49 protein-coding genes and 1 other RNA gene (1 of these 50 only partly in view) are annotated in these 53,305 nt (G+C 48.2%); 18 read left to right on the forward strand and 32 right to left on the reverse strand.

The window, feature by feature from the left end:
• The 20 genes from J0A67_RS06995 to J0A67_RS07090 form a co-directional block, all read right to left on the reverse strand.
• Nucleotides 1-206, reverse strand: the 5' end (the start) of a protein-coding gene (locus tag J0A67_RS06995) for a tetratricopeptide repeat protein (RefSeq protein WP_206568545.1). Its footprint begins 1,513 nt before the window's first position; 206 of the gene's 1,719 nt are visible here — the first part of the coding sequence; its start codon is at nt 204-206; its stop codon lies beyond the left edge, outside the window.
• A gap of 294 nt (nt 207-500) precedes the next feature.
• Nucleotides 501-1,580, reverse strand: coding sequence for a dihydrodipicolinate synthase family protein (locus tag J0A67_RS07000; RefSeq protein ID WP_206568546.1), 1,080 nt, complete (start codon nt 1,578-1,580; stop codon nt 501-503).
• A gap of 68 nt (nt 1,581-1,648) precedes the next feature.
• Nucleotides 1,649-2,725, reverse strand: a complete 1,077-nt coding sequence (locus J0A67_RS07005) for a polysaccharide deacetylase family protein (RefSeq protein ID WP_206568547.1) — start codon at nt 2,723-2,725, stop codon at nt 1,649-1,651.
• A 138-nt stretch (nt 2,726-2,863) separates the two neighbouring features.
• On the reverse strand, nt 2,864-3,481 hold the full coding sequence (locus J0A67_RS07010) for a hypothetical protein (RefSeq protein WP_206568548.1): 618 nt from the start codon (nt 3,479-3,481) through the stop codon (nt 2,864-2,866).
• The gene (locus tag J0A67_RS07015) at nt 3,481-3,729 is read right to left on the reverse strand and encodes a DUF2188 domain-containing protein (RefSeq protein ID WP_206568549.1); all 249 of its coding nucleotides are present in this window, start codon (nt 3,727-3,729) and stop codon (nt 3,481-3,483) included. The genes J0A67_RS07010 and J0A67_RS07015 overlap by 1 nt, the downstream gene beginning before the upstream one ends.
• A 149-nt stretch (nt 3,730-3,878) precedes the next feature.
• Nucleotides 3,879-4,841, reverse strand: a complete 963-nt coding sequence (locus J0A67_RS07020) for a transketolase family protein (protein WP_206568550.1) — start codon at nt 4,839-4,841, stop codon at nt 3,879-3,881.
• A 24-nt stretch (nt 4,842-4,865) separates the two neighbouring features.
• Nucleotides 4,866-5,717 carry a transketolase gene (locus J0A67_RS07025; RefSeq protein WP_206568551.1) on the reverse strand — a complete coding sequence of 284 codons (852 nt, stop codon included), beginning with the start codon at nt 5,715-5,717 and terminating at the stop codon, nt 4,866-4,868.
• Between the two features lie 9 nt (nt 5,718-5,726).
• Nucleotides 5,727-6,176, reverse strand: a complete 450-nt coding sequence (gene bcp, locus J0A67_RS07030; RefSeq protein WP_206568552.1) for a thioredoxin-dependent thiol peroxidase — start codon at nt 6,174-6,176, stop codon at nt 5,727-5,729.
• A 23-nt stretch (nt 6,177-6,199) separates the two neighbouring features.
• Nucleotides 6,200-8,077 carry a M23 family metallopeptidase gene (locus J0A67_RS07035; protein ID WP_241265082.1) on the reverse strand — a complete coding sequence of 626 codons (1,878 nt, stop codon included), beginning with the start codon at nt 8,075-8,077 and terminating at the stop codon, nt 6,200-6,202.
• The gene (locus J0A67_RS07040; RefSeq protein WP_206568553.1) at nt 8,064-8,675 is read right to left on the reverse strand and encodes a fumarylacetoacetate hydrolase family protein; all 612 of its coding nucleotides are present in this window, start codon (nt 8,673-8,675) and stop codon (nt 8,064-8,066) included. Before J0A67_RS07040 ends, J0A67_RS07035 begins: the two co-directional genes overlap by 14 nt.
• Nucleotides 8,676-8,884: 209 nt before the next feature.
• A complete protein-coding gene (locus tag J0A67_RS07045; protein WP_206568554.1) occupies nt 8,885-9,679 on the reverse strand; it encodes an SDR family NAD(P)-dependent oxidoreductase in 795 nt (264 codons plus the stop codon).
• A gap of 144 nt (nt 9,680-9,823) precedes the next feature.
• Nucleotides 9,824-10,513: a DUF4377 domain-containing protein gene (locus J0A67_RS07050; RefSeq protein ID WP_206568555.1), complete on the reverse strand. Its 690-nt coding sequence runs from the start codon at nt 10,511-10,513 to the stop codon at nt 9,824-9,826.
• A gap of 1 nt (nt 10,514) precedes the next feature.
• Nucleotides 10,515-11,207 carry an SGNH/GDSL hydrolase family protein gene (locus tag J0A67_RS07055; RefSeq protein ID WP_206568556.1) on the reverse strand — a complete coding sequence of 231 codons (693 nt, stop codon included), beginning with the start codon at nt 11,205-11,207 and terminating at the stop codon, nt 10,515-10,517.
• A gap of 7 nt (nt 11,208-11,214) precedes the next feature.
• On the reverse strand, nt 11,215-12,258 hold the full coding sequence (locus J0A67_RS07060) for a S66 peptidase family protein (RefSeq protein WP_206568557.1): 1,044 nt from the start codon (nt 12,256-12,258) through the stop codon (nt 11,215-11,217).
• A gap of 127 nt (nt 12,259-12,385) precedes the next feature.
• A complete protein-coding gene (locus J0A67_RS07065; protein WP_206568558.1) occupies nt 12,386-12,967 on the reverse strand; it encodes a hypothetical protein in 582 nt (193 codons plus the stop codon).
• A complete protein-coding gene (locus tag J0A67_RS07070) occupies nt 12,957-13,469 on the reverse strand; it encodes an RNA polymerase sigma factor (RefSeq protein ID WP_206568559.1) in 513 nt (170 codons plus the stop codon). The genes J0A67_RS07065 and J0A67_RS07070 overlap by 11 nt, the downstream gene beginning before the upstream one ends.
• Entirely contained in the window at nt 13,466-14,320 is an 855-nt protein-coding gene (locus tag J0A67_RS07075) for an alpha/beta fold hydrolase (RefSeq protein WP_206568560.1), read from the reverse strand. Before J0A67_RS07075 ends, J0A67_RS07070 begins: the two co-directional genes overlap by 4 nt.
• Before the next feature lie 119 nt (nt 14,321-14,439).
• Nucleotides 14,440-15,765: a D-alanyl-D-alanine carboxypeptidase gene (locus J0A67_RS07080; RefSeq protein WP_206568561.1), complete on the reverse strand. Its 1,326-nt coding sequence runs from the start codon at nt 15,763-15,765 to the stop codon at nt 14,440-14,442.
• Between the two features lie 50 nt (nt 15,766-15,815).
• Nucleotides 15,816-16,202, reverse strand: a complete 387-nt coding sequence (locus tag J0A67_RS07085; RefSeq protein ID WP_206568562.1) for a DUF423 domain-containing protein — start codon at nt 16,200-16,202, stop codon at nt 15,816-15,818.
• Nucleotides 16,203-16,292: 90 nt separating this feature from the next.
• Nucleotides 16,293-16,961 carry a YggS family pyridoxal phosphate-dependent enzyme gene (locus J0A67_RS07090; protein WP_206568563.1) on the reverse strand — a complete coding sequence of 223 codons (669 nt, stop codon included), beginning with the start codon at nt 16,959-16,961 and terminating at the stop codon, nt 16,293-16,295.
• 47 nt (nt 16,962-17,008) lie between these two features.
• Between J0A67_RS07090 and J0A67_RS07095 the strand changes: the two genes are divergently transcribed.
• A complete protein-coding gene (locus tag J0A67_RS07095; protein WP_206568564.1) occupies nt 17,009-18,559 on the forward strand; it encodes a GH3 family acyl-acid amido synthetase in 1,551 nt (516 codons plus the stop codon).
• The gene (locus J0A67_RS07100) at nt 18,556-19,179 is read left to right on the forward strand and encodes a LysE family translocator (RefSeq protein WP_206568565.1); all 624 of its coding nucleotides are present in this window, start codon (nt 18,556-18,558) and stop codon (nt 19,177-19,179) included. The genes J0A67_RS07095 and J0A67_RS07100 overlap by 4 nt, the downstream gene beginning before the upstream one ends.
• Nucleotides 19,180-19,238: 59 nt before the next feature.
• Here J0A67_RS07100 and J0A67_RS07105 read toward each other — a convergent pair whose 3' ends face one another.
• Nucleotides 19,239-19,937, reverse strand: coding sequence for a DUF502 domain-containing protein (locus tag J0A67_RS07105; RefSeq protein WP_206568566.1), 699 nt, complete (start codon nt 19,935-19,937; stop codon nt 19,239-19,241).
• 298 nt (nt 19,938-20,235) lie between these two features.
• Here J0A67_RS07105 and J0A67_RS07110 point away from each other — a divergent pair, with 298 nt between their 5' ends.
• The 3 genes from J0A67_RS07110 (at nt 20,236) to J0A67_RS07120 (ending at nt 21,880) form a co-directional block, all read left to right on the forward strand.
• Nucleotides 20,236-20,835: a DUF6992 family protein gene (locus J0A67_RS07110; protein WP_241265083.1), complete on the forward strand. Its 600-nt coding sequence runs from the start codon at nt 20,236-20,238 to the stop codon at nt 20,833-20,835.
• Between the two features lie 73 nt (nt 20,836-20,908).
• Entirely contained in the window at nt 20,909-21,454 is a 546-nt protein-coding gene (locus J0A67_RS07115; protein WP_206568568.1) for a DUF4136 domain-containing protein, read from the forward strand.
• Nucleotides 21,455-21,544: 90 nt separating this feature from the next.
• Complete coding sequence (locus tag J0A67_RS07120) at nt 21,545-21,880, forward strand: zinc ribbon domain-containing protein YjdM (RefSeq protein WP_206568569.1); 336 nt, start codon at nt 21,545-21,547, stop codon at nt 21,878-21,880.
• Nucleotides 21,881-22,310: 430 nt separating this feature from the next.
• Here the strand turns inward: J0A67_RS07120 and J0A67_RS07125 are convergent, their stop codons facing one another.
• The 3 genes from J0A67_RS07125 to ald form a co-directional block, all read right to left on the reverse strand.
• Nucleotides 22,311-23,675 (reverse strand): ATP-binding protein, encoded by a 1,365-nt coding sequence (locus J0A67_RS07125; protein ID WP_206568570.1) that lies wholly within the window; start codon nt 23,673-23,675, stop codon nt 22,311-22,313.
• Nucleotides 23,676-23,826: 151 nt separating this feature from the next.
• The gene (locus J0A67_RS07130; protein ID WP_206568571.1) at nt 23,827-24,267 is read right to left on the reverse strand and encodes a hypothetical protein; all 441 of its coding nucleotides are present in this window, start codon (nt 24,265-24,267) and stop codon (nt 23,827-23,829) included.
• A gap of 307 nt (nt 24,268-24,574) precedes the next feature.
• Entirely contained in the window at nt 24,575-25,690 is a 1,116-nt protein-coding gene (gene ald / locus J0A67_RS07135) for an alanine dehydrogenase (RefSeq protein ID WP_206568572.1), read from the reverse strand.
• 432 nt (nt 25,691-26,122) lie between these two features.
• On the opposite strand from ald, the gene J0A67_RS07140 reads away from it, so the two are divergent.
• The gene (locus tag J0A67_RS07140; RefSeq protein ID WP_206568573.1) at nt 26,123-28,537 is read left to right on the forward strand and encodes an alpha-ketoacid dehydrogenase subunit alpha/beta; all 2,415 of its coding nucleotides are present in this window, start codon (nt 26,123-26,125) and stop codon (nt 28,535-28,537) included.
• Between the two features lie 38 nt (nt 28,538-28,575).
• On the opposite strand, the gene J0A67_RS07145 is transcribed toward J0A67_RS07140, so the two are convergent.
• Nucleotides 28,576-29,211, reverse strand: a complete 636-nt coding sequence (locus J0A67_RS07145) for a hypothetical protein (protein WP_241265084.1) — start codon at nt 29,209-29,211, stop codon at nt 28,576-28,578.
• Between the two features lie 96 nt (nt 29,212-29,307).
• Here J0A67_RS07145 and J0A67_RS07150 point away from each other — a divergent pair, with 96 nt between their 5' ends.
• Nucleotides 29,308-30,303, forward strand: coding sequence for an acyl-CoA synthetase family protein (locus J0A67_RS07150; RefSeq protein WP_206568575.1), 996 nt, complete (start codon nt 29,308-29,310; stop codon nt 30,301-30,303).
• A 186-nt stretch (nt 30,304-30,489) separates the two neighbouring features.
• Here J0A67_RS07150 and J0A67_RS07155 read toward each other — a convergent pair whose 3' ends face one another.
• Entirely contained in the window at nt 30,490-31,647 is a 1,158-nt protein-coding gene (locus J0A67_RS07155; RefSeq protein WP_206568576.1) for a sigma-54-dependent transcriptional regulator, read from the reverse strand.
• Nucleotides 31,648-31,663: 16 nt separating this feature from the next.
• Nucleotides 31,664-32,100: RNase P RNA component class A (gene rnpB / locus J0A67_RS07160), an RNA gene on the reverse strand.
• 439 nt (nt 32,101-32,539) lie between these two features.
• On the opposite strand from rnpB, the gene J0A67_RS07165 reads away from it, so the two are divergent.
• From J0A67_RS07165 to J0A67_RS07200, 8 genes are all read left to right on the forward strand, one after another.
• Nucleotides 32,540-34,183, forward strand: coding sequence for a TldD/PmbA family protein (locus J0A67_RS07165; RefSeq protein ID WP_206568577.1), 1,644 nt, complete (start codon nt 32,540-32,542; stop codon nt 34,181-34,183).
• A gap of 16 nt (nt 34,184-34,199) precedes the next feature.
• On the forward strand, nt 34,200-35,546 hold the full coding sequence (locus tag J0A67_RS07170; RefSeq protein WP_206568578.1) for a TldD/PmbA family protein: 1,347 nt from the start codon (nt 34,200-34,202) through the stop codon (nt 35,544-35,546).
• A 101-nt stretch (nt 35,547-35,647) separates the two neighbouring features.
• Entirely contained in the window at nt 35,648-36,259 is a 612-nt protein-coding gene (locus J0A67_RS07175) for a DUF4159 domain-containing protein (RefSeq protein WP_206568579.1), read from the forward strand.
• 7 nt (nt 36,260-36,266) lie between these two features.
• On the forward strand, nt 36,267-37,259 hold the full coding sequence (locus tag J0A67_RS07180; protein WP_206568580.1) for an AAA family ATPase: 993 nt from the start codon (nt 36,267-36,269) through the stop codon (nt 37,257-37,259).
• Nucleotides 37,249-38,115: a DUF58 domain-containing protein gene (locus tag J0A67_RS07185; protein ID WP_206568581.1), complete on the forward strand. Its 867-nt coding sequence runs from the start codon at nt 37,249-37,251 to the stop codon at nt 38,113-38,115. Before J0A67_RS07180 ends, J0A67_RS07185 begins: the two co-directional genes overlap by 11 nt.
• A complete protein-coding gene (locus J0A67_RS07190; RefSeq protein ID WP_206568582.1) occupies nt 38,115-39,287 on the forward strand; it encodes a BatA domain-containing protein in 1,173 nt (390 codons plus the stop codon). Before J0A67_RS07185 ends, J0A67_RS07190 begins: the two co-directional genes overlap by 1 nt.
• Nucleotides 39,284-41,488: a hypothetical protein gene (locus J0A67_RS07195; RefSeq protein ID WP_206568583.1), complete on the forward strand. Its 2,205-nt coding sequence runs from the start codon at nt 39,284-39,286 to the stop codon at nt 41,486-41,488. Before J0A67_RS07190 ends, J0A67_RS07195 begins: the two co-directional genes overlap by 4 nt.
• Complete coding sequence (locus tag J0A67_RS07200; protein WP_206568584.1) at nt 41,485-43,101, forward strand: hypothetical protein; 1,617 nt, start codon at nt 41,485-41,487, stop codon at nt 43,099-43,101. Before J0A67_RS07195 ends, J0A67_RS07200 begins: the two co-directional genes overlap by 4 nt.
• 8 nt (nt 43,102-43,109) lie before the next feature.
• Here the strand turns inward: J0A67_RS07200 and J0A67_RS07205 are convergent, their stop codons facing one another.
• The 3 genes from J0A67_RS07205 to J0A67_RS07215 form a co-directional block, all read right to left on the reverse strand.
• Nucleotides 43,110-44,492, reverse strand: coding sequence for a glycoside hydrolase family 30 protein (locus J0A67_RS07205; RefSeq protein WP_206568585.1), 1,383 nt, complete (start codon nt 44,490-44,492; stop codon nt 43,110-43,112).
• 60 nt (nt 44,493-44,552) lie between these two features.
• Nucleotides 44,553-44,951, reverse strand: a complete 399-nt coding sequence (locus tag J0A67_RS07210) for a hypothetical protein (protein ID WP_206568586.1) — start codon at nt 44,949-44,951, stop codon at nt 44,553-44,555.
• Nucleotides 44,952-45,067: 116 nt separating this feature from the next.
• A complete protein-coding gene (locus J0A67_RS07215) occupies nt 45,068-45,568 on the reverse strand; it encodes a hypothetical protein (protein WP_206568587.1) in 501 nt (166 codons plus the stop codon).
• Nucleotides 45,569-45,674: 106 nt separating this feature from the next.
• Between J0A67_RS07215 and J0A67_RS07220 the strand changes: the two genes are divergently transcribed.
• Both J0A67_RS07220 and J0A67_RS07225 read left to right on the forward strand, forming a co-directional pair.
• Complete coding sequence (locus J0A67_RS07220) at nt 45,675-46,085, forward strand: hypothetical protein (protein WP_206568588.1); 411 nt, start codon at nt 45,675-45,677, stop codon at nt 46,083-46,085.
• A gap of 491 nt (nt 46,086-46,576) precedes the next feature.
• Entirely contained in the window at nt 46,577-47,563 is a 987-nt protein-coding gene (locus J0A67_RS07225; protein ID WP_206568589.1) for a TerC family protein, read from the forward strand.
• Nucleotides 47,564-47,712: 149 nt separating this feature from the next.
• On the opposite strand, the gene J0A67_RS07230 is transcribed toward J0A67_RS07225, so the two are convergent.
• Together J0A67_RS07230 and J0A67_RS07235 are read right to left on the reverse strand one after the other, a co-directional pair.
• Complete coding sequence (locus tag J0A67_RS07230) at nt 47,713-48,072, reverse strand: hypothetical protein (protein ID WP_206568590.1); 360 nt, start codon at nt 48,070-48,072, stop codon at nt 47,713-47,715.
• A gap of 149 nt (nt 48,073-48,221) precedes the next feature.
• A complete protein-coding gene (locus J0A67_RS07235; RefSeq protein WP_206568591.1) occupies nt 48,222-51,443 on the reverse strand; it encodes a S41 family peptidase in 3,222 nt (1,073 codons plus the stop codon).
• Between the two features lie 462 nt (nt 51,444-51,905).
• On the opposite strand from J0A67_RS07235, the gene J0A67_RS07240 reads away from it, so the two are divergent.
• On the forward strand, nt 51,906-53,305 hold a 1,400-nt coding region (locus J0A67_RS07240), incomplete at its 3' end, for an MBG domain-containing protein (RefSeq protein WP_317195049.1).

Genomic DNA, 53,305 nt, shown 5'->3' on the forward strand with positions numbered 1-53,305 from the left:
AAAGAACGCTCGGCCTCGGCATGGTTGAAGTTATTCGCCATGATGATTCCCTGATTGAAAAAGGTCTGGGCATAAGGTGATTTCGTGGTGACTTGCACTTGATACTCACCGATGTTTTTGAGGAGAGGAGCCTGGAATGTTGGCAGTTCCTGTTTGCATGCCGAAATAGCAACGCAGAAAATCAAGACGAGAACTTGTACTCTCATGGGCTTGTGGATTAAAGAATGGCAATGAAAAAATGAATGTAACCTTTAGACTAATTCCTTACTATGAGCTATACCGGTGGCAAATGAATGTTGCTTGAAACATAGTACCCAATTTTGCTATGACTTGAGGTCAAAAACTGATTCAAGCAAAGAAATTTTGATGAGAAATAAAAGTGAAGACAGGGCTTAAGTTTTTATATATCAGTGAAATAGAAAAGACTTTCATTGAAAGTGGCGTCTCCCATCCATCATCAATATTTTGTCGCTGCCGCCTTGAAAAGTGACTACTGTTGGCTAGGACTTTAGCTTGATTCCGAGCCGCTCATTCCAGAGGGGCAGCTTTCCTAGGATTTGATCTAAAGCCTGTTTTTGTTCCTCGGTCAGCGGGGTGTTTTTTGACCTGGACAAGGGTTGGATTGGGACACCGCGTTTTTGGAGAAAATACTTGGCACTGATAGGGTAGCCTTGGGAAATAATCGAGTCTGCCTGTGTAAGTTCCGACTGAAGCCATTTGACATCAGCTTGTTTTGATGGGTCCGTCGCGTTGGCGCACATCCAGGAGAATAGCTCGGGATAGAGGTTTCCGGCGATGCAGGACATACCCTTTGCACCCATTTCCAGGGAATACATGGTATTCGGCGTATGGGCGTCGTAAAATTCCATTGGACTGCCCTTGGCTATTTCCAGTTTGGCTTTGATTTTATCCAAATCCAAGCTTGTGTCTTTGTGATAAGTAAAGCGCCTTGAGGAAACCATGAAACGCATTACTTCAGGCGAGATAATCCTTTTGTAAGGCGAGGGGCATTCGTAGGTGCCTAAAGGGATATCGCCCGTCAGACTCAGGAACTTTTCGAGATTGCTGATCAGTACTGCGTCGTCCTCATCCTTGGTGGCAAAGTGGCTGCTGATCAGGATGACAGCGTCGACTCCAGTGTCATACATTTTCTTTGTAAACTCTGCCTTTTCCTCAATTGTCTCCCCAAAAGACCCCGTCGCCACGACTTGCATTTTCCCGTTAACCTGCTTCACCACATGTCGGGCCAGCGCGAGGCGCTCGTCGTTGTCAAGGTGATACATTTCGCTGCTCAGACAGTTGGCAAAGAAGCCTTTTGCTCCACAGGCAATGTAGAAATCAGTCAGCTTGGTCAAGGTCCCAAAATCAATATTCAGATTGGAGTCAAATGGGGTTAGCATCACTGGGACAAATTTCTTGGCATCGCTTTCCAATTTGCCGGAAATGGGCATACTCTCGGTGTCGGCTAAATCAGAGGCGAATAGATTTTGGTTGTGTCCCATCAAAGCGGTGAGCGAGAGCGTTCCAAGGGAGATTTTCTGCAAAAATTTCCTTCTGGGATTGTGCTGGGGTGTTTTCATACGGAGGTTTCCCCGCCGAGCTTGCCATCGTCTACATGGGCTGGAGGGTAAGATTGGAATTTGGTTGTCTACTCGTTTATTTTTTTACGCCTCTCCATTACTTCCCTCCAAGTGGTCAATATGATCCCCTCTTGTTCAATAAAGGCCTGGAGGTCGGATGACAGCATTGCATCCAAGTCGGCCTGACGGGATTTGCCTGAGGCTGAGATGGTATCGAAGTTTTCGGTGTGCATGGTGCTGTGGATGATGATCATGGCCAAGCCTGGCTGCATCTTGTCCAGTATCCGCTTAAATTGGACGACTTTGTATTCTGCATGTTCCTTTGGAGAAAAGTCTGCCACCTCAGGTCTCCATTCCCCACTCATGGTATGCAAATCATCAAGAACGGGAAGGCCCATCGCCCAGACTTGGCGGCCGATTGCTGGCGCTTGTTCGAGTATCTCGATCTTGGGCAGTTCCATGCCCTCTGTATACTTTCCCTCTGCCTTCAATTTTTTGATGATTGGCGCCTGTTGGCATTCTTCCAGTAGGACATTGTTGCCTCCTGGAAACATCACTGGGATCTCGTATTCGGCTCCGAGTTGTATGTATTTTTCCAAAAATTTGGGATGGGCGAACACCGTTCCCATATGAGAATCCAAGTGGGTCGGTCGAATACCCATGCTGAGCGCTCGCTCAATTTGAGCTTTTAATTCAATGTAGACTTCCTCAGGGCTGGCATGCGCAACCACCTGTTCGACGGTCGGCCAAAATGAACCCTCGGGATCATGGAGTCCAGGCACTAGACTTTTACCCGCCAGAGGTTCCCAGCGGTAGCCTTTCCACTCCGAGGTCAATACCAGGTGAAGTCCTGCGTCGATTGGGCCTTTGTCTTTGCTTTCCCGCATGAAAGTTCCCGCCCAAGGACAGGGCATCATGACGCTGCAGGAGGTGGCAATTCCACCTGCCAGAGATCGAAACGTACCCGCGTTGGATTCCCTTGACATCCCCGCGTCATCCACATGGAAGATCACCACCTTTTTATCCTTTGGCCAGCCCAGTTTTTCGGCATAGGTCTGCGCCTGCAGGGCAGAAGCGGTGAAAAGCAGGGTGCTCAGGGCCAGCAGACTCCTGATAGAAAATAGGACTTGAGTAGTCGCTTTCATTGGAAAGGTGAAGTTGGGAGGTCAGATCGGAACTATCTAGACTACTGAAAAACCTAGAAAAAGGGCTATCGAAAGGAAGAGTGGTATGTGAATGAGCTACTTTGGGCAAAACTCAATATTGCACATGCGGATGCGGATTTAGACTTTTTTGAACTTCCCGATCCAATTGGCCATAATTTCGATTACATCTGAAAAAGTCACGGCGGTGATCTCTTTGGGATCGTAGCCTTCGGAAGAGATCATTTGGTTGTAAAACAAAGAAAACTCGTTGTAGGCGGAAAAAATGAGCTTGTGCCTGGGAATTGCCGCCTCCTGTCCCTGAGCCTTAATCCAGTCGCGGATGGACTTGATGACCAATTCGGGATCGTTTCGGTGGGACTTTATGTCGTTTCCGGATATGTCTGAGAGGAAAGTCTTATAGCGGTGGTCTTCCTTTTCCAAAATCAGAAACCGCTTGGCTTCCAACTCGGCTATGCCAGAATATTTGAGTCCAAAATCGATTCCCATTTCAAACGCCATATTGAGGCGGGCAGCCGCATCGGTGACGAGAGGGTCAATTCGGGAAAGGTCATGGATGGAAAGAGGAGAGGAAAGCATCAAGTCCTTGATTTTTAAAATTCTTACCTGACCCGAATCGGAAGTTTCTGCGATTTTTGGTTTGAAGTCAAGGTAGATCAGGACAAAAAATATCCCCTTCAACAATGGATAAAACTCGTTGTCAAAGGGGCAGTTGATGAATACGTTTTTGGTGTCCATCATTCCATGATTTCAACGGAAATGTCTCCGACTTTGGGATGGACATACACTTTGCTGACATTTTTTAGGTCGTGGACAGCCTTCATAGCAGCTTCCTGACTTGATACCGTCTGTATCGTTTTTTTCGATCCTTCCCTTTTGATCACCCAGCCTTCGTTCATTTCGACCACGTGTACGTGGTCTTTATGGAATTCAACAGATTCCATAAATCTCTTCTTCATATCTTCACCAATGACTTTCTTTCCCATCTCGATCAAAGTTTGGAGATGAATATACGGATTTACCGGGTATGGAGATATTGGAAGGTTTTGATGATTTCTTTGAAAAAAAGTATCCCGCCAGGAAACAAAAAACCACAGCGGTAGGGCTGTGGTTTTGGCGTCATTTTTTTTGAAGCTTATTTTCTTGCGATAGCTGCTTTGGCAGCCTTCACGATGTTTTCGGCGTTCAGGCCGTATTTTTCAAGCAGTTGTGTCGGAGTGCCGGACTCGCCAAAGCTGTCGTTTACACCTACGTATTCGAGCGGAGCAGGATTGTGGCGAATCAGAGTTTGGGCGATGCTGTCACCTAGGCCGCCGTTGATCTGATGCTCTTCTGCCGACACGGCGCAGCCCGTCTTTTTCACGGATTCAAGAATCGCCTCTTCATCCAGTGGCTTGATGGTGTGTATGTTGATCACCTCAGCAGAGATGCCCTCTTCGCGAAGCATGGCTTCGGCCACCACGGCTTCCCATACCAAGTGGCCAGTGGCAAAAATGGTCACGTCCTTGCCATCGATCATCTTCCAGGCTTTGCCAATTTCAAACTTCTGGTCAGCCGGAGTGAAGATAGGCCAGCTCGGACGACCGAATCTCAGGTAGACTGGACCTTCATACTCGGCAATCGCCAAGGTAGCAGCCTTGGTTTGGTTGTAGTCGCAAGGGTTGATCACGGTCATGTGGGGAAGCATCTTCATCATGCCGAGGTCCTCGAGGATCTGGTGGGTAGCCCCGTCTTCGCCAAGCGTGAGTCCGGCGTGGGAAGCACAGATTTTGACGTTTTTGTCAGAATAAGCCACGGACTGGCGGATTTGGTCATATACCCTGCCTGTAGCAAAGTTTGCAAAGGTGCCCGCGAAAGGAATCTTGCCACCTATGGACAGACCAGCTGAGATGCCGATCATGTTAGCCTCTGCAATGCCGGTCTGGAAGAATCGCTCGGGAAATTCCTTTTGGAAATCGCCCATTTTTAGGGAGCCGATCAGATCGGCGCAAAGTCCGACTACGTTGGGATTTCTTCTTCCTGCTTCCAGGAAGCCGTCACCGAAGCCGGAACGGGTGTCTTTTTTTTCTGTATAGGTGAATTTTAAGTCTAAGCTCATGATAAGGTCATTTGGAAGGAGGAATTAATAGTCACCAAGGGTCTCTTCGAGTTGTCCCAAGGCCTTGGCCAGCTGCTCGTCGTTGGGAGGGGAGCCGTGCCACTTGTGTGTACCGACCATGAAGTCTACGCCATAGCCCATTTCGGTATAGAGTAGGTTGACCACAGGCTTTCCTTTTCCGGAAAGTTCCTTGGCTTTCTCCAATCCTTCAAGCACCGACTTCATGTCGTTGCCGTTGGTGATTTCGTTGACTACCCAGCCAAACGCTTCCCATTTCGCCTTGAGATTCTTCAAGTCCATGATTTTCTCGGTAGGACCGTCTATCTGCTGACCATTGTAATCCACGGTGGCGATGAGGTTGTCCACTTTTTGGTGGGCTGCATACATCGCGGCTTCCCAGATCTGACCTTCCTGCAGCTCGCCGTCACCCAAGAGGATGTAGACCAGCTTGTCGTCCTTGTCTATTTTCTTGGCTTGGGCTACACCCAGCGCAACGGAAAGGCCTTGTCCCAAAGAACCTGAAGCAACGCGGATGCCGGGCAGATGCTCATGGGTAGCCGGATGTCCCTGAAGCCGCGAGTTTAGCTTTCGGAAGGTCTTAAGCTCCTCGACCGGGAAATAGCCGCTTCTGGCAAGGACGGAATACCATCCAGCGGAAAGGTGTCCGTTGGATAGGAAAAAGAGGTCTTCACCCTTCCCGTCCATCTTGAAATCTGGGTTGTGGTGGAGCTGGTCAAAATAGAGTGCCACAAAGAATTCGGCACAGCCGAGTGGAGCACCGGGGTGCCCGGACTGTACCGCATGCACCATCCGCAACACGTCCCTGCGGAGCTGGGTTGCGATTTTCTGGAGTTGTTCGATTGATTGTTTTGCCATTTGATAGGTTTATTTTAGGATTTGAGCAGTATGGTTTTTCGAGTCGACCTTTTGGATGATCTCCGTGATTTTGCCTTTCTCGTCGATGACGAAAGTGGTTCGGATAGTGCCTATGTAGGTTTTTCCAAAGGTCGTTTTTTCACCCCACACGCCATAGAGCTTTTGTACTTGCTGCTCCGGATCGGAGATGAGTGAAAAGGGAAGCGATTGCTTCTTGATAAAATTGCGGTGGGATCGCTCGCTGTCCGAGCTTACCCCGAGCACCACATAGCCCGCTTTCAAAAGCGCGCGGTGGTTGTCCCGAAGATTGCAGGATTGGGTGGTACAGGTCGGCGTATTGTCTTTTGGATAGAAGTAAAGGACTACTTTTTTACCACGTAAAGAGGAGAGCTTCACCACCTCGCCGTTTTCATTTTTGGCTTCAAAATCGGGGGCCATTTGGCCAACTTCTAATGACATCTTTTTCTTTTTAATTTAAAAACTCAGGAAATAGTCCCTTTCCATTCGGCCACATTTCCTGCCATGTCGGTCACCCGCAGGACAGCGGTACCTCTGAGTGGCTCGCCCTGCGCCGTTTCCGACCAAATGACCGCCTGCTTGTGTTCGTATCGCATCAAGACCCACTTGCCATCCACGTAGGCTTCAAAACTCTTGATTCCGGAGAGGTTGTCTTTGATCGTAAACCTCATCCCTTGGCTGTTGGCCCGAATCAGGTTGATCGTAGGTTTCACGTTATCTTCAGCGAGGACAAAAGTACCAAAATTTCTGGTTTTGAAGCGGATTTGTCCCCCTTCCCATTCGCCTCCGGCAAAGGACCTGGAACCGTTGGGTGAGCGGAGGTAGACATGGGTTTTGGCCTTATCGCCCGTGTATCCGCTCACGTCCCAAAGGACTTCGATGGGATTCCATAGATACTCTGTGGGTTCCTGTAGTCTCAGCACAGGTGCGGAGAGACTGCCGGAGAAGTCCACCCTGAGGTACAGATCCTCCAGCAGGCTGTTTTCCGCTACCTTGACCGTCAGTCGATCTGAGGCGTGAAGGTGCTCTTTGCCAACCGGAAAATGCCCGAAAAGCTGGGGATCCAGAATCTCCGAACAAAGGTCAACCTTCGTAGGAACGCCAAATCTCAAGTCCCAAAGATAGGTGCGCGTTTGGGCATCCTGATAGGCGGGGAGGATTTCATAGACTGTATTGCCGATGAAGAATTTAGCCAATCCGCCTTTGTCGGTTTGTGCTACTCGGATCTTCATGTGGTGATTGAAATAGCTCGTTTGGGCTGAGGCGGGGGCCGCGCCATCTGCCAGCGTGGAGTCCAGATCCGCTCCGGTGAGGGTTAGATTGACTAGGCGGGAATTGTTGTAGGCATCCGAAAGTTTGATCTGGATGTTTTTCTTTTGACCGGTCTCGACCAAGAGCGCTCCCGTGCCAGGCGTGTTTGGATTGAGGAAATCAAACTTGAGGTTCGGTTGGAAATACAGCTTTGTGAAGCGGTTTAGGTGTGTGTGGAGCAGGAAATGTCGCGTATAGTTGAAGTCAACCTTGTCGATCAGCAGGCTGAAAAGCTTGCCGCCATCGTCCGAGACCTCAAATTTAGGATAGCCGTTTTGGTTGTTTGCCCCATCGAGCTTGTCATAGCTCTGGATTTCCAGGCCTACTTTGCCCGTGACTTTGATTGTCTCGGGAATTTTATAGCTCGCACCACTCAGGATAGGCGTGATCTCCAGCCGTTGAAATTTGCCATTGACTCGGCTGTCGATCTCAAGCGGTACAATAGCAATCTTTTGCGGTGTGGGAGGGATATTGTCCAGGATCTCTGGGAATCCCGCCAAAAGCGGATCCATCGCCCGATCCAGACTGTCCCGGATTTCGAAGTGCAAATGAGGCCCGCCAGAACTTCCCGTATTGCCACCATTGGCTATCAATTCGCCCTTTTTCACCGAAAGCTCTCCTGGCTCGGGATAGACTTCCAGCTCATTGGCTTGCGCCTCGTATAGCTTTTGTCTCATCCAAGCTTGGAGTTTCGGATTGAAATTTCTCAAGTGTCCATACAGCGTGATATTGCCCTTGGGATGTTTGAGGTAGATGACATTGCCGTAGCCGAAAGAGGAAATTTTGATTCGTTGTACCCAACCGTCTGCAGCGGCGTAGATTGGTTCTCCCTCAGCGCCGCCAAACTTGTAGTCCAGTCCGGTATGAAAGTGGTTGGGACGGAGCTCAGCAAAATTGCCCGAGAGATAATTCCTACCGCCCGGTTTGACCGGCGAGCGGAAGTAACCCTTTTGGATTTCCTGCGAAAATCCTCCAAAAGAGCTGTTGAATCCCAGAAAAAGTACCAGAGGGAGAAACTTACTTAACTTCAAAATCCAACATTTTTTCGGTTCCTATAAATCCACTCAGCTGATCGCCGATCTTCACGGGACCTACTCCGGCGGGAGTTCCCGTATAGATGAGGTCGCCTTTTTTGAGGGTGAAAAACTGGGAAACGTAGGAGATGATCGTGGCAAAATCAAAGAGCATCAAGCTGGTGTTTCCTTGCTGCTTTAGCTCACCATTAATCTCTAGGTGGAAGTCAATGTCCTTCAAATCCGAAAAGTCGGAAACCGGCTTAAAGTTGCCAATAGGAGCGGATCCGTTGAATGCTTTGGCGATCTCCCAGGGTAATCCTTTTGCCTTGCACTGGTCCTGCAGGTCGCGAGCGGTGAAGTCGATACCCAAACCAATTTCTTCAAAGTATCGGTAGGCAAACTGGGGCTGGATGTATTTGCCTTCTTTGGAGATTTTCAGGACAAGCTCAAGCTCATGATGGATGTTTTCCGAAAAGTCAGGATAGTAGAAGGAAGCGCCTCCTTTGAGCAGAGCAGTGTCGGGTTTGAGAAATACGACCGGTTTGCCGGGTTTTTCGTTTTTTAGTTCTTCAATATGAGCCGCGTAATTCCGGCCAATGCAGATGATTTTCATAGAATAAAGCTGAATTCACAATGGAGGACATTCAAAAGCCCGAGTCCCATTTCGTCCGTGAAATTAAGCGGATTTGCTGCACCAAGGTAATTATCTCCCAAAAAATGAACCCCAAAATTGAAATTCCAAAGATCTTTTTCCGAAGGGGGGGTCGGTGCAATGGAACAAGAGATTGACCTATTTGGCCAACCCCTTTTTCTTTCATTTCACTAAACTATAGACTTGACCAAGCCACCTTCCACTCTGATGGCTGCTCCATTGGTTGCAGAGGCCAAAGGGCTCGAATAGTATACTACGGTGTCCGCAACCTCCTCGACACTGGCGAAGCGCTGAATCAGGGAAGTGGGACGCATATCCTTGAAAAACTCCCGCTCCACCTCGGCCGTACTTTTGTTTCCCGAGATGGCCAGGTCTTCGATAAACTGACCGACTCCCTTGGACTTGGTAGGTCCGGGAAGTATGGAATTGACCGTGACCGCCGTACCCTTGGTTAGTTCGGCCAGTCCGCGACTCACCGCCAGCTGGGCAGTTTTGGTCATGCCATAGTGGATCATTTCGTCGGGGATGAAGACACCCGATTCGCTGGAGATGAAGATGATCCGTCCCCAGTTTTTATCGAGCATTTTGGGGAAGTAGTGTCTGGAAAGTCGAATTCCGCTGAGCACATTGATCTCAAAGAATCGAAACCAATCCTCGTCAGGAATATCCGCAAAGGCTTTGGGCTCGAAAATCCCGGCATTGTTGATCAAAATGTCCACCTCGTCAATTTCGGAAATTAGTCGATTGGCATCTTCGACCTTGGAAAAGTCCGCGGCAACGCCTGAAATTTCTCCATCTGGATAGGCAGATTTGAGTTCGTTAATAGCTTGGCTGACGCTTTCTTCACTCCGTCCATTAATGATAACACTGGCTCCTTCAGCCAAAAATCGTTGTGCAATAGCGAAGCCGATTCCAGCTGTGGAACCGCTGATAAGGGCTTTTTTGCCTTTGAGTTTTAAGTCCATTTGGTAAGTACGATTGGTTTGAAAAGTTTTCCCGACCAGTCGGGAATCTGGAAAACCGACCAGCGTAAATAAAAATTCCCTGCCTGTTCCATTTTTGGAATCGACAGGGAAGATAAAAGGAATAGTAGCTGGTACTAAGTAATTTCAGTCAACCGCCCTCAAGCTCATTAAGGCCAGGCCTTTGTCGTCCCGCAGATAAAGGACATTGTTTTCGATTTCGAAACTACGGATTAGTTCAAGAGTTTTTTTGACCGCAATCTCTACTTCCATATCCGGACAAGCCATCATGGTGGCGGCTCCCTGTCCGAAGCGGATGCGGTTTTCTCCCTCCAAGGTAAATCCTCCCCGGATTGAGTTGCAGCCGGTTTCGCCAAAATAGGTGCTTTGGGAACCGTTGATTTCAAAGATCAGCGCCTCGCCTTTTGCTGACTTGGGATCCTTGATGGCTCCGACATGGAGAATCTTCCAAATATTCGTCAGCGTTAGTTTGGGATCTGGAGTCTTGCTGATCTCCTTTACCAGTTTGTAAGAAAGGGAAGAGGCATCCGCCGGTATGGGTTTTTCTTTTTCCGTCACCTCAACTTCCAGCTGGTAAATGTAGCCTGGCTCATAATCGAAGCCGGATATTTGGTCATAGAAGAGTGACCATTCGACTTTCCCGATAGTTTCGCCCTTGTTGATTTGCAGGCAGGTCATCGGACCTACGCCCACGCAGTCTACTTTTGCGGAATTGATCCACCAGATCTCGGTTCTGCCTCGATTTTCCCGCGCGTTTTCTTCGCCGCAGGATTGCGCCAGGAGTAGTACGGAAAGGAGATATATGAGGGATTTCATATCAGAATTTGATTTTTTGAACTTGGGTTAAAAGTTTTTCGCTCCAGCGTGAGTAGACTAGGCCCGAGGGATGGAGTTCGTCTTCGACGACCATTTCCGTCTGGAAACCTATTTCTCTATAATCATCTGTAATATTGACGAAGATGATGCCCATTTGGCTACAGACTGATCGTTTGGCCAGATTATAGGCATCGATTTCTCGGGCGACCTTTGCTTGGTCTGCACTTTTGCCGAGGGCAAAGGGTGTGACTCCCCAATCGGGAATTGACAAGACGATCACATGGTCCTTTTCGCCTCTTGCAAAACCTATTGCTCGCTTCAAGAGCGCTTCAAATTCCATCTCAAACTCCGCAACTGGCCGGCCTCGGTATTGGTTGTTGACTCCGATGAGCAAGGTGACCAGGTCGTAGCCGTCGGGATTGATAGCTGAGGCTTTGATCCCGGCTTCGAGTTCATCGACTGTCCAGCCGGTTTTTGCTATGATCTGGGGTGACGAAAAGTGGTATTTCCCGCGTTGATTTAGTGAGCTGATCAATTGGACTGGATATCGCTCTTTTTCATCGACTCCTTCTCCGATAGTGTAGCTGTCCCCCAATGCGAGGTAGCTGAGAGTCTGTTGGTCTTGGGAATCGAGAAATTCTGACATAGTAATTAGTGCTGCGGAAAGCTGGATAATCAGGAGAAGGTGAAACATCTTGGATTTAGGATTGGAAAAGCTGTTGATCCACTGAGATGGTCCCCAAGTCAGCATCCAGCTCCACGGATGCGCCAACTGGGATGATGAACTGCCGCGACACGTGACCAATCATAGCGCCTGAATAAGCGGGGATTTTCAACGGTAATACATAGTGGTCCAATAGCTGATCGACAGTAAACGCTCCGTAGCCGCCGCCTGGCGTACATTCCGAACATTGTCCAAAAACAAAGCCTTTAATCTTATCCAATGTTCCATTCAGCTTGAGCGTGCTGAGCATTCGGTCAATCTTATAGGGATCTTCCCCGATGTCTTCGATGAATAAAATAGCATCTTGAAAATCAGGTAAATAAGGCGTTCCTGATAAAGCCGTCAATACGGTGAGATTTCCCCCCAATATCCTTCCTTTAACCTTTCCTCCGGTCAGGGTTTGGATTCGGTTTCCCTTGGCCACGAGGTCATCGCCTTTGCTGATTTCGTTTTTGAAAACAATGGGATCTTTTCCAAAGAAGACCTTTTCGAACTGTTTTACATTGAAGCTATTCCAGCTTCCCGATCCGTTAGGCCCGTGGAAGGTGATAAGGCCAGTCTGGCTTTGGATCGCAGAGTGCAGTGCCGTGATGTCAGAGTATCCCTGCAGGGGTTTCGGATTTTTCTTGATTAGCTCATAGTCCAGTAGAGGCAAAATCCTCGCCGCGCCAGACCCACCCCGAATACAGATGACCATTTTTACCTCAGAGTCGCCAAACATGGCGTTTAGGTCTCCAGCTCGCTCCTCATCCGTTCCCGCCAGATGTCCCATGCGGTTTTTTAGGTTTTGGCCGAGCTTGACCTTGAAGCCGAGTGCTTCCATGGCCTCCTTGGCATAGGTGAATTCCATTCGATCCGCCGAGGCTGCGGAGGGGGAAATGATGCCTACGGTGTCGCCCTTTTTGACAGCTTTGGGAAGAAGTACATTTGGGGCTGGATATTTTTCAGGAGAGCTAAAAGAAAGGAAAGGCGCTGTACCTGCTAAAAGGCCTAGCGATTTGAGAAAGTGTCTTTTGTCCATGCGGAGTCTCGGATTGAGGGATGAAGTTAGGATTTTGATGCCAAACACCGGATAATTCTCCCCGCACTTTCTCAAAACCTATTCCAAGAAGGAGGTGGTCGATCGGCAAAAGGCCAAACCAGACCAACTATTTTTGGGACAATAATTCTTCTAGCTTATTTATCGTCGGCTTGAGTGTTTGATCGTATTTTTTTAGCCTCTTTTTCAAGCTCCAATGCATAAAACCCAAAACTGAGAGAGTCATCGCCAAATGAATTCCTATCCTGAGGCCCAATCCCAATGGCTCCAAAAGAACAAAATAGCTGATGTTCAATGCTAGGGAAAGAAGTACCCCATAGGTGTACATATGTCGCTGGGCAATCCGGTAGCGGTAATTCAATTGCTTGATTTGAGTGGTAAGATAAGTGCGATTGTCAAAGCTCTCCGTGGAGTCAACGGGTTTTAATTTGGATGCATAGCTTAGCCAAGTGGCCCAAATCATGATCAAAGCGATCAGGATCAAACTGATCAGAATCGCAGGACTTTCCCTCCAAGGCATCACCCAAAATAGAAATCCAACTGTCGCCGGTGTGCAAAATAGAATGACCAATCGCTCTCGTTTTTGGGATTTTTCAGTTTGTTTGAGACGGTCGATCATAGTGCTGAGGTCAAAGCTTTTCGCTTTTTTGAACTGCCAGAGGTTTTGTATGTCGTTGAAATTAGTTTTCATGGGTCTGTGGATTGAGTTTTTGGGTCAAAACATTTTTGATCCGATTCACCTTTACGGCGACATAGTTTTCCGAAATCCCGCTGATCTCCGCGATGGACCTGTAGGGAGTGTTTTCCAACAGGAGTGTGGCGATCACACGGTCTAGTTCCGGCAATTCATTGATGGTCTGGTAAAGCAGCTGAAGCCGAATTTCCTGTTCTTGATTGTTATTTTCCGGCTCGATGAGATCCAGATTTTCCGGAAATCCGGTCTGTTTTTCGTCTTTTTTCTTTTCCCCTGCGGAAAAAGTCAGGGCGGTATTGTAGGCAATCCTATAGATCCAGGTACTGATTTCGCTTTCTCCCTTGAAGGAATCCAAGTGTTTCCAAACCTTGATCAAGATTTCCTGAAAGAGATCGTCTGCCCGCTCTTTTTCCCGGACAAATCCGAGACATAACCGGTAGACTTTGTCCCTATTGTCACGATAGATTGATTCAAACTGAATTTCTTTGCCGCTTTTCATTTGAGGAAGGCATTGACTTGCTCCATAAACCACTCCGGATTGTCCCACATGATGAAGTGGTGCGCTGTTGGAGCCATTTCAATTTGGACATTTGAGGCCAACTGATATTGGTTTTCGTATGTTTTTCTGACTATTTCTTCCGTAAGGCCATAGCTTTTTGCAGAATACCAGGCTCCCAAGACCAGCAGTGGAGTTTCAACTTCTCCGAGCTCTTGCCTGAAGTCGGTCGTCATCAGCTCATACATAGCCTCCGCGACTGTGTTTCTGTCGCTCTTAAGTGACCAATCTGTAATCATTGGCGCCTTTTCAGGGGTTGCAGTCATGGTGGCTATGCTGGCTTCCTGTTGAGCTTTGTATTGCTCTTCGCTCAGCCCGAGGAGCATTTTTTTCGTCTGACCTGCCATTTCCTTCATGCCCTCCGCAGTCGCATTTGGATTCATCGCTGCAGAATAGAAAGGAAACGAGTCGACGATGATTACTTTCTTGACAAGTTGTGGATTTGACTTAGCGAGATGAAGTGAGAGGAAACCACCTAAACTATGGCCTATCAGGATGACCGGCTGATTTTGCTTTTGAATATAATCGGCGATCATGGATTCCATGAGCGGAAGAAATCCCTCGCTTAGATCTGCTGCTGGATTTCCGCCGAAGCCCGGAAGTGTTAATACATGGCATTCAAAGTTTTGGGAGAGTTGACTGGCCGTCTCTGTCCACACTTCCCCAGAAGAAGCAAGTCCGGGAATCAGGATGATTTTTTGTCCCGAGCCGGTAACTTGAACATCAAGTTCTTGGGAATTTGCGGTAGTGGCGATGGAGATACTGAAGAAAAAAAGAAGAAATAACTTTTTCATGGTTTTTTCTTCTTTAGACCAGAGTCGATCGGAAACCTTACAGTTATTCTAAAAAATATCAGAAACAAAGCTGGTGGGTGTAAGTCAGGAAAACTGGGATGAAATAATAACGGAAAAACTTACATCATATCCCTTACCATTATCATGACTTTTTCCATTTCCTTTCGAACGATCGAGGCGGAATAGGGGTAATTGGAGTTCATGAAAGCAAAGCAATAGGTCTTACGGCTTTTGGCCTTGATCAGCCCAACGAGGCTATGGTTGTTGCTCATGGTGCCTGTCTTGGCAAAAATGTAGGGCTGAGCGGCTTGATAGCTGTTTTTAAGCGTTCCGGTTTTGCCGCCTGTGGGCAGGATTTCATAGAGCTGATCTTCCGGGATGATTCGGTAGAGTTTGTCAAAAAGCGCTACCATGGATCTTGGCGTGAAGAGATTATGCCGACTCAGCCCGCTGCCGTCCACCCAATTGGTTTGGTCAGGAAGGTCAAATAGATAGGTCTTTTGAATGTATTCTATCGCCCGCTCGGTGTCCAGGGTCTGAAACAGCCGATCCGATACCATCAGCATAAGCTGCTCGGCGATGAAGTTGTCGCTTTCAAGCATCATTTCCTTCAGCAATGGAAATAGCGGGGACGCTCTCCATAAACTATGCGCGATTGGCAGGGAGTCCGGCCGATATAGCCAGGGTTTTCCAGTTTCAACACTTGCGAGTTCTATAAAGAGTTCTGGCGAGGTGAGGAAGGGGATGAATTCTTCTTTTCCTTGGAAGGTGGAAGGGTTGTAGGCGAAGCTGTTTGAGTGGAAATCCCGTTCGAGCTCCTTGATTGGTCGATTTGTCGTTTTGACGTAAGGCTGGAAGATAGCCGGTAGGACAAAGGCTTGGCTTCCTGTCTTTCTCACCTGAACCAAATTGCCATAAATCGGCAGGGAAGTCCGTTCTGCAGCATAGTCGAAATAGTAATCATCCCACTGCCAGCCATAGCCAAAAGCCGGCGAAACTTGGTTGGCATCCGAAAAAACGACCGCCTTAAAAGGTGCCAAAAAACGTCGGAAGTCGGGCTGGGCAAATTTCTTGTATTTCCAACTCGGATCGCCGCTGCCCCATATTCTCAGGGTATCCCCGTCTGCGACATAGCGTAGGGTTTGGGTGCTGTCTTGGAGGACTAGGAGGGAGGAGAAAAGCGTAAACAACTTGGTCGCCGAGGCGGGGATAAAGCGTATCTGGGAATTCTTCTCGAAGAGTACCCGCTGGGAATCCAGATCATAAAGCATGAAACCCGTGAGGTGTCCGCTGAAAAAGCTGGTTTCGCCTAAGGCAGTCTCCAGCTTTTCATATTGGATCCGGCTGAGTTGTGCTGCCGAAGGAAAGCCTGTTAGAAAGAACGCCAAAGCCAAGACTCCCGGAAAAAAGAAAGATTTGGAAAAGGATGACTTGATTCGAGGCATTGGAGAAATGAAAGGGCTGAGATGGACAAAAACAGAAATCGTGCGCAAATCTATCGCTTGGTCAGTTCGCCGGCGGGAGCCAACAGTCCCAGCCAACCCACGATAAACGCAACGCCGCCTAAAGGCGTTATCGCGCCAAGCCATGTTATACCGCTGAGGCACAAAGTGTACAGAGAGCCTGAAAAGATCAAAATCCCCAAAGTAAAACCCCAAAAGCTAAGTCCTGTTTTTTTCAATTCTGGTTTTGCTGAGGCCCAAACGCCGAGTGCAAGTAGTGCTAGACTGTGGTAGAAATGGTACTTGACGGCAGTGTCAAAGGTGTCCAATCTGCCGGAGGCTTCCAGCATGGGCTTCAGGCCGTGCGCGCCAAACGCACCGATTCCGACTGCAAGTGCTCCGAAAATCGCGGCTGTTTTGAGAATAGTAGAGGGCTTCAAGTCGTTGATTTAATTAAGTGTTCTTGGATATCGCTCAGTCGGATATTTGAAATTCTTCCACCAGAGAAGGGGTGAGGATCATAGTTCGTATCAGTTTCTACTTCCGAAAATCGCTGAGCCTATACGAACCATCGTACTGCCTTCCTCTTGGGCGATGCGATAGTCCCCACTCATGCCCATGGAGAGCTCATTGAGCTGGACAAAGCTTGGGAGATTTCTTGCTTTTAGGGAGTCGAAGAGATTTTTGAGCGAGCGGAACTCCTTCCGGATTTGGTTTTCATTTTCTGTAAAAGTAGCCATCCCCATCAGCCCTTGGATCTGCACGTGGCTTAGTGCGGCAAAATCTGCCGATTCGAGCATTTGGTTCAGTTCGGATTCTTCAAAACCAAACTTGCTTTCCTCCTCAGCAATGTGTATTTGGAGCAAAACGGGAATGGCTCTGTCTATTTTTTTGCCTTGTTTGTCGATCTCACGAAGCAACTTAAATGAATCCACGCCATGGATGAGGTGCACGAAATGTGCGATGTATTTCACCTTGTTACTCTGCAGGTGGCCGATCATGTGCCAGCGTGTGTCTGTTGGCATGTCGGGTTGTTTTGCTTGGATTTCCTGAACCTTGTTTTCTCCAAAGTCCCGAATTCCAGCGGCATAGGCTGCTTGGAGGTCTACTAGGGGTTTGGTTTTGCTGACCGCGATCAGCTGGCAGGCGGGATTGGCGAAGGAATTTTTTACGGCTTCGAGGTTGGCTTTGATGTCCATTATCTAATTTTAGACTTCACTTTTTGCTTTAGACCTAAAACAAAGATATGGCAATCCTAAGCAATTTGCTTAAAAAAGGCATCCGACTTCGGGAGAGTCTGGAGCAGGAATACAGCAGTCCACTTGATTTGCAAAAGACCCAGCTGAGAAAGCTTTTGCTGAAAGCGGAAGATACCGAGATCGGCAAAAAGTATGCTTTTTCGAGCATTTTGGCTGATTTTAAGAAAGAGGGAGGAGCATTTTATGAATCTTATAAACGGCAGGTCCCGATCTATGACTACGATTCAATTCACGCGGAATTTTGGCAAAAGCTACTTGCAGGGAAAAAGGATGTGACCTGGCCGGGCGCTGTGAAATATTTTGCGCTTAGCTCAGGCACGTCCGGCGCAGCGTCAAAGTACATTCCGATTACCAAGTCCATGGTAAAGGCAATCCGACGGACGGGCGTTAGGCAGATTTTGAGCCTTTCCAAATACGATTTGCCCGCCTCGCTTTTTACCAAGGGAATCCTGATGCTCGGTGGAAGCACGGATCTTGAATTTAACGGGACGTATTTTTCCGGAGATCTGAGTGGAATTACCGCTGGAAAATTGCCGATCTGGTTCCAGCGATTTTACAAGCCGGGCAAAAAGATTTCCCGAAACAGAAACTGGGGGGACAAACTCGACCAGATCGTAGAAAAGGCGCGGGATTGGGATATCGGCATCATCGTCGGTGTGCCGGCATGGCTGCAGATCCTGCTAGAAAAAATCATCGAACGCTATCAAGTCAAGCACATCCACGAAATCTGGCCCAACCTCCAGATATTCGTCCATGGAGGAGTGTCTTTTGAGCCGTATAAAAAAGGCTTTGAGACGCTCTTGGGAAAGCCTCTGATCTACATCGAAACCTATTTGGCCTCGGAAGGTTTCTTGGCCTTGCAGGCGCTCCCCAATCGACGGTCTATGCGACTGGTGCTAAACAACGGGATTTTCCACGAGTTTATTCCCTTTACCGAGGCTAATTTCGACGAGGACGGTAACGTGAGAAAAGATACCCAAACACTGAAAATCGATGAGGTGGAAGAGGGCAGGGACTACGCACTGCTGATCTCCACCTGTGCTGGAGCTTGGCGATATCTGATTGGGGACGTCGTCCGATTCGTGTCCAAAGAGGAATGCGAAATCGTCATCACCGGCCGTACCAAGCACTTTCTTAGTCTCTGCGGAGAGCATCTCAGCGTGGACAATATGAACAAGGCCGTAGAGCTGGCAGCGGATGATTTGGGCATTAGGATTAAAGAGTTTACGGTGTTGGGAGAGCCTTATAAAAAACTATTTGCACACCACTGGTATATTGGGACGGACGACGAGACTGATGCTAAAAAGCTCGCCAACGCGCTCGACGGACACTTGAAAACCCTGAACGACGACTACGCCGTCGAGCGAAAACACGCATTGAAGCAGGTAAAGGTGACCGCTCTGCCTTCTGTTGTTTTCTACGATTGGATGAGGGAGCAGGGAAAAGAGGGCGGCCAAAACAAGTTTCCCCGAGTATTAAAAGGAGAGAAAGCCCAAAGCTGGACACAGTTTTTGGTTGAAAAAAAAGGTCTGGAATGATTCACAGCCTGCTGGAGGGAATAAGCATGGGATTCCTGCTTTCCGCTTTGATTGGGCCTGTGTTTTTCACGCTGATCCAAAGTAGTCTCGCGCATGGATTTCGCTATGCGGCTGTCTTGGCTTTGGGCATTTTTGCCAGCGATAGTATGTACGTGGCCGTCACTTATTTTGGAGTGAAGTTTTTGGCGGACGCCACCTATTTCGAGCTTGCCTTGGGCTATGTCGGGGGATTGATTCTTATTGGTTTTGGGATTAGCTCCTTGCTCAAGAAAGAGGTTTCAAGGCCTAATTCTGGGGGCCTGGAACTTCCCCGGGTCAGGAAAAAGTCTGCCTTCCTAAAGGGGTTCAGTATCAATGGCATCAATCCTTTTGTGCTTTTGTTTTGGATCTCCATTGCCAGCATCGTGCACTTGAAAGATTCCTTCGGGGCTTCTGATGTGTGGCTTTACTATTCAGGGGTTTTGGGTACGGTATTGTGCATTGACTTGTTGAAGGCTTTTGTCGCCAAGCAACTGTCACATTTGGTCACGCCTAGAATGATGCAATGGCTAAACAAGGCAGTGGGATTAGTCATGATTGGATTCGGGATCAGAATGCTACTCTACACTTATCTTCGCTAAAGAGAATCTAGCCTCGATCCGAAGCATAAAAGTCATGGGAGGGTTAGAACAGAGGCATATTAATCTATAGTCAGTTCAGGATTCAATTGTTTTTTCGACTCCTCTGAGCAATCGCTTACGAAGCTTTTTCCGGCTGTGGCGATCAAATCGCAAGTTCCTGTTCCCATCCCCATTATGGTGCGCATAGCATCCTGCGTTTGGGCATTCAAGAAAGTAATGGCTGTCTTGGGGACGTGGTAAATATTGCCGTTTGTAGGATTGGGAGCGGTGGGGACAAATACGGTGTATAAGTCCTCGTTAATTTTGTCGGTGATGAATCCCGTCATCAATGTTCCAGTCTTATACGGATCTATCAATACCACTTCGGAAAATGGCAGCTTTTTCAATCCCACGAACTGGTAAACGGTTTGGTGGATAAGGCTGTAAAGTGGGACTTTAGTCAGATATTTCTTTTCAAATTGGGAGAAATAAGACCTTCCGACCTTATTGCGGATTAGCGCACCGATGATAAAGATAAATAGGACAAGAATCCCGATCGAAAGAAAATTTATGGACCAATGAGGCTCTTCACTTCCGGAATCCAGCATGAAACTGATCGGAGCGACTATTTTGAAGATAAAGTTGAATACAAAGGAAAGTAGAATCAGTACGATTGTAAGGGGAAGTAAAATCAAAAATCCTTGGAAAAGTGTGTCTAGAAAAAATCCTCTTTCCGAGTCCTTTCTATGAATTTCTGGATTTTTGGGCTGGGGGTCCATGTTTTCTGTTTGTCTAGATTTGGATTATTTTTCTCCCCATCAATAGGCAAATCCATGCCATCCACCTGGTCGAGACGGAAAGGGATGTTCGGGGGGCGTTAGTGTGTAGCAGGTGGACTTGATTGTGGAAATTCTGCCTCTCTTTTTATAAATGAAAAACAGTAAAGGCCGATTTTTGAAAAATGGGACGGAGAAGTTGCAGCTAGTTTACCAAGGATTTGATGAAAAATGGAAAGGCTGGCTATCCGTCGTTGCCGGATTGAATAAACATTGCTGCAAATATTCGGGTTAGATGGATATGAAAAAACTCCATTTCAGATTTAGCCTTCTAGGAGTTCTCTGTCTATTTTTCTCAGTGAATGCTTATGCCCAAGAAATTCCCGCATTGGCTGAGTTTAACCAAACCAGACTGGACTACAATCAAAATGGTATGCTGATACTCGGCACTTGGGCTGTAGGAAATATGGTTTGGGGTGGGATAGGAGCGAGTCATACGACCGGAGAGACCAAAGCTTTTCATCAAATGAATCTGTATTGGAACTCGGTAAACCTGTTAATTGCCGGGTTTGGCTATTGGCAGGCCACGAAAGGGAATCCCGGAACCGATTTTTGGGCGACAATTGAAGCGCAGCAGGGGATAGAGAAAATATTGCTTTTGAACGGTGCTTTGGATTTGGCCTATATGGCCGGAGGGCTCTATATGAGGGAGCGAGGTTTGAGAACGGATAATTCTAGATTAATTGGCTTTGGAAAGTCAGTAATTCTTCAAGGCGCTTTTTTGCTGGCTTTTGATAGTGTATTGTATGGTTTTCATCGTGCTCATGGAAAAGAACTACCGAGCTTGGTTCAAAATATCAGTTTGGGACCTACAGGGGTAAATTTTAAAATGGATTTCTGAATTATTGGTTGATATTGAACTAGTTATTGAATAATTCGTAATATTAGTTAATTCCCCAAAAAACCCTTGAAATATGAAGAATATTCTCCCATTACTCACACTGGTCTTTATACTGGGTTCTTGCAAGGTTTCCGAAACCGTCTCCATAGATACCCTGGCCAATGCGGATATGCTGAAAGAATATCAGACTTTTAAAATGATAGAAGAGGATTATGCAGATAAACGAAATGAGCGGCTCAAACTTACTTTCAGAGACAAATTGATAGAATATGGATTTGATGAGGTTTCAGAGAATCCTGATTTTTTGATTCAGGGAGTCCTTGTTTCCCGAGAATTCATCAAGAATGCAGAGCCACTTTATTATTCTTCCATACCGGGGCCTTTCTACAGTGCCTTAAATTCCGGAAATAGTTTACCCAGTGGAGGGCTCGGGTCAGGTCCCTTTATTGTTAATTCCGGAATGATTGGAAAGGTGATTTTTTTGATTCAAGACACCAAAACGAACGAAATCGCGTGGATGGGGATCAGTTCGGGAGTGGTCTATGGTGGTGCTCGACAGTTTGATTTCGACGAATTGGACTTGGTACTCCATCAATTATTGGCTTCACTGAACGAGTAATCGCTCTCCAATCAGAATCAGCCTGAGTGGACGATAATTGACCTCAGAGCCAAGTGCGGGTTTGGCACGCATTCTTTTTACCTTTGCCCGATGGAAAATCTAGCCCCTTGCCCGAAATGTAAATCCGAGTACACGTATGAGATGGACAGCCTGCTTGTATGTCCGGAGTGTGGCCACGAGTGGAATCCCGAAGATCAGGAAGTAGAAAGCGGACTAGTGGTGAAGGATGCGAACGGAAACCAGCTTGCGGATGGCGACTCCGTCGTGATCGTGAAAGACCTTCCCGTGAAAGGCGCTCCCAAGCCTATCAAGGCTGGTACAAAAGTTAAAAGTATCCGTCTGGTGGAAGGCGATCACAATATCGACTGTAAGATCGATGGCTTTGGCTCCATGGCCCTAAAGTCGGAATTTGTTAGGAAAGCTTGATTGCTTGGTGTAGCTCCTAAGACATTCATCGGTTTTTGGGAATGACTTTGCTTTTTGTTTCTTTTTCAAAATAGTAGGGAATGAGGTGCGCTGAACAACCTTGATTTCCAAAACCGCATTTTGAAAGTCAAGGATTTGTTGATTTTCTTGCGACGGGCATTTGACACGTTGAGTTTTCGCCCGAGAACTTGAATGGTCTTTACGAAATTATACCGGACAAACTTGGCTAGCGACCTGGGCTGACTGACGAGGCAGAAAGCTGATTCGACTCAGCGCTTGTACATTATCACAGTGTTGGGCATGGTTCGAGACAATCTTGATATCGTCACATAGAGACAGAAATAGGGATTGGGCTAAGCTCCTTGCTTAGAGATGATACATGCAAAAAATCAACAAAGGGATCATTAGGGGTTTCATGGGACTAGAGGCTTCACTTTGGTGGATTGAAAAAGATCTGGACTACTGTACCAATGCCAGGCTCAGACTCGATCTTCAAGTCTCCTCCGTGCGCCTTTAAAATGTCGTGGGTGATGCTGAGACCCAGGCCGGTACCCTCGGTTCCCTTCTTGGTGGTGAAGAAGGGCTGCATGATCTTGTCTCGGATCTCATCGGGTATCCCGACCCCGTTGTCCCTAAATGCGATGATCACTTTTCCTTCATGCTTAGCCGTGGAAACCTTCAACATTGGTTGGTAGGATTCGGCCTGCTCCGGGCAGTCTCCGTTTTTTTCATCGGCTGGCGGTTTTGATAGTTTCTCCCTCATCGCGTCAAAGGCGTTGCTGCAGATGTTGATGATCACACGGCTGAGATCCTCTAGAATCATGGGGATTTCTCCGACGTCTTTTCCCAAGTCCAGTTGGAGTGCCACATCGATCGGTTTCTTGCTGGCCCGCATGCCGTGGAAGGCAAGGTTGGCAAATTCCCTGACCAAGGCGTTGACGTCCATCGGGGACTTTTTGCCTGAACCTCCCCGGCTGTGTTGGAGCATGGATTTGACGATCTCGTCGGCGCGTTTTCCGTGTTCTCGGACTTTTTGAATGTTGGACACAACATCAGCCAATATTTCATCGACTAAAGACTCATCCCTTATTTCTTGGCTCTTGGCTCTCTCCTCGTTGATTTCAGAGAGCATTTCCAGGCTCACTTCCGAAAAATTGTTGACAAAGTTTAGCGGGTTTTTGATCTCGTGGGCAATGCCTGCGGTTAGCTGGCCCAAGGAAGCCAATTTTTCCTGCTGAATCAATTGGGCTTGGGTGGATTTTAGGTTCAATATGGCTTGTTTGAGTTCCAGGTTTTTCTTTTCCAGCTCTGTTGTCCGCCTTTTTACAGCAGCCTTTAGTTTAATATTTTCCGCCTTGATTTTCTCCAGTGCTACTGTTTGCCCTTCCTCCGTCCTGCTATCCGGAAAGGACATGTGCTGTTGAACAAACTTCCAGCCTGACACCGTATTTTGCATAAGAGAGGAAATCCGTATCCTATCATAGAAAGCCCAAATCCCGTCAATATTTACAAAGCAATCTGCTTGCTCTATGATCAAAATGAGTCTGTCGACAGCCTCCATCTTGATATCCCTGTTTCTTAGTTCAATCTTTCCGGCAACTGGACCCACATGGGTTCCCAAATACGCTCCGGATTCACTTTTACTAAACCAAGCTTCTTCCAGCGTTGTACCGAATTGTTTGAAATCATCCACAAAAAATGACACGTATCTTTCCACATTGGCTCCAAACAAACTTTCAAAGTATAGTAGATACAGCGTTTTAAGTTCCTCTTCTAGTTTGTTTGTGAGTTTCATGACCAGTTCGTATTGGTTGTATCTTAAATTCTGAATTCAGAGCACTCGACTTATGGCTCCGCTCTGTCCTTGTGTTGGCGGCATTTCCAGTTTTTATCTAATAGTTCCATGCTTATTCTTCTTTTGAAATTTGATTTCCCGGAGAATTTGCTCACATCCGGAGATGCGGGTTTTCTTGCTTGATCAAACTGAATTCGTTCTCACGCTGCTGGAAGAACTTCGAACCATCGGACATTTTCCTAAATAAGGAAGATGTATGGAATTTGGAGTGGAAGAACGGTGTCTCCAAAGATGGGGCGAAAAGGCATGCTACCTCGGATACCAAAAGAAAGTCGGTGGTGTTTCTGGTGGAAGTTTTCAGTTTTTTTAATCTCAATTGCCCCTTTACCGCTTTCGTGTTTGTCCGGAAAAATTTCACCATGTCCGCATTTCCATTCCAAGCACCCCAATCGCCTTTGCCGATCAACACAAAGTCGGGATCGGGGAAGTAGGAGAAGGCATAGACATCCCCACTAAAGTAGCTGTCCCAGTGAAGATGGTAGGTTGTCAATGGTTGGAAGATCCTAATAGGAACGTCACTTTTCTTGGACATGGGCAATTTCACTTGCAGTCATGAACTGCTTCACAGAATTTCAAAAATCAATAGTCAAATAAAAATTAGTTGGCTGGAGAATAAACTGTCCTGGCTTTTCGATTGGGAATTTCTTCCAGGTGGGATAGTTAAAAGTTAAGGAATATCGCAATTATATGAAACAATATTGTTTTGAATTACAGCTACATATGCAATCTCGTATTAGTTTTTTCAGCTTTGCGTTTTTGTGATAAACCGTTGGAATCACTGTAACAAAAAAATCCCTCCAGATCGCTCCGGAGGGATTTTTTGAAATTCAAAAATCGGCTTAAGCCAAATATTTTTCCACTGGAGTGAAAGGGAGGTCGAAGGCTTGGGCGACAGCCTCGTACACCACTTCTCCATTGATTACATTCAGTCCTGGCACCAAGTCGGCGTTTTCCTGCGCAGCCTTTTTCCAGCCTTTGTCTGCCAATTGGATCGCGTAGGGGAGGGTTGCGTTGGTCAGCGCGAGGGTAGAAGTATAAGGAACTGCTCCTGGCATATTGGCCACACAGTAGTGTACGACATCGTCGATGATGAAAGTTGGGTTTTCGTGGGTAGTCGGCTTACAGGTCTCAATGCAACCTCCTTGATCTACCGCTACATCCACCAATACGGTGCCGGGCTTCATGTCTTTCAGCATGTCGCGGGTAATGAGATGAGGAGCCTTTGCCCCGGGGATCAAAACCGCCCCGACGATAAGGTCTGCGTCTTTGATCAGATTTCTCACGTTGTATTCGTTGGACATGATGGTTTTGACATTCGCAGGCATCACGTCGGCGAGGTATCTCATTCTTGGCAGGGACACGTCCATGATTGTGACGTCGGCACCCAAACCAGCGGCCATCCAGGCAGCCTGAGTTCCCACGATGCCACCTCCGAGGATAAGGACCTTGGCAGGAAGAACACCAGGTACTCCACCCAAGAGAATTCCGCGACCTTTCAGGGGTTTTTCGAGATAGTTGGCACCTTTTTGAATCGCCATTCTGCCCGCTACCTCGGACATCGGTACCAGTAGTGGAAGGCTTCGATCCGCTTTTTCCACAGTCTCATAGGCCAAACAAACGGCTTTGCTCTCGATCATTGCCTTGGTCAAGGGCTCATAGGAGGCAAAGTGAAAATAGGTGAACAACAATTGGTTTTCCTTGATCAGCTTGTACTCCGACTCGATTGGCTCCTTCACCTTCATGATCATCTCTGCGATTTCATAGGTCGCTTCAATGGAAGGGAGGATTTTAGCTCCGGCGGCTTCGTATTCAGCATCTGGAAAACCGCTGCCTTCACCGGCGGTATGTTGGATGTAGACGCTGTGACCTCTTTTGATCAGCTCTTTGGCACCAGCCGGGGTAAGTGCTACCCTGTTCTCGTTGTTTTTGATTTCCTTTGGGACACCTATTATCATGGCAATAGCATTTGGATTTAGATTCTTGGGGCAAAGATAAGAAGCAATGACTATCCAAAAAGCCCTTTATAAAATAGTATTTGGTATGCAGTGGGGCTGACAGCGGTTTTCGGTAGTTTATTTTATTTTTTATGATGGATTTCTAGAAAATTCCAAGATTATATTTTTTCAAACCCCGCTTGTCTAAAATTTTACTCTTGAAAATTTTTGATTTATGGATTTTCATTAATCTCTGATTTTCAAGCAAATCAGATGTTTGTTGAAATAATTCAAAATAATATTTCAAATGGATGAAAATTCGGCAATTCTTTCAAAATTTTTGATTGTTAAAATGTAAAGGAGAAATTTGCATCAAAGTCAATTTTGGCTATTTTTGATGATGCTAAGAGCAGAATGTCCAACCCAAAGTAACATTTAGATTCCTACTCGCATATGGCAATTACCAAATCCTATCCGCAGTCCCCGGAAGAACCCCTAGTCAGCAACGAGGAAATTCTTGAAGACTTCAGAGTGGCGGTGACCAGTCGCCACGCCTCCCTCATGGGGAGAAAGGAAGTGTTTATGGGAAAGGCGAAATTTGGGATTTTTGGGGATGGAAAGGAGCTGGCGCAGATCGCAATGGCCAAGGCCTTTCAGCTCGGTGATTTCCGGTCTGGATATTATAGGGATCAGACGTTTATGTTTGCGCTCGGGGAGTTGACGATATCCCAGTATTTTGCGCAACTGTATGCTCATGCGGATGTGGAAGCTGAGCCTGCAAGTGCAGGACGTTTGATGAATGGACATTTCGCGACCCGCTCTCTCAACGAAGACGGTTCTTGGAAGGACCTGACCCAATGCTATAATTCTGCCGCTGATATTTCTCCTACCGCTGCCCAAATGCCCAAGCTGTTGGGATTGGCCTATGCATCGAAGCTTTTCAGGGAAAACAAAGCACTCAGAGATCTGAAGCAGTTTTCCAAAAGCGGGAATGAAGTCGCTTGGGGTACCATAGGCAATGCGTCCACCTCTGAGGGGATGTTTTTTGAAACCATCAATGCCGCCGGAGTCATGCAAGTCCCAATGGTAGTTGCGATTTGGGACGATGAATACGGAATTTCAGTACCCAATAAGTACCATACGACCAAGGGGAGCATTTCAGAAGTGCTGATGGGTTTCCAACGTACCGAAACCGAACGTGGAATCGAGATACTCCGGGTGAAAGGATGGGACTACGAGGCCTTGGTTCAAGCCTTCCGGTATGCCGGGGGACTGGCCCGTCAACAACACGTGCCTGTCTTGATCCATGTGGAAGAAATGACCCAACCGCAGGGGCATTCCACCTCGGGATCCCATGAGCGATACAAGTCTGCAGAGCGATTGCAGTGGGAAAAAGAATGGGATTGCATCAGCCGATTTAGGGACTATATTGTTTCTGCGGGGATTGCGAAGGATGAAGCCTTGGACCAGATTGAAGAAGACGCCAAGGCAGAGGTCAAAAGACAAAAAGAGGCAGCTTGGAATAGATTTTCTGGGGAGATAAAAAAAGAGATCCAAGAGGCAATTGCCCTTTTGAGATCTTCGGCTGAAAAGAGCACCAGAAAAGTCGTGCTACTTCAATTGGCCGAAGAACTTTCGAAGACTATCAATCCAATCCGCAAGGACGCCGTTACCGCTGTCAGGAAGGCATTGCTGGCAATGAGGTTTGACTCGGAAAGTGTAAGAAGCGGTCTCAAAGCTTGGTATGAAGCTCAGGGAGAGAAGAATTTTGACCGATACAATAGTCATCTATACAGCCACTCCCAGTGGGCAGTGGGAAATATAAAAGAAGTAGCCGCTACCTACGATGAGAAATCCCCTTTGGTTGACGGCCGAGAGATTCTTCAGGCATTTTTTGACCATACTCTGGAAAAAGACCCGCGTTTCTTTGCCTTTGGCGAGGATGTGGGAAAAATCGGAGACGTGAATCAAGCTTTTGCTGGCCTTCAGGCGAAGTACGGAGAATCTCGGGTGACAGATACCGGAATCAGGGAATGCACCATCATCGGACAAGGTATAGGCACTGCGTTAAGAGGGCTGAGACCAGTAGCCGAAATCCAGTATTTGGACTACCTCCTCTACGCCTTGCAGACGCTGTCAGATGATTTGGCTTCCTTGCTCTATAGAACCAAAGGAGGCCAAAAAGCGCCGTTGATCGTACGAACTAGGGGTCATCGACTGGAAGGGGTTTGGCATTCTGGTTCTCCGATGGGGATGATACTTTCGTCTCTGAGAGGAATGATCGTATGCGTGCCTCGGGACATGACCCAGGCTGCTGGAATGTATAAGACGCTTTTGGAGTCCGATGAGCCGGCGATCATGATCGAATGCCTAAATGGCTACCGACTGAAAGAGAAATTGCCGTCCAACTTGGGTGAATATACCGTCGCGTTGGGCAAGCCCGAAATCCTGCGTGAGGGCACCGACCTTACCGTAGTTACCTACGGGAGCATGTGCCGGATCGTCATGGATTCGGCCGAAGAGTTGGCGGAGTTGGGGATTTCCGTGGAAGTGGTCGATGTGCAAACCTTATTGCCATTTGATAACCATGGTGTAATAGGCAGGTCCGTCCAGAAGACCGGGAGGGTGATTTTCGCAGACGAGGACGTGCCAGGCGGAGCCTCTGCCTATATGCTTCAGCAGGCACTGGATGAGCAGGGGATTTTCAAATACCTTGACTCAGAGCCCCAGACTATCGCTGCCAAAGCACATCGTCCCGCTTATTCCTCGGATGGGGACTATTTTTCCAAGCCAAGCGCAGATGACGTGACGGAGAAAGCCTACCGCATGATGCATGAGGCAAACCCTAAAAAGTTTCCCCTCATCTAGCAAAACAAAGCCTCCGAAAATCCGGAGGCTTTGTTTTTTTAGTTTTTGGTGATTTGCCTGAGCGTAACTTCCGGACTTGACACTTGGTTGCTTCGATTAAGCGCTCGATCCTGAATTTCTACGTCGACTCTAAGAGTGTCGGTACGAAAGATGGATTCCCATCCCCTAGAGAGCATTTGGTACTTGATATTCCCTTCCACCGCTTGCCCTTCCTCAGTGGTGAGGACTCTCGGGAATCGCCCGTTAAAGGTGGTGTAAAAAGGTGGATCCTGCCATCTGAACTCAGTAAATTGCCCATCTCTCTTGATGTAGAACCGAACAAAAATGTTGTACTGATCTTCGTTTTGCTCTACCCAAATGGTGTCCTTTACCACAGCATTATTGACGATGGGGTCTACGACCCAATCGATGGGATTATATGAAGGAGCCTCTAGTGGGCGGTTGGCATAGGTGATCAAATTTCCGGCAGCATCTCGTTTATAAAACAGCGGATTATAGGGTGGGTTGACATCGGTTGCGGCAAGTCCCAGATCTCCCTCCGCATCCCTGAAGTCTACACTGATATTCAGGGAGTCGCCATTGTATTCGATAGTGGAAAACTCGATTTGAGGCACGGACGGATAATTGTCCGGGGGGCTGATACAGGAAGTCCAGCCCAAGGCCGTTACCAACATTAATCCTGAATAGTTTTTGAATCGCATCGGCTGAAGGTAAATTTACTCCCGAAAATAAGGTTAGTTTTTCTCAGTAAAAACGCAAAATATAAAACGATGCGAGATTTTAAAAGTTTTTCAGAGAGGCTAACCAATTTCGATGATGGCCAGTTCGAAGATTTTGCATTGGAATTGTTTCACTATCAGTCCGCTGAAAATGAAGTATATAAAGCCTACTTGGAGGCGAGAAAGATAGAATCGAAAAAGGTCAAGTCCCTCGAAGGCATTCCATTTTTGCCCATCCGTTTTTTCAAGGATTTTCCGGTTGTCTGCGGTAGTAGTTCAGATTTTTCCTCTTTTTATTCAAGCAGCGGCACTACGGGGGCCATCACTTCCAAGCATTATGTCTGGTCCGAAAGCTGGTATTTAGGCCACGCCCAGAAAATTTTTGAGAAGATTTATGCTCCTTTGGAAGGCTACCATGTGTTGGCGTTATTGCCCGCCTACCTCGAAAGACCGGGGAGTAGTTTGGTGGCTATGGCCAAGCATTTTATAGAAGTTTCCAAATCGCGGCATTCTGGCTTTTTTCTATACAACCAAGATGAGTTGCTGGAGAAATTGAAATTGCTGAAAGGTGGAAACAGGAAGGTCCTGCTACTTGGAGTCACCTTCGCGTTGTTGGACTTGGCGGAATCGGGAAAGGTGTTTTCACCGATGGATAACCTAATGGTAATGGAAACGGGAGGGATGAAAGGGCGCCGAAAGGAGATGATCAGAGAAGAAGTCCATGATTGTCTCAAGGCATTTTTTGGCCTGGAGTCCATCCATTCCGAGTACGGCATGACGGAGCTGATGTCCCAGGCCTATTCAAAAGGAGAGGGGAAGTATACGCTTCCTGCGACCATGCGCGTTATGCTTCGGGATGTGAATGATCCACTGAGCTGGACTACCAGATCTCAGGGGGGGATTAACGTGATCGACTTGGCCAACTTTCATTCTTGCGCTTTTATCGAAACTCAGGATTTGGGGAGATTCGACGAAAATGGCCACTTGGAGGTTTTGGGGCGCTTTGACAACTCGGAAATCCGAGGCTGCAACTTAATGGTGCAGTAATTGCTATCTTAAGATTTAATGGACATATTTGAAAAGTATAAAAACTAAACTATGAAAAGATTAGCCACGCTTGCACTATTGGTCGGGATATTAGCCTTGGGAGCTTGCGCCTCCAGCAAACCTTGCCCGGCGTACGCCAAAGCGCCTACCGCGCAGAAAGCCAATAGCTAAAAAATATGCTGACCGTCAATAGTCAGCATATTTTTTTATGTCCTCCAGGCTGATCACCGGTTCACCCAAGATCACCAGTCTTTCGACCACATTTCGGAGTTCCCGTATATTTCCAGTCCAAGGGAACTGCTGTAGCTGCTGCAGCGCTTCCTTGGTGATGCTTCTTTTTGCGTCTCCGTTTTCTTGGGAGATGTCATCCAAAAACTTCTCGACCAACAGGGGAATATCCTCCTTGCGATCTTTCAAAGCGGGCACCTGTACCAATATTACACTGAGCCTGTGATAGAGATCTTCCCTAAACCTTCCTGCCTCGATTTCCTTTTTCAGGTCCTTATTCGTCGCTGCCAAGACACGAACATCGACTTTGATGTCTTTGTCGCTCCCGACTCGGTTGATCAGATTTTCCTGCAGGGCACGGAGTACTTTGGATTGGGCAGAAAGGGACATATCGCCAATCTCATCGAGAAACAAGGTTCCGCCTTGGGCCTGCTCAAACTTTCCGTTGCGCTGCTTATGGGCTGAAGTAAATGCCCCTTTCTCATGTCCAAAAAGTTCGGACTCAATTAGTTCTGAAGGGATCGCGGCGCAGTTGACGGCAACAAACGGCTCGGACTGTCGGTTGCTTTTATGGTGAATCCAGTGTGCCACGAGTTCTTTTCCAGTCCCATTTGGCCCTGTGATCAAGACGCGTGCGTCTGTCGGGGCGACTTTCTCTATGGTGTCCTTGACCCTCGCGATGGCCGGAGATTCGCCCACCATGTCATACTTCTTGGACAGCTTCTTCTTAAGGACCTTCGTTTCGGTCACGAGCTGTTTTTTGTCGAGGGCGTTCCTCACGGTGAGAAGGAGACGGTTGAGGTCTGGTGGCTTGGGGATAAAGTCAAATGCGCCTTTTTTTGTTGCTTCCACCGCAGTTTCTATGCTGCCGTGGGCAGAGATCATGATGAATTGGGGAGAGCGGTTGAGGCTTTTAGCCTGCTCGAGTACCTCGATTCCGTCCATCTTGGGCATCTTGACATCACAGAGTACCAGATCAAAGTCCTCTTCCTGTATCTTGGCCAGGCCTTCTTCGCCATCTTGGGCCTCGGTCACATCAAATTTTTCGTACTCTAGGATTTCCCGAAGGGAGGCGCGGATAAAGCGCTCGTCATCAATAATGAGAATTTTTGGCATAGCGTAAATTAAAAGAAAAAAGTGCAAGTCTGTAAGCCGGGTTCTGTATCAACTACGGATTGCTCCGCAGGGATTCTTGCCATTTATCTAGCCCCTGCCTCGCGACAGGGGTCCATCGATCTACCCACCCCGGAATCCCGCCGAGGCGAGAATCGAACGAGCAGCTCTTTGCCCGGGGTCTATTTGATCTTTCAACCCATAAGGTTTGCCTAGCTCCAGCTGTCACCAGCGGGACGGTGGGCTCTTACCCCACCTTTTCACCCTTACCCCTCGACTTGCTCGGGGCAAGCCCTGAGCGTGAGTGGCGGTTTGTTTCTGTGGCACTGGCTGTATGCCGACCGTCACCAGTCGACACCCTTCCCGTTAGGAAGTATGGCGCTCTGTGTTGCCCGGACTTTCCTCCCCGAAAGTCCCGATAGTCATCGGGATCGGAGCGGCAAGACGACTTGCACCGTGCAAAGTACGCGATTTTTGGGTTTAGGTTGACGGGCTTGGGATAAATTAGAAATAGACCAATCGGTGAATTGACCTAGGTTTGTTCGTTTTCCAGTTTTTGGTTTCACTTCGAAATACTGATTTTCTCTGATTGTCAGTTGATTAAATTCCTTCTGAAAAAACTTAAACAACATTCCAAAATAGCCATGGATGTAATGCCAATATTGCTACGCCATTCTATGGACCGAAATACCCTTTATTGGAGAAAAAGTGCCCTCGATTTTGCTTTTTGGCGGCTTTGGATACCTTATCTTTTCAAAAAGATGTTTCCAAACTGAATAAACTCCACCAATTGAACCCATTTGACCGCAGTTGTAATATTCACATTGAATTGAGCTCATAATAGGAGTACATTAGTGCATACAGAAGAAAACCTAACCATTAAAACAAACATCGATTGAAAAGAAGAGATTTTATTCACCTATCCGGCTTGGGCCTTGGTGCCTTGATGACTCCTGGAGTCATGGCGATGGGAAATCCCGTCTCAGCAGAGCGACTAATCGAACCGGGTATCGACGTGGCCGCAAAAAAACTCCTTGCTGATACGGCTCTAAATGCCGCCAAAGCCAAAGGAGCGACCTACTCGGACGTGCGTATCGGACGATACCTATCCCAGAGTATTTTCACCAGGGAGAAAAACGTCCAAAACATCTCCAATACCGAGACTTTCGGTGTCGGCATCCGAGTGATTGCCAGTGGAACATGGGGCTTTTCGGCTACTTCCGACGTGACCCCCGATGGCATTAAGAAGTGCGCGGAGACAGCTGTGGCTATCGCCAAAGCCAACTCCAAACTCCAAAAAGAGCCCGTAGTCCTGGCCCCAGAAAAAGGCCATGGCGAAGTCACTTGGAATACGCCAATCAAGAAAAACGCGATGGCGGTTCCCGTGAAGGAGAAAATTGACCTGATGCTGGCGGCAAACAACGCGGCTTTGGACAACGGTGCGGCATTTGTCAACTCGGCGATGTTTATGATCAATGAGCAGAAATATTTTGCCTCTACCGACGGTTCCTATATCGATCAGGATGTGCACCGCATGTGGCCTAACCTGACTGTGACGGCTGTGAACAAGGAATCCGGAGGCTTCCGCTCACGCCAAGGCCTCAGCACCCCTATGGGAATGGGATACGAATACATGGATGGCACGGCTTCGGAAAAAATCCCAAATGCGGCCGGTTTTAACAGCTACAGATATTCCTACGACATGGTCGAGGACGCTATTACTGCGGCGAAGCAGGCCAAGGAAAAGATTACCGCCAAGTCAGTTTTGCCTGGGAAGTATGATCTCGTTTTGGATCCTGACCACCTAGGTCTGACCATTCATGAGTCTATCGGCCACCCCTTGGAGTTGGATAGGGTTTTGGGCTATGAAGCAAACTATGCCGGTACTAGTTTTGCGACTTTGGACAAATGGAAGTCCGGCAATTTCAAGTATGGCTCAGACATTGTCAACGTGATAGCGGACAAAACCCAGCCCTATTCCCTCGGCAACATGGGCTATGACGACGAAGGTGTGAAATGCAAGGAATGGGATCTGATTAAAAACGGCGTTTTGGTCAACTACCAAGCGATCAGGGACCAAGTCGGAATTTTGGGTGAGAATGAGTCCCACGGTTGTTCTTTCGCCGACAACTGGAGCTCTGTACAGTTCCAGCGAATGGCCAATGTTTCTCTCAAGCCAGGCACGGAAAAGATGACTCCTATGGACATGATCAAGAATGTGGAAAAAGGAATTTACATCCTCGGACGAGGCTCTTTCTCCATCGACCAGCAGCGTTACAACTTCCAGTTTGGAGGTACGGTATTCTATGAAATCAAAAACGGCGAAATTGTCGGGATGCTCGAGGATGTGGCCTACCAGTCCAACACCCAGGAGTTTTGGAATTCCTGCTCGGCGATCTGCGACAAGGACGACTACCGATTTATGGGGACTTTCTTCGATGGAAAAGGCCAGCCTTCCCAATCGTCAGCTGTATCCCACGGAAGTTCGACTACGCGCTTCGATGGAGTGAATGTCATCAACACGGCAAGAAGTATTTAACCACAACACGACCATTATGGCCATTTTGACTAAAGAAGAAGCTAAGAAATATATTGATAAGGCATTGTCCTATGCCAAAGCAGACGAAACGGAAGTTTCGATTTCAGGGGGTAGGACGGGCAACATCCGCTACGCCAGAAACACAGTGAGCACTAGCGGTGAATCCAATGAGATTCGATTGAGCGTGACTTCGGTTTTCGGAAAGAGAATCGGTTCTTCATCGATCAATGAGCTGGATGATGCCTCCCTGCAAAAGGCGGTCGAGAGATCCGAGGAAATAGCCAAGCTGGCACCGGAAAATCCGGAATACATGCCCATGCTGGGCCAGCAGACCTATCCAGACTCGGCGACCTTCAGCCCCTCAACGGATAAAATCGATCCGGATTACCGAGCGCAATTGGCAATTGATTCCATTGAGCCTTGCAGCGCGGCGGGATTGGTCGCAGCGGGTTACTTGGAGGATTTTTCTGGATTTTCCGCGTCTGGAAACAGCAAGGGCCAGTTTCTCTACAACACCAGTACTTCGGTAGACTTTTCCGTGACTGTAAGAACCGAAGACGGGACGGGATCGGGTTACGCGATCCGCGACTTCAACGATGTCAGTCTCCTCAATTCCAAAGACGTCACCACGGTGGCCATGCAAAAGGCGCAAGCGTCCAAGGGAGCACAAGCGATCGAGCCTGGAAAATACACGGTTATTTTGGAGCCGACCGCGGCGGGTGATCTGTTGAGATTGATGTTTGGCGGCTTTGATGCGCGAAACGCGGATGAGGGTAGAAGCTACATGAGCAAAAAAGGAGGAGGGACCCGTCTAGGTGAAAAACTCTTTGACGAACGTGTGACGATCATTTCCGATCCGGCCAATACCGTCATCCCCATGACTCCATGGGATGGAGACGGCATGCCGAGGCAAAAGACCGTATGGGTGGAGAATGGCGTGGTGAAAAACCTTGCTTATTCTCGCTATTGGGCAGAGAAAAAAGGTGTGCCTCCATTGTCCCGGCCAGGTGGCGGAGGCTTTGGTGGATTTGGCGGCGGAGGCTATATCTTCTCCGGAGGAGACCAGTCCGTCGCAGATATGATCAAGAGCACCGAAAGAGGAGTTTTGGTGACCCGTTTTTGGTATATCAGAGCGGTGGATCCTCAGACCTTGCTCTATACTGGACTGACCCGAGATGGTACCTTCTACATTGAAGATGGGAAAATCAAGTTTCCGTTGAAAAACTTTCGATTCAACGAGAGCCCGATAATCATGCTCAACAATATCGAAGCAATGGGTAAGCCCCAGCGAGTAGGAGGAAGTTTGATTCCTCCGATGAAAATCAGAGACTTCACTTTCTCCAGCTTGTCTGACGCCGTTTAATCAGTAGGCAGTATTCAGTTTTCAGTTCGCAGTCGAAGTAGACTGCGACTGAAATCTGTGAACTGTCGCTGATCATTGAGACTGGAAACTGACCACTAGAAATGCCCTTTTTCTTCACCCGAATCAAATACAACTCCGGCAATTGGGATACGGATCAGCGCATGCCCTCCAATCTCCTGCATAGTCTGGTGGAGTATACCACGATTCCGGTAGATGAAAAGGAACGCATCATTGAGCTTAGCAGCGAGGAGATCTTCAAAAGTCCGTTTTGCTATCTCAGTGGGCACAAGTTGGTCGAATTTTCCCAAGAGGAGAGGAGGATATTCAAGACCTATGTGGAGCAGGGAGGTTTTGTGTTTGTTGACGACTGCAACCACGACATAGATGGCCTGTTTGCCAAATCCTTTGAGGAAGAGATGGCCCGAACATTTGGAACGGATGCCCTGCAGAAAATCCCAAACGATCACTACCTCTACCGCTGTTTTTTTGAGTTTGAAGACGGTCCGCCTGCTACCTCATTTGAGCTCAATGGCTGGGGAGATGACTTGGTTCACGATTACCTCAAGGCCATCCAGATAAACGGAAGGATAGGAGTGCTGTATAGCAACAAAGATTATGGCTGCGAATGGGACTACGACTTTCGCAACAAACGCTTTAACAAAATCGATAATACGCGATTTGGAGTCAATATCGTGGTATATGCCTTAACCTAAACCAACCTTGGAAACTGAACTGAAGAAGTACCAACAGCTCGTGGATAAGATTCCCCTGCTGAAAAAAGAAATTGCCAAAGTCATCGTCGGACAGGAAGAAGTGCTCGATCAAGTGATCATCACGCTGCTCGCTGGTGGACATTGTCTGCTAGAGGGCGTGCCCGGCCTTGCAAAAACCCTGATGGTGCAGACGATTTCGAAGGTCATGGAGCTGAGCTTTAAGCGGATACAGTTCACTCCAGATCTGATGCCTGGGGACATTCTTGGCACCGAAGTCTTGGAGGAGGACCACAGTACAGGCAAGAAGTTTTTCCAGTTTACGCAGGGACCGATCTTTGCCAACATGGTCTTGGCGGACGAGATCAACCGCACACCTCCGAAGACACAAGCTGCCCTACTGGAAGCCATGCAGGAAAAGATGGTGACCTACGGCGGAAAAAACTACAAGCTCCCTGATCCTTTTCTGATCATTGCCACCCAGAACCCTATCGAGCAGAGTGGCACCTATCCACTGCCAGAAGCTCAATTGGATCGTTTTCTTCTATACATCAAGTTGGGCTATCCCTCTGAGCAAGAGGAGCTTGAGGTTCTAAAAAAAACCACAGGTACCTACAGAGGCGTTCCTGAGAAAATTCTCACGGGAGAGGAGGTTAAGCAGCTACAGGAATTGACCAGAGAAGTTCACCTGGACTCTGCTCTGCTATCCTATATCACTCGTCTGATCCGTTCGACCCGCTTGGAAAACACGACGGTTCCAGAAGTGAAAAACTACGTGGAGTGGGGTGCTGGGACTCGGGCGGGACAAGCCTTGGTACTTTGTGCCAAAGCGCGAGCCATAGTCAAGGGTCGCTATTCGGTGATACCCGAAGACATCGAGCACCTGATTTTCCCGGTGCTTCGCCACAGGATTTCGCTGCACTTCCGTGCCGAAGCGGAACAGCTGGATACGGATTTCGTCATTTCAAAGATCCTCGCTCAGACGCCGGTTCATGCCAAGTAACCTGGAGATCATCAAGCTCAACGACCTTCGCCTGTCTGCCCGGCTCATTTCCGAGCAGCTACGACAGGGCATCCACTCGGGAATCCGGGTGGGAGTAGGGAGTGAGTTTGAGCAGTATCGGCACTACCGGCCGGGAGATGATCTCAAGCGTATAGATTGGAAGTATTTTTCCCGCTCAGGCAAGTACATGGTCAAGGAATCCACCACCGAAAGCAACCTGCACATCAGATTGATGCTGGATCTCTCTGGCTCGATGAATTATTCAGAGGATGGATTTTCTCGCTTGGACTATGCCAAAAACCTGCTCGCTTCGCTAGCTTACTTGGGATATTTGCAGGGGGATTCTCTGAGTTATTACACACTTTCTGTTGGAAAAATTGAGCAGAAAGTCGCCCCAACTCCTAAAAGTTTCCAACGCATCTTGTACCATTTGGAGTCTGAAAAAGCCGACGGAGCCTGGCCGCTGGAACCATTCCCGGAGAACTTGACCCAAGGTCGAAACCGGGAGTTGATCCTTTGGGTCTCGGACTTTTTGCAAAAAGAAACCGAATGGGAGAGCCTCGTCAAGGCCTTCCTCCATCCCCGGAAGGAACTCATTCTGATCCAGCTGTTAGGAGAGCAGGAGTTGGATTTCAAGCTGGAGGGCAACTTCGTCTTCCAGGATTTGGAGTCAGGGCAGGAGTTGGTGCAGGATGGAAAGTCTGTGCAGAATGAGTTTAAGAGAAAATTCAAGGCATACCTAGACCAGCTGGCCCAAACCCTGCAGTTGCCAAAAGTGCAGCTGATTCGAGTCTCGATGCAGACTCCGCTCTCGGAAGTCGTCCGTAATATTTTGAACCGAAAACACCTTTCCTGATGGAGTGGATACAGCCGGCATTCTTCTGGGGTTTGTTAGGGATTTCTGTTCCCATTGCCATTCATCTCTGGAATGGACGCCGGGGAAAGGTCATTGCTTGGGCGGCCACTGACTGGCTAAGTGCCAAAGAGTCACAATCCAATCGGTCGTTGAAGCTGGAGCATTGGCTGTTGTTACTTTTCAGGTTGCTGCTGTTGTTCTTTTTGGTTTTGGTGTTGGTCGGACTATGGTGGAAAAGCCTCGAGCAGGCCAGTTCGCCTGAAGTTGTCCATTTAATCGTCCCAAACCCGGCAGTCGAAGCTGAGTTTCGCTTCGAACTCGAGCGGGCTCAGGCTAGAGGGGAGAAGGTCTACTGGATGGCAGAGGGGCTTCCAGCCTATGAAGTCGGAGAAAATCCGAGCTTGGATTTTGACGCCGGCAAATCGCAGGAATACCTTGATCTTTTGCCATTAACTTTGGACTCCCTGCACCTCTATTCTTCTGGGATGGCATCTGACTTTCGACCAGATTTGCTTTGGGTGCCGAAGAATCCAGAATTACACCTAGCAGCAGAGCTTCCAGAGTCAAGGGTTTCAACGAATGTGATCGGTCTGGAAAACGGCGATTTCTTGGGATTGGATGCAAAAGGAATGCTCGCTAAAATCCCTTCTGATTTGTTATTGCAAGAGGAGAAGACAGTGTTTTCGGCACCGATACCGGTTCACATTGAGCTCACGGAAGAGACTGGTAAAAAAGAAATCGAAGCAGCTCTAGATGCTCTGAAGGAAGTGTATGGGCTGTCCTTTTCTGAAGCTGGACTGGCGGATGCTAAGGTTGTATTTGCTACTCAGCAAATCGGGGAAACTGAAGCAGGAAAGCTCTGTTTTCTGACCTCAGCATCAACACGCCCAGAGTCTGACCTTCAAATTCGGTTGGAGGATCCTGTTTCTCTGCCTTGGGATGAATCTGTCGAAAAGGGAGTTTTGCCGGAGTTGATATTGGCCCCCCTCATTGAATTTCTTGGCATCAAGCAAAGGGACCTCCCTGCGACTAAAAGCCAAATTGCCCAGAAATTCGTGGAAATACCGAGGTCAAAACAAGCTCTGTCGGCAAATGCGACCGAGATCATGCTGATATTGGTTGTCGTATTATTTGGAATTGAGCGGTTTCTAGCCTATCGAAACAATCTGTGAAAACACTCGGCCAACATATCTCATCATTGGAAAGACAGCTCGGACTCAATCCCTGGATAAAGGGCTTGTTCTTTGCGGTTTCGATGGCCTTGTTGATGTCAGTATTAGGCCTCAATGGCATGCCATGGAGGGGAATAGCATCTGGATCTGGAGTTGTCTTCGCCATTTTTTTTGGGGCATTTCGCCCCAAGCGAGCGCGGGCGGTGCAAATTCTCCACGACCGGGTAGGTGGCCTGGAATTTAGTCTGGAGCTGTTGCAAAAGCCCAATCCCAGCATCGCCGAGCGTTTGCAACTGGAGCGCATCGCCTCACAAATCCCACCAAGGATATGGGTGTTTCAAAAGGGACTTTTGCCTTTTGCCCTAGTCTTGGTTGGCGCACTTTCACTCAATTTCCTTTCTGGATTTATCAAAAGTTCTGGCGAAAGCAGAAACTCTGAAGTGGAAGTTTTGGAGAACCCCAAGACAGCCTTGGTGGAAAATGCTCCGGTTCTTTTGTACCAAACCGATGTAAAAGTCAACCCTCCCAGGTATACAGGCCTTCCCAATCTGACTCAGGAAAGTCTGGATGTCAGAGCTCTAAAGGGATCAGAAATCACTTGGAGTCTGGCATTCCAAAATGCTGATAGCCTGGAAGTCATCTTCCTGAGTTCCTCTGGGGATAGCTTGCCTTTTTCCAAAGCTGGAAGTGGTTTTCAGCTGGTAGACGAATTGGCTGGATCGGGAATCTATTCGATTCAGGCATGGAAAGGGGAGGACTTGGTTTTCGAGTCGGACTTTTACACACTCGAATCCATCGAAGACGAAAGTCCGCGAATCCTGCCGGAGGAAAAGGCGACCTACAAATTCTTTTTCCCCGGAAATGATCCCAAGCTTTCGCTGCAAGCACAGATCAGTGATGATTTCAAGGTAAATAAGGTGGAGATCGTCGCGACTTTGGTCAGGGGAAAAGGAGAAAACGTGAAGTTCCGTGAGACGAGGTTTGAGGTGGAAAAGACTCCTTTTTCATCCAAAAATTCAAACTACCTGCTGAATGTATCGACTCTGGATTTTCAGCCCGGAGATGAACTCTATTACTATTGGACGGCCGTGGACAACAAATCCCCCGAGGCCAACGCAAGTCGCTCGAACACCTATTTCATCAAGTATTTTGACGACAGTGAGGAGAGCAATGCTGAACTGGAGGGCATGGCGATACAAGTTTTGCCGGAATATTTCCGTAGTCAGCGGCAGATTATCATCGACACGGAAAAACTCCTCGCAGAAAAGTCAAAGATTCCAGAGAAACAATTCAACTCGACTTCCAATGAGATCGGCTATGACCAAAAGCTGCTTCGCCTTCGCTATGGGCAGTACTTGGGCGAGGAGTTTGAGACCGCGGCAGTAGGGGTGGTCGTGGAGCCGGAGAACGACGGTGACATGCTCAAAGGCTACATGCACCTCCATGATCAAGAGGGTGAGCATGACCCAGATACAGGAAATGAGAAACCCGGAAGATTTGAGCCGACGGTAGCGCAAGCGGAGCACGGACACGAGCATGCGCAGGAAACAGAAAATGGTCAGGAAAGCATGGAAAGCCTGATGAGCGAATATATCCATGCCCATGATTCGGAAGAGGTGAATACCTTCTATGAGCAGTCTACACGGGGAGCGCTAAAAGCTGCACTGGAGCAGATGTGGCAGGCCGAGCTCCATATGCGACTATTTGAGCCGGAAAAATCTTTGCCCTACCAATACAAGGCGCTCGAGTTGCTGAAGAGCGTACAGCAAAAATCCCGCGTGTACGTCAAACGAACGGCCTACGACCCACCGCCCATCAAAGAAGAAGAAAAACGCCTGAGTGGAGAGCTGGATGAATTGGAAGAAGAAATCCGGAAAGAGCAACTTGTCTTGGATCAACAAATCGAACCACTGGCCTCCGCCGTATTGGGATTTTTGGCCAAAAATGAGCTTAGCGCTTCGGACCGCCAGACGGTTCATAAGCTGGGAAGCCTGTGGACTGAGCGGATGCAAAACTCAGGTCTCTCCGATTGGAGCCTGGTTCTTTATCTGCAGCAATTGGAATCTGGAAAGCTGGAAAATAATGGCCGGAAGCAACTTCGCGAAAAGCTCCATCCACTCGCCAAAAACTACAAAAACCCCGGGCCTTCCTATCTTTCCAATGAAGCCTTGAAATCCGCTTTCCGAAAGAACCTGAGATGAATTTCCACTACCAACCTTTAGTTTCCTGGCCCTTTTTTTTCGGAATAATTTCGGTGCTGACGCTGATTGCACTGACTGGTCTTTTCTTCCAGTGGAAAAAGGGCATCCCGCCAAGCCGGATCGGACTGCGCCTGCTGTTTTTCCTTGGATTTGCCGTATGCCTAAGCATGGCTGTATTGAGGCCACAGTACAGCCTAGACCGCCAGAAAAGCCGGATTCTGGTATATGAAGACGGACTAGATAGGAAGACGGTAGATTTTTGGAGGGACAGTTTGGAAATCAGAAGGGCATTGCCTCTGTCGAAGCTTCAAGCTCCTGTTGGCAAGATTTTCTTGTTGGGAGAGCGCTTTGATGCAGCACAGCTTTATCCCTTGAAAGACTTGGATATGGAATGGATTCTGCCGGAGAGGAGGGGAGCCATCCGAAAGCTGGATTGGAAAGGCTATCTCCGCAAAGGTGAAATGCAGCGGGTTGCCTATGATGTTTTTTCAGAAAGTGATAGTGCGAGACTGGAAATCCCAGGCTCAAAACTGGAGTCCAAAATACTGAAAAAAGGCTGGAACGCCGGCTTGTTGGAATTCTATCCCAGTGGATTGAACAGGGCTGAATTTCCGCTGGTCTTGGAAAAGGACACTTTGACCTCACTCCGTTTTTTTATCGGTGCTGCGCGACCCAAAAAGTATCATTTTCAGCTTGGATTTCCCAGTGCGGAAAGCCGTGCACTGAGTAGCTGGCTTGGCGAAAAAGGCGAGCAGGTAACGGAAAAAATCAAGCTCTCCCGTGAAACAGTCATCCAAAGCGGATCATCGCCAGATTCCCTGCAAATTCTCCTGATCGATCCGGCTCAGCTGGATCAGCGATCTGTTCAGGACTGGGTTATGACAGGTCAAGCGGTATTGCTAGTGATCAATGTTGGAAAGCCCGATGAAACTGCCCAAGTACTAAACCGACTGTTTGGGACGGATTTTCAAGTCAGGCAAACCGGACAAAATGAAGTCGTCAAGCTGGAGAGTGGCTTGGAAATATTGCCTTTTGAATTTATAGAAAAGCCCGCCCAAAAACTCACCCACGATGGAGCAGTCGCCATTCAGTATTCCGAAAGCTCCGCTATCGCCCTGAGTCTTGTCACCGCTAGCTATCCTTTGGCACTTCAAGGGAAGTCTGAGGAATATGGAAGACTTTGGGGAGACGTTTTTGGCAACTTGGAGCCAGATGAAACGGAATCCTGGAGGATGAGCGCTCCGCTGCTGTCGAGCATGTCAGAGCCTATCCAACGATTGTCAAAAGACAGTCTTCCTGACTTGGTAGCTTGGGGAAAAGACACCGTGTTTTTTCGCAAGAGTGCGGTCAATCCTTTTTTGTCCGAAGGCCAATTGCAATCGTCAGACAGCTCTTGGATTGAACTGGATTCGACCTTTGCGGCCTATGTATATGGGAAGGGACAGCTGCAGGCGCTGCAAACCTCGGCATTGATCGATAGGATAAAGGGCGGGCCTGGCAAGGAATCCAAAGTCGCCGGCGAAATACTCAGACCGGTCTCGCCGTGGATCTGGCTAGGTGGTATGCTGATTTTTTTGGGCTTGCTGTGGCTGGAGCCAAAGCTGGGTTACTAAAGTATTTTTCACCAAATCCAGGTACCGACCGCACCGGAGTTCAGCTGGGCCTCGAACAGGTCTTCCTTGTCCTTGATTGTAAAGTGTTTCGTCTCGCCCGAATCGTTCAGTACAATCAGGACTTTTTTGCGGTCCGGTCTGACAAAAGCGACATTAGACAATCCCTCCAGTTCATTGGACTCGATTCGCAGAGATCCAGGATCCACAAATTTGCTGGCGTGGGCGATGATGTAGTAGGCGGGGTTGCGGGTCACTGAGTCGCCTGCTATCGTGATCGCGCCGAGACAGCGGTCACATCCGCCTCGGTCAGTATGCGGAGTAAGGCTTGGATTAGAGCTGAGATTCCATTCCAAAACGGTCTTTGCCCAGTTTCGGGAAGCCCCAATCACCAGATTTTTCACATGCCAGACCAGATCCCCAGGCAAGTCTCCCGGCGCACCGACCCATTGCTCCGTGAAGTAAATGTTTTTATCAGGAAATGCCTGATGGACTTCTGACAAAGCATCGATTTTTCCGCCGTAGAGGTGGAATGCCGATCCGTCGATAAAGGGATTGGCGAGGGAGTCTTTCAGCACTGCAATTGGGTAGTCCGGCCGATCGGCGTTGTGGTCATAGACAATGATCTTGGTTTTGATTCCGGCATCTTGGAATGCGGGACCAAGATGGAGTCCAATAAATCTCGCCTGCTGCTCAGGCAGCATCAGCAGTGAGGGATTGTTGCCGGGATGCAGGGGTTCGTTTTGTATCGTCAGTGCATCGATGGTGATCCCCAGTTTTTCCATTTCTTGAATGTATTTCACCAGATAGCAGGCATAGGCACCTTCAAACTCCTTCAAAAGAGACCCGCCGCGAGTGTCTTTATTGTCTTTCATCCACGCAGGAGGAGACCAGGGGGAGGCCATCAGCTTGATTTCGGGATTGATGCTAAGGATTTGCTTGAGGACAGGAATGACGTCCAAAGTGTCTGGACCGAGGCTAAAACGGGAAAGCTCTGGGTCGCTAGCTAGGGAATCTTCGAGGTCGTTGTACGAAAAAGGAAACTCGTTGAGATCTGAGGCTGCTACCGAAAGTCTGAGGTAGGATATTCGTATATCCTCTTCGCCGTCACCGAAAAGCTCCCCAAGAACTGCTTCCCTCGCTTGCTCACTCATTTCCAGTAAATGTTTTGCGCTGCCTTGGCTAAGGGTGAAGCCGAATCCATCCATCGCCTGGAAGATGGTCTCTGCATCCACGTTGATCGTTAGCTCCGAATCTGCAGTCTCTTGTGGTTCGGCTTGCTTTTCGAAAAGCACATTTGCCGTCGGATCAGTGAGCCAAAGGTCTATGGGCTGCCTTTTTTTGGCGCACGCGAAGCAAATACATAGAAGTAGAAGCGGGAGGATTTTTTTCATCTTTGGGGAAAAGAAAAAGCCTTGGAAAATCTCCAAGGCTTCAAATTGAGCGAAATGAACTCAGAATGCAAGCGCTGCCAGCCCTAATTTTGACTTGAGCGGGTTGATCGCTTTGAGTACATTTCCCATGTATTTCTGGGTCAGCTCATTGCCCAAGAGGTCGTTGAGAAATTTCATCCGGCCATTTTTAAGGTTTAGGATGCTGGATTTCTTCGCATCATCGGATTCCGAGCCGCCGGTGATTTTCATCAACTGGTCCACAAAGGACTTGTTGTTTGCCTTGAGTTTGCTGCTTTGGTCACCCGACAGATTAAGTCCGCTTGTGTTGTCCAAAATGCCCAAAACCTGGCTGGAAAGCGCGGAAGTGCCTGCACCGGGGATTTTTGGAATCTGTGCCTGGGCGGCAAAAGCCACGAAAAAGAGAAAAAAGACTGCGGAAAGGATTTTAAGATTTTTCATAAGAATTGAATTTTGATAATATCTGAAGTTAGAAGTGGAACCAACCATTCGCTAAAACTAGGGCATAGCTAAGGGCAAGCTCCTGTTTGGTTTTGAAAAGACCGAGGAGCGATGGGTTACTTTTTCTTAAACAGCCCTGCGCCCAAGTCGATGACGCTGCCCAGATCAATGGAGCTTGGATTTTCACCGCTCCCGAAGATAGAGCTCAAGACACTACCCAATCCAGCTTCGTCTTCTTCTTTGATGGATTTGACCACTGATCCAGCAATCTCTTCATTGGCCTGCGGAGCGTCATTTACTTTTTTGTTGAAGATATTGAGCAAGAGTGGAAGCGCTTGACCGGCGATTGCCAAGGCTTTGTCCGTGTCTATTCCCAGCTTGTCACTGAGTTTGTTTCCCAAATTCCCTTTTAAATGCTCGACCGTCGGGCTTTCCGGACTGGTCTCTTTGCCGGAAAACATCTCCATCACGCCCTCATAGTTGCCTTCTCTGGTCTGTTCCCGAATTACCTTCGCAAAGCTATCCCGGACCGCATCCGCGGAGTCGCCGCTTCCGCCCACACTTGCCAACAGCTCCCTTAGGGGCCCGTTTGCTGATTTTAACAATTCTTCTATCATGATTATAAAAATTTGATTTCTATAAAGTTGCAGAGAATATCGAATAACCGCAATCTTCAGGTTCTTATCCTTATCCTAAAATTTGCAAAGCCAATCTAAAGCTGATATGAAGAGAATTGACGACAAGGAGATGCTGGACGGAATCGCAGTCTTCGAGACGCGCCTAATCCTCCCCAGAAGCGCAATCTGTCTTCCAGGCGTCGGCATTTTCCTCCATTCCGGGATTACAGGAGAATCCCGCAACCGTATCGTCCAACATGAATATGGACACTACCTAGACTACAAATTTGGGCTGGAGGGGGATCGCAAGAAGCTGTTGGGATCCTATTTGCTCGGATTCTATGTGAAGATCGGCCTACCGAGCCTGCTCAATCTGGTCTGGGGTTTCAAGCGATTGCCGGCGTTTTCGGGCAAGCATAGCAGGTATTGGACTGAGATTCGTGCCAATCGGCTCGCCAAGGCATATTTTGGCAATGCGCTGGCTCGGGACTTTGAGGCATTTTTCCCAGTGGCTTAAGAATCTCCAAAAGATTTTGTCGGGATATTCGGCGGGATTTTCAATTGTTCTACCTTTGAAAGCTCATTGACAAAGATGAAAAAACAGGTATTCTTCGGACTGATGCTGGCTGCTTGGATTGCGGGGATTTTTTTGATCTGCATTTTCCCGCCTGTTTCGGATTTTCAGATTGCAGATGAGCACACAGGTCACCTGAGTTCGGATACTGTTCCGGAGTTTCATCTTAGGAACTCATTCCCGTCAGGATCAATTCAAGTTGATTTGAGCCTTAAATTTCTGGATTCAGCATTCGGATTTCGGTACAATCCAGAAGTCAGGCTTCTCGGATCAATTTCAGCCGAACCAGCACCGTCACAACTTTCTTCCCATTTTGACACAATCATTCTCTTTCAGGCTTTTTTTGAAACCTGGTAGCACCAAACCCAACTGCCAGTAAAATCAAATTCATCGGGTAGCAACACCCGGTTTCACATTAGCCTTCCTTCCTTTTCATGGATTCATTAATCAACCACCCCGGTATACTTATCGGTTTTGCCCTTATCGTAGGATTTATGCTCTTGCTGGATTTGGGCATTTTCAACAAAAAGAGCCACATTATTTCCAACAAAGAAGCCGCAATCTGGTCCATATTTTGGGTCGGGCTTTCGATGGTATTCAGCGTTTTCATCTACATCGTGACCCATGAGGAGGTCGGCTTGGAGAAGTTTTCGCAGTTTCAGTCTGCCTACTGGATAGAAAAGGCACTTTCCGTGGACAATCTCTTTGTCTTTATCCTGGTATTTGGATTTTTCAAGGTGCCCAGGGAGTATCATCACAAAGTCTTGTTTTGGGGTATAATCGGTGCGCTCGTAATGCGGGCCATCTTCATCTTTGCAGGTGTAGGGATCATCTCGATGACCTATCTGCCGGAGATGGAGCTCATGCAACGCTCAGTCCGAATCAATGTAGTCTTGACGCTGTTTGGGGCATTTTTGATTTATGCAGGTTACAAATCCTGGTTTGCAAGCGATGATGAGGAAGAAAAGGACTATACCAAAAATCCTGGAGCAAAGCTGATCTATCGGTATTTCAAGGTGACGCCCGAGTACCACGGTGATAGGTTTTTCGTCGTCAAGAAGGGGGTAAAGATGGCCACTCCATTGCTGGTGGTGGTAGCCGTAATCGAATTTACAGATCTGCTGTTTGCAGTCGATTCCATTCCGGCAATCTTCGCAATCGCTCCGGACGATCCTTTTATCCTCTATACCTCCAATATCTTCGCGATCCTGGGCCTGAGATCCTTGTATTTTCTGTTGGCAAATTTCATCCACATGTTCAGCCGACTTAAGTTCGGGCTGGCCATCATTCTCGCCTTTATTGGGTTCAAGATGATTTCAGCACCTTTCTACCATTTTGGATCCACACCTTCGCTGGGTATCGTGGGAGGAATTTTGATCGCTTCGGTGTTGGCTTCGGTAATTTGGCCGGAGAGAAAGTAGGAGGGGGGATGTCGGATATCGTATGTCCGATTTCCGAAGCTTGGTGTCTGCCTGAGCGGGGGTGGGATGTAAGACCGAGCTAAGTCGGGCGTCGGGTGTCAAGCGGAGCGGAGTCGAAGCCTGGTAGGGAGTAGGAAATACAGAAGTTACTACTCGTCTATCAGCTCGAAGGTCAGTTCCGCGTCGGATAGATTGGCGGAGCTGAGCCCGATTCGGTAGGTGTAAAAGCCGTTTCTAAGGGGAGTTTCGCCAACATAATCTGTGGGGATCAATGAAAAATCCCGGCCTTCGGCTTGAAGCCAAACAGCTCCATATCGAAAGGCGTAATCAAATTCCCTGTATTCCGAGGCAGTTCTCGACAGCACGTCTCCAAAGAATTGTTCCTCATTGCCAGACTGGACCGTTACTTTTTCAAAGTTGACGTCAGAATTGTTGTGGATTCGGATGAATACACCATCTGGTCTGCCGTCGTGAATCCCGCAGGCACTGAAAACCAAAAAGAACAGCATAAGAATTCCACCGATTTTCATTTCAGAAGATAACAAAATTCAACTCGGATAAAAAAATCCCCTTGAGGTATCTCAAAGGGATTCGCCGCTCTGATGTCTATATTTATATTCCGGATAGTTCCAGCAAGTGCCTCTTGAGATTCGTTTGCTTAGTTTTCCTTTGGTCGGAAATAGCGAATAGGCGCTTTGGGTTCGGGCTTGAGCTCGATTCCCTCTGTTGCCAGTCGATCCAAGGCTTCTTTTACGGCTCGTTCCAGCTGGGGATCCCGGCCTTCAATCACATCTTTTGGGGTTTGCTCCACGGCGATGTCCGGCGAGATTCCGACTCCCTCGACGGCCCATTCCCCATTGATGTCATAGAAACCGCCTCTGGGAGCGACCATTCTTCCACCGTCGATAAAAGGAGGCGTATCCCAAGTGCCCACCAGTCCTCCCCAGGTTTTTGTACCTATGAGCGGGCCGATTTCCATCTTATGGAATAGGTAGGGGAGCAGGTCACCGCCTGAACCTGCACGCTCGTTGATCAGCATGACTTTAGGCCCCCAAATGCCGGACATCGGCGTGGTAAATGGTCTGTGATCATTTGCCCGTGAATTGAAGTAGCCGTGCAGATCTCGGGCCATGATGTCTACCATGTAGTCAGCAGCCGATCCTCCGCCATTGTTTCGTTCGTCTATCACGGCGCCATTCTTATCCTGCTGGGCAAAGTAATAGCGGTTGAAGGAGTTGTATCCGGCCCCTCCGGTGTTTGGAATGTAGACATAGGCCAGTTTACCGTCCGAAAGTTCGTCCACTTTACGACGGTTGCCCTCTACCCAGTCCACTCCACGGAGCTGGTTTTCCGAGGCTACCGGCAAAACCTGAATCACGCGCGCACCGTCCATTCCGGGCTTGCTGTTTAGGTGGACTTTAGTTGGCTGGTTGGCTGTCCCTTCGAAATATTGGTAAAGATTTGACCCGGACTCAATAGCCTTGCCATTCACTCCCACGAGGTATTCGCCAACTTTTGCCATCGCTCCAGGCTGGGCCAATGGAGCCTTTAGGTTAGGATTCCAGCTTTCTCCATTGTAGATCTTTTTGACCCGAAAGTTTCCATCTACGACTTCATAGTCAGCACCAAGCAGACCAATCGGAACGGAATTGACCTCGGGGAAATCTCCCCCTCGGGTATAGCTGTGACCCACTGCCACCTCCCCGCCGAGTATATCGATGATGTAGTTCATGTCGCTTCGATGACGGACATGGTCTACCCATGGCTTGTACCATTCAAAAATCTCATCCCAAGGCGCGCCGTGCACATTGTCCACGTAGAGGAAATCCCGCTGGTATCTCCAGCCTTCGCGGTAGATCTGTTGCCATTCTTCCATGGGGTTGACCTTGACTTTCATGGGGCCTATCGCCTTGAGTGCACCGTCTCCAGACTTTTTGCCCGAACCGGAAGTTTCGACGATTCCCCAGGTACTTCCGCTTTGATAGAGCATGGACTTGCGGTCTTTGGAAACCACGACTTGATTGACAGACGGGAAAAAGACCTCCGATTTGCGTTTCTTGAGGTCGTATTTGTGTAGGGTGGAGCCTTGGTTTGGAATGTTTTCGAGGTAGAAGACAAAGCCTTCCGGACCCGGCGCCAATCCGGAATAATCCCTTGCGGGGAGGTCCACCGCGACGATACGCTGTTGGATTCCGGCTGCATCTATCTTGACTTCCACTGCTTCTTCTTTTTTCTTTTCCTCTTTTTCGGCAGTCTCCTCATCGCTCAGAGGAAGCAGCGGGGAGGGGTCCGAGGCGCTCAGCACCGCCAGATACAGACTTCTATTGACCGGATGGTCGAAGCTGCTCATGTCCAGCCAACCCGTATTCAACCCGAAATCCGTGCTGGCAAGGAAGTACAGATACTTACCGTTTTCATCCCATACGGGGGTGATGGCATCCGCCATGGCGTCTCCGATTTGGATCTTTTCCCCAGTAGCGACATTCAGGACAAACACCGACTTGAATTGGTTGTCCATGAGTAGGACGTAGGCGATCCATTTGCCGTCGGGTGACCACACCGGATTCATGCTCCGATTCGGATGGGCAAAGCGGTCGGTTTCTACCACTTTCGCAGAACCAGAAGCCACATTGACCACCCACATTTGGTAATCCGTATCGGTAAATGCGATATGGGCACCGTCGGGAGACCACTCTGGCTTGAAGTAAAAGCTGGGGTCTGGCAGGCTGATCGTTCTGGGATTGTTGCCTTCCTGATCGGCGATGACCAATTCATATTCTCCCTTTGCATCCGAGAAGTAGGCGATTTGCTTTCCGTCGGGAGACCAGACTGGGGCGCGTTCCGCTGATTTGGACGTATTGGTCACATTTCTACCCGCCCCATTTTCCTTGGGAATGGTCAGGATTTCTCCGCGGTATTCGAAGATGGCCCGCTGGCCCGTAGGAGAAAGCTGGGGATTTTGCAGGACTGAGCCAGAGACATTGGCCCAGCGCTCCCTTGCCCAGTGAAAGTCCCCTGAGACCGTGATGTTGAGCTGTTGGCTTTGCCCGGTTTGGGGATTGAGCAGGTGCAGGTAGCCGCCCTGTTCATAGACGATTTCGGTTCCGTTGCCGTCCAGGCTTTTGATGTCAAAGTCCTTGAGAAAGGTTTCCTGTTTTTCCTGACCACTCGCCGGATCAAAAGACCAGATATTGGCCAAGTAGTCCCGCTCGGAAATGTAGTACACTTTGCTTCCCAGCCATATGGGATCGGTGTGCCGCTCCTTGTCAGTCTGTGGGGTCATTTTTAGGGAAAAATCGTTCAGATCGACGATCCAGATCGGCTTGGCCTGCCCGCCCCGGTGGTTTCTCCACTCTGGATCCCAAAAGGAGATTTGTTGGTAGGCGATCGATTTGCCGTCCGGCGAGATTTCCCCGTTTACGGCTCGGGGTATCGCTAGGGCCTCGGGTATCCCGCCCTCGGCCGCAACTTTGAAAAACTTGGACTCTTGGGTGGCATGACCCTCCCGGCCTGAGCTGAAGACCACCGACGTACCGTCAGGCGTCCATCCCGTGACCAGATCCGCTCCCGGATGCCAGGTGAGGCGTTTGGGCTCGCCCCCAGCGGCTGGAATTAGATACACGTCCACATTGCCGTCGTATTCTCCGGTGAAGGCAATCTGGGTTCCGTCTGGAGAGAAGTGGGGAAGGGTCTCTTCCCCTTCGTTGCTGGTCATTCGGACGGCGTTTCCTCCCGATTTGGGTACTTTCCAGAGGTCATTGGCATAGACGAAGACGATGTCGGTTTGGCTGAGAGTCGGCTGTCTCAGGAGCTGGGTGCCCTGTCCAAGGGCAGATCCGCATAGCCCCGATGCCAGGGCGAGCGCTAAAAATCTTTTCATGTGTTTATAGTTTGTTTTTTATAGGCCACATAGCCTGTACCGATTTTTCTTCGGGAGAATCTCGCATCGCCAATTATCATTCCTGAGGATGAGGTTCCTTGTCATGCTCGGTTTCATAAAGTTGGGTTTTGGGACTTAGTTAAAAATAGCCGAAAGCGGATTGAGATACTAACCGATGGTCAAAAATTGGATTGAGAAAGGGTTACCGAACAATATAAAAATACCCACAAAATCTGCAATAGACACCTAGGTATTGTTCAATAAATATTTTTAGTAAAAAATGCAAAACGATAAAATATGTATCCAAAAAGCAAAAAAGTATGTAATAAATACTCTTAATATTTCTTTTATTCAATTTGGTTTTTAATATTTATCGTGCCCGAGTTTTCTGATATCCAAGAAATTTTTGGTGTTTCGTGATCGATTTCGGGGAGTTTTTGATAGGAGAATAATTTTGACACTATGAAAAATACAATTTCACCCAAAATGACCAGACTGCTGTTTCTGGTTTTGACTCTTGGCTTAGGGTTACTAAGTCTTAACGCTATGGGGCAGGCGACTGTCACGACGGATAAGCTGGATTACATTCCAGGTGAATATGTGATCATTACTGGGGCTGGTTGGCAGCCAGGAGAGACAGTCACTCTTCACATTGCAGAGGACCCCAAACCTGCAACTTGCATACTGCCGCACGACATGACTGCTGTGGCTGATGCCAATGGGAACATCTATAATGACCAGATGCTGATTAAGGAGAATCACTTGGGGGTGGCTTTTGTTCTGACTGCCACTGGGCAGAGTTCGGGGCTGACTGCGACAACCACATTTACCGATGGTGCATATTTGTTTGCAGCACAAGGTTTGCCTTCAAATACATCCGTATCTGTCGACTATAACATTACTGGTAATGGAGGGGGGAATTGTAATTCATGTACCCCAATACCAACATTTATTCCACCTGCTACTGCTGGAGGTTCAATAAATAATAAGACAATCACTGTTAATAGCTATTCCACGACATTCAATCCTAATCCCCCATCTGGAAATATTAATTATGTGATTTTGAACTATGGTTTAAGGATAGGAGCGATTAATCAGCCAACAAATATTCAAACTTCAAATTCATTCTCAGTTGGAGGTGGAAGTGGAGGAAATGCGGCATTATTTACCGCTAATTATGGTGCTTTAGTTTCTTCTGACAAATTAGCTACTTATGGAAGTTCAGTTACACTTACCTCGACCTTTTATTTAAACTATCAGACTTCTGCAGGAATTTCCGGAAAGACAATTACTTTTTACATTGATGGCACGTCGGTGGGAGCAGCTTCTACTAATGCTAGTGGGGTTGCCTCTTTAAATATTGATCTGACGAATGTCCCTTCCCTTGGTAAGTTAGACGCAGGCGATTATGAACTATCGGCTTCCTTTGTAGGAGACTCGGGTTTTCTTCCAGTTTCTAGGCCAAATTCTACGTTTGGGACATTGACGGTAGGCCAGCGTGCGATCACGATCACGGCCGATGCGGGTCAGAGCAAAACCTACGGGGATGCTGATCCTACGTTGACAGCAACAGTTACCAGCGGAACGATAGTAGGCGGCGATGTGGCCTCCGGTTCACTGGTTCGTGCATCGGGCGAGAATGTGGGTCTGTATGCGATCAGCCAGGGCACGTATACTTACGGCAGCAACTACGACGAGACCTATGTGGGCGCCGACTTTGAAATCACCCAGCGTGCGATCACGATCACGGCCGATGCGGGTCAGAGCAAAACCTACGGGGATGCTGATCCTACGTTGACAGCAACAGTTACCAGCGGAACGATAGTAGGCGGCGATGTGGCCTCCGGTTCACTGGTCCGTGC

Origin of the sequence: Algoriphagus aestuariicola (genome assembly GCF_017254835.1) — a bacterium.
GTDB lineage: Bacteria > Bacteroidota > Bacteroidia > Cytophagales > Cyclobacteriaceae > Algoriphagus > Algoriphagus aestuariicola.

Excerpts from the sequence above, each read along its gene's own strand:
- J0A67_RS07025 (WP_206568551.1), bottom strand. The coding sequence starts at position 5,717 with ATGGCAAAACAATCAATCGAACAACTCCAGAAAATCGCAACCCAGCTC.
- J0A67_RS07040 (WP_206568553.1), bottom strand. The coding sequence starts at position 8,675 with ATGAAAATCATCTGCATTGGCCGGAATTACGCGGCTCATATTGAAGAA.
- J0A67_RS07070 (WP_206568559.1), bottom strand. The coding sequence starts at position 13,469 with ATGAAAAGCGGCAAAGAAATTCAGTTTGAATCAATCTATCGTGACAAT.
- J0A67_RS07215 (WP_206568587.1), bottom strand. The coding sequence starts at position 45,568 with ATGATAGAAGAATTGTTAAAATCAGCAAACGGGCCCCTAAGGGAGCTG.
- J0A67_RS07235 (WP_206568591.1), bottom strand. The coding sequence starts at position 51,443 with ATGAAAAGATTTTTAGCGCTCGCCCTGGCATCGGGGCTATGCGGATCT.
- J0A67_RS07210 (WP_206568586.1), bottom strand. The coding sequence starts at position 44,951 with ATGAAAAATCTTAAAATCCTTTCCGCAGTCTTTTTTCTCTTTTTCGTG.
- J0A67_RS07185 (WP_206568581.1), top strand. The coding sequence starts at position 37,249 with ATGCCAAGTAACCTGGAGATCATCAAGCTCAACGACCTTCGCCTGTCT.
- J0A67_RS07120 (WP_206568569.1), top strand. The coding sequence starts at position 21,545 with ATGGAAAATCTAGCCCCTTGCCCGAAATGTAAATCCGAGTACACGTAT.
- J0A67_RS07130 (WP_206568571.1), bottom strand. The coding sequence starts at position 24,267 with ATGTCCAAGAAAAGTGACGTTCCTATTAGGATCTTCCAACCATTGACA.
- J0A67_RS07225 (WP_206568589.1), top strand. The coding sequence starts at position 46,577 with ATGGATTCATTAATCAACCACCCCGGTATACTTATCGGTTTTGCCCTT.
- J0A67_RS07205 (WP_206568585.1), bottom strand. The coding sequence starts at position 44,492 with ATGAAAAAAATCCTCCCGCTTCTACTTCTATGTATTTGCTTCGCGTGC.
- J0A67_RS07015 (WP_206568549.1), bottom strand. The coding sequence starts at position 3,729 with ATGGGAAAGAAAGTCATTGGTGAAGATATGAAGAAGAGATTTATGGAA.
- J0A67_RS07020 (WP_206568550.1), bottom strand. The coding sequence starts at position 4,841 with ATGAGCTTAGACTTAAAATTCACCTATACAGAAAAAAAAGACACCCGT.
- J0A67_RS07155 (WP_206568576.1), bottom strand. The coding sequence starts at position 31,647 with ATGCCAAAAATTCTCATTATTGATGACGAGCGCTTTATCCGCGCCTCC.
- J0A67_RS07005 (WP_206568547.1), bottom strand. The coding sequence starts at position 2,725 with ATGAAAGCGACTACTCAAGTCCTATTTTCTATCAGGAGTCTGCTGGCC.
- bcp (WP_206568552.1), bottom strand. The coding sequence starts at position 6,176 with ATGTCATTAGAAGTTGGCCAAATGGCCCCCGATTTTGAAGCCAAAAAT.
- J0A67_RS07125 (WP_206568570.1), bottom strand. The coding sequence starts at position 23,675 with ATGAAACTCACAAACAAACTAGAAGAGGAACTTAAAACGCTGTATCTA.
- J0A67_RS07110 (WP_241265083.1), top strand. The coding sequence starts at position 20,236 with ATGAAAAAACTCCATTTCAGATTTAGCCTTCTAGGAGTTCTCTGTCTA.
- J0A67_RS07145 (WP_241265084.1), bottom strand. The coding sequence starts at position 29,211 with ATGTTGGTAACGGCCTTGGGCTGGACTTCCTGTATCAGCCCCCCGGAC.
- J0A67_RS07095 (WP_206568564.1), top strand. The coding sequence starts at position 17,009 with ATGGCAATCCTAAGCAATTTGCTTAAAAAAGGCATCCGACTTCGGGAG.
- J0A67_RS07175 (WP_206568579.1), top strand. The coding sequence starts at position 35,648 with ATGCCCTTTTTCTTCACCCGAATCAAATACAACTCCGGCAATTGGGAT.
- J0A67_RS07230 (WP_206568590.1), bottom strand. The coding sequence starts at position 48,072 with ATGCTGTTCTTTTTGGTTTTCAGTGCCTGCGGGATTCACGACGGCAGA.
- J0A67_RS07060 (WP_206568557.1), bottom strand. The coding sequence starts at position 12,258 with ATGGACAAAAGACACTTTCTCAAATCGCTAGGCCTTTTAGCAGGTACA.
- J0A67_RS07055 (WP_206568556.1), bottom strand. The coding sequence starts at position 11,207 with ATGTTTCACCTTCTCCTGATTATCCAGCTTTCCGCAGCACTAATTACT.
- J0A67_RS07080 (WP_206568561.1), bottom strand. The coding sequence starts at position 15,765 with ATGCCTCGAATCAAGTCATCCTTTTCCAAATCTTTCTTTTTTCCGGGA.
- J0A67_RS07190 (WP_206568582.1), top strand. The coding sequence starts at position 38,115 with ATGGAGTGGATACAGCCGGCATTCTTCTGGGGTTTGTTAGGGATTTCT.
- J0A67_RS07000 (WP_206568546.1), bottom strand. The coding sequence starts at position 1,580 with ATGAAAACACCCCAGCACAATCCCAGAAGGAAATTTTTGCAGAAAATC.
- J0A67_RS07150 (WP_206568575.1), top strand. The coding sequence starts at position 29,308 with ATGCGAGATTTTAAAAGTTTTTCAGAGAGGCTAACCAATTTCGATGAT.
- J0A67_RS07090 (WP_206568563.1), bottom strand. The coding sequence starts at position 16,961 with ATGGACATCAAAGCCAACCTCGAAGCCGTAAAAAATTCCTTCGCCAAT.
- J0A67_RS07200 (WP_206568584.1), top strand. The coding sequence starts at position 41,485 with ATGAATTTCCACTACCAACCTTTAGTTTCCTGGCCCTTTTTTTTCGGA.
- J0A67_RS07065 (WP_206568558.1), bottom strand. The coding sequence starts at position 12,967 with ATGAAAACTAATTTCAACGACATACAAAACCTCTGGCAGTTCAAAAAA.
- J0A67_RS07010 (WP_206568548.1), bottom strand. The coding sequence starts at position 3,481 with ATGGACACCAAAAACGTATTCATCAACTGCCCCTTTGACAACGAGTTT.
- ald (WP_206568572.1), bottom strand. The coding sequence starts at position 25,690 with ATGATAATAGGTGTCCCAAAGGAAATCAAAAACAACGAGAACAGGGTA.
- J0A67_RS07170 (WP_206568578.1), top strand. The coding sequence starts at position 34,200 with ATGGCCATTTTGACTAAAGAAGAAGCTAAGAAATATATTGATAAGGCA.
- J0A67_RS07220 (WP_206568588.1), top strand. The coding sequence starts at position 45,675 with ATGAAGAGAATTGACGACAAGGAGATGCTGGACGGAATCGCAGTCTTC.
- J0A67_RS07050 (WP_206568555.1), bottom strand. The coding sequence starts at position 10,513 with ATGAAATCCCTCATATATCTCCTTTCCGTACTACTCCTGGCGCAATCC.
- J0A67_RS07100 (WP_206568565.1), top strand. The coding sequence starts at position 18,556 with ATGATTCACAGCCTGCTGGAGGGAATAAGCATGGGATTCCTGCTTTCC.
- J0A67_RS07075 (WP_206568560.1), bottom strand. The coding sequence starts at position 14,320 with ATGAAAAAGTTATTTCTTCTTTTTTTCTTCAGTATCTCCATCGCCACT.
- J0A67_RS07105 (WP_206568566.1), bottom strand. The coding sequence starts at position 19,937 with ATGGACCCCCAGCCCAAAAATCCAGAAATTCATAGAAAGGACTCGGAA.
- J0A67_RS07140 (WP_206568573.1), top strand. The coding sequence starts at position 26,123 with ATGGCAATTACCAAATCCTATCCGCAGTCCCCGGAAGAACCCCTAGTC.
- J0A67_RS07045 (WP_206568554.1), bottom strand. The coding sequence starts at position 9,679 with ATGGACTTAAAACTCAAAGGCAAAAAAGCCCTTATCAGCGGTTCCACA.
- J0A67_RS07115 (WP_206568568.1), top strand. The coding sequence starts at position 20,909 with ATGAAGAATATTCTCCCATTACTCACACTGGTCTTTATACTGGGTTCT.